Below are 44,633 nucleotides of genomic sequence, written 5' to 3'. Positions count from 1 at the left end.
CGAAGCGCTCCCGGTTCAGGTTGGGCGCCATGTCGGCGGCCATCAGCGCGGCCTCGATCAACAGCGTGCCCGAGCCACACATGGGGTCAACCAGCGGCGCGCCCTGCTTGGCCAACTCCGGCCAGCCGGCGCGCACCAGCAGCGCCGCCGCCAGGTTTTCCTTGAGCGGGGCGTGGCCGGTATCGCGACGATAGCCGCGCCGGTGCAGGCTGTCGCCGGACAGGTCGATGCCCAGCGTCAAGCGGCCACGGTGCAGGTGGGCATAGAGGCGCACGTCGGGATTACGGACGTCGACATCGGGACGCGCCTGGCCGGCCGCACCAAGACGGTCGACCACGCCATCCTTGACCGTCTGGGCGCCGAAGCGGGTATGTCGAATCTCGTCACTACGACCATGAAAGTCCACCGCGATGGTGGCACCGGCAGGCAGATGGCGCTGCCAGTCGACGGCGGCGGCGGCATCGTGCAGGGCATCCGGCGTTTCGACGCCTTCCGTCCGCGACAGACACAGGATGACCCTGTTGGCCAGGCGCGACCACAGGCAGGCCCGGTAGGCACCCTCGAGATCGCCCTCGGCGTTCACGCCTGCCACGGTGGTCTTGCCCGGTGTCAAGCCGAATGTGACTAGCTCGTCGGCTAACAGTTGTTCGATGCCCCGCGGACAGGTTGCCAGAAGGTCAAGCTTCTCAGGCACTTGCTTCTCCTACATTAATGATGACTGCGAAAGCCATTATTCGGTTAACCATTTCATGACGACAAGGTGAACAGGTTGTTACAAAACAACAGTCGACAATGCCGAGCGGCTTACGCTATCAATGGAATGGTAGCTACGAGATACGACACATGTGTCCCTGTCAACAAGCCTTCATTTCGTGCGACTCGGGAGAGCCTGCACATCGCAGGGCTTGGGCATCACGGGCCTGCCGCTTGCATCCCCCGAATTTCCCGCAGGGGCAGGTCAGATTGGTACCTTTGTCACGAGGTAGACCCATGAAACGACAGAAACGTGATCGCTTCCAGCGTGCCTATGTACATGGCTACAAGGCCGGTCTCTCGGGTAGATCCCGCGATGACTGCCCCAGCCAGGACATCAATCTACGGGAATACTGGATGAGCGGTTGGCGTGAAGGTCGTGGGGACCAGTGGTCGGGCATGACGGGAGTGTCCGGCATTCACAAGAACCCCATGGTGCTCTGATAACGCAGTACTGTCGAGGTAAAGGAAAGACCCGCCAAGCCCATGGCACAAGACGCCATGGGCTTTTTGCTGCCCGCCCTTTCAGCGCGCCGACGCCAGCGCCCTGGCGCACTCCCGGACCAGCCCCGGTCCGCGGTAGATAAAGCCCGAATACACCTGCACCAGATCCGCCCCTGCCTGACGCTTGGCCACCGCCGCCTGGCCACTGTCGACGCCGCCGACGCCGATGATCGGCATGTCGGGCAACGCCTGGCGCAGCCGCTCGATCACAAGGTTGGAGGCATCGAACACCGGGCAACCCGACAGTCCGCCCTGCTCATCGGCGTGCGCAAGCCCTTGCACCGCTTCACGGGATACCGTGGTGTTGGTAGCGATCACCGCGTCGATGCCATTGTCCGCCAGCGCCCGCGCCACCAGAACGACCTCTTCCTCGTCCATGTCCGGGGCGATCTTTACCGCCAGCGGCACACGACGCCCACTCTGTTCATCGAGGCGAGTGCCTGTCGAGCGCAGGCGTCCGAGCAACTCATCGAGGTGGTCGCCGAACTGCAGGTTGCGTAGCCCCGGAGTATTCGGTGACGAGATATTGACCGCCACGTAGTCGGCGTGAGCGTGAACCCGCTCCAGGCAGTAAAGGTAGTCGTCACCGGCGTCCTCCACCGAGGTGGTCAGGTTCTTGCCGATATTGATGCCGATCACCCCGCGGTAGCGGCTGGCCTTTACCTGCTCCACCAGGTGATCCACGCCGAGGTTGTTGAACCCCATGCGATTGATGATGGCGCCACGCTCGGGCAGGCGGAACAGCCGGGGCTTGGGGTTGCCGGACTGGGCCCTGGGGGTCACGGTGCCGACCTCGACGAAGCCGAAGCCCAGCGCCCCCAGGGCGTCGAGGTGATCGGCGTTCTTGTCGAGCCCCGCCGCCAGGCCGATACGGTTGGGGAAGCTCAAGCCCATCACGTTGACCGGATCGTCCACGCGGGCACCTGCCAGCAACCGCGTCGCCTTCACGCGCGCCGCCCAGTCCAGCGACGTCAAGGACAGGCCGTGGGCCCGTTCGGGATCCAGGCGAAACAACAGGGAGCGGGCGAGATCGTACATGGCGTCTCCGAGGCGAAAAAGGACGAGGGCGCGCGGCCGGGCGCGAGTATAGCGCAGCCGCGACGCCACGACGACTTCCTGAATCAGACCTCAGCCGTTTTGCCCAAACGGGCTTTCATCCCAGGTCGTCAGTGTCCAATGTCCCCTTCGGTAAACAGAAACTCGCGTAGATACTTGTCCATGGCGGGATCCTTGCGGCGCAGCCACTCCAGGGTCATGGCCGCGTGCTCCTTTTCCTCATCACGGTTATGTTCGAGGATCTTGCGTAGATCTTCGTCCTGACAGGCGTCAACTCGCTGGTTGTACCAGTCGACTGCCTCCAGTTCCTCCATCAACGACACGATGGCGCGATGGTAATCCCGGGTCTGCGCCGTCAACTCTTCCACCGGTTCGTGGTAGCCCTCGCTCGATCCAGCCATTCGCCACTCCTTTTCTTTGTAAATAGTTGTGTTCTACTAACTCCATCAACGTAGGACACGATCGTTGTCTTGTCAGTCAGCGACATATGCCGGGAGGGCCCATGACAGAAGTGACCGAGACGTTTGAAAGCCAGCTGTCGCGCATCCACCTGGCCCTGGAAGACGAGAACCCCCAGGAGGTCTCCGAGGCCCTGGAGGATCTCGAACCCGCCGAGGTCGCCCTGCTGCTCGAATCGCTGCCGCTGAGCGAGCGCATCAGGCTATGGGAACAGGTACCGGCGGAGGACGACGGCGAGGTCCTGCTGCACGTCCATGACGAGGTGCGCAGCACCCTGCTCGAGGACATGGACCCCGAGGAGATCGTCGCCGCCACGGCAAGCCTGGACACCGCCGACCTGGCAGAGCTGTTCGAGGACCTGCCCAAGCAGGTGGCCGAGGACATGCTGCGCACCATGGACGAGATGCAGCGCACTCGTCTGCAGGAGACCCTGTCGTTCGAGGAAGACAGCGCCGGGCGCCTGATGCGCACCGACGCCATCGGGGTGCGCTCCGACGTCACCCTCGAGACAGTGCAACGCTTCCTGCGCTGGAAGGAGTCGATCCCGGACAACACCGACAACCTGATGGTGGTGGACCGCATCGGCCACTTCGTCGGCGTGCTGCCGCTGGCCCGGCTGGTTTCCCATGATCAGGAGACCTCGGTGGCGGAGCTGATGGACGCCGACGTCGACGTCATCCAGGGCGACATGAAGTCCCGCGACGTGGCCACCCTGTTCCAGACCCACGACCTGACGTCGGCCCCGGTGGTGGACAACGACGGCATGTTGATCGGCCGTATCGTCATCGACGATATCGTCGACGTCATCCAGGAGAACTCCGAACAGGCGCTGATGAACATGGCCGGCCTCGACGAGGAGGAAGACCTGTTCGCGCCGGTTTTGCCCAGCGCCAAGCGTCGTGCGGTATGGCTCGGCATCAACCTGCTGACCGCCTTTCTCGCCGCCTGGGTCATCGGTCAGTTCGAGGATGCCCTGGAGAAGGTGGTGGCGCTGGCGGTACTGATGCCGATCGTCGCCAGCATGGGCGGCATCGCCGGCAGCCAGACCCTGACCCTGGCCATTCGCGGCCTCGCCCTTGGCCAGATCAGCAAGACCAACAGCAACTGGCTGCTGCGCAAGGAGGTCGGCATTGCCCTGCTCAACGGTATCGTCTGGGCACTGGTGGTGGCGGTGCTGGCGGTGCTCTGGTTCAAGAGCGTGGCGATCGGCGTGATCATCGCCGCCGCCCTGGTCATCAACATGCTGGCCGCCGGGGTCTGCGGCATCGTGATTCCCCTCGTGCTCAAGCGCATGAACATCGATCCAGCGCTGTCCGGCTCGGTCATTCTGACCACCGTCACCGACGTGATCGGCTTCATGTCCTTCCTCGGCCTGGCGACGATCTTCCTGCTGTAGCGCTTCGCTGAGCGGATTCATCGACCGGCCATCACTGCCCCACGGGCACTGATGGCCGATCGGTGGTCCCGCCACCTCGTCGCCTATCTACCGATTCCTGCCTCCCGCTTGGTACGCCCCTCGTCTGCTGTCGCTTATCTACCGGCTCTTGTCTACCGACTCTTGCCTCCCGCTTCGTGCGCCCCCTCATCTGCTGTCACTTATCTACCGGCTCTTGTCTACCGACTCTTGCCTCCCGCTTCGTGCGCCCCCTCGTCTGCTGTCACTTATCTACCGGCTCTTGGTTGCCGACTCTTGTTTGCCGTCCCTTGCCTGCCGTCTCCCGTCTGCGACACCCCCCGTCGCCGGTACGCTACTCTTGTGCTGCTGTGCTGATTCGTTAGCATGGTCAGCAAGGCGCGGGTGACAAGCGCCCATCCCTGCTGGAAATAGGGATCCCCGAGACGGAAAAGGAGAGACCGCATGATGATCAAGACTCGCCCCATGATGCTTGCCCTCGGCGCCGTTGCCGCCCTCGGCCTTGCCGGCTGCGCCAGCGACAGCGCCTCGATGGAGAAAGAGAGCACCGACTACATCGTCACCGGGCTCGGCGATGATCGCCAGGAAGCCCTGGAAGAGGCAAAGGAACGCGCACTGGAGCAGTGCGAGGCCCAGGATCGCGACGAATTCATCATCGAGGAGCAACAGGTGCTTGGCCCCAACACCAGCCCGGAAAAGCGTGAGCGCGCCGAGGCCATGGTCGAAGGCGGCACCGTCAACGAAGACACCAACCTGGCGGCGCTGAACGACGATAGCGAAGGCTTCAAGGCGATCTGGAGCATCAGCTGCCGCTAAGCCTCGGTCCGTTGGTTGCCGACAAGGCCTACGAAGGCCAGACGCAAGAAGGGCGCCCCCAGGGGCGCCCTTCTTGCATTGTGTGAACCGCCACCTGGTGTGAACCGCCACCTTGTGTGAACCAACGTCACGGATTCACTCGATCGGTGTCGGCTACGACGAGGACGCCCGTGGGCGTCCTCTAGTGGTCGACTCACTGACCCGGGGTCTAGACCTCGCTGTTGCTCTCGGCCAGATCCACCAGCTCACGCACCGCCACGGCAAACAGCGGGAAGCCGCCCTGGGCGCCACTGTCGACCTCGTTGATCAGGCGGCACCAGCGCTTGTGCATGGACTCGTGGTGCTTGAGCCACTGATCGACACGTCCGGCGGTATCGCGGGCGCCGCTCTCCATCTTCATCACGCTGGCGGTCAACGCCATCTGCTGACGCTCGATGTCGTCGCGGAAGGTCTCCCGCGCCTGGGCCTGCCAGCTATCCTTCACCGGCAAGGCGGTAACCTGCTGGATCATCCACGGCAGCTCCAGACGGGCGCCGATCTCGTAGCAGACCTCGGCCACCTTCTGCGGCTTCTCGTTGACCTGGCGGGCGGTCTGGATGATGCCCAGCGCCGCGTACAGGCTATCGGCCGCGGCCACGGTGGAGGCCAGCGCCTCGGGCACCCCGGCGTCGACGAGTTCGTCACGGCGGGCCTGCCAGGCCTCGAGTTCCTCGCCACGCAGACGCTTGCCGATATTCTCCTGCAGCTGGGCAATACGCGGCTGGTAGTACTCGATGCAGTCACCGGCAGCCTGGCCCGAACGATGGCGCAGGAACCAGCGTGAAGCGCGGCGAATCATGCGCATCAGGTCGAGCATCATTCCGTACTGGATATCGGTCGAGACCTGATTGTCGAGCGCTTCGATCTGCTCCCACAGCTTGGGCAGCTGGAAGCTGTCACGGGCGATGACGTAGGCCCGCGCGATGTCCGCACGCCCCATGCCGGTGGAGTCGATCAGCCGGCGGGTGAACACGATGCCCATGTGGTCGACCAGATCGTTGGCCAGCTGGGTCGCCACGATTTCGCGCTTCAGGCGGTGGCTCAGGACCTGGTCGCGGTAGCGCTCCACCAGGCTCTGGGGGAAGGCCCGGGTGGCGTGCTGGGCGATGATCTCGTCGTCGGGCACGTCGGAGGCGATCAGGTCGCCCTTGAGCGTGCTCTTGGCGTAGGAGATCAGTACCGACAGCTCCGGCAACACCATGCCCTGGTCATTGGCGGAACGCTCCTGGAGCTCCTCGTCGGAGGGCAGGAACTCGAGTTCGCGATCGATCTGACCGGCCGCTTCCAGTTCGCTGATAAAGCGGCGATAGGGCCCGATCCCCTGGTGGGACAGCCGCTCGGACAGATCCAGCGCCAGGGTCTGACGATAGTTGTCGGTCAGCACCAGCTCGCTGACTTCCTCGGTCATGTCCGCCAGCAGCTGATTGCGCTGCTTGTCGGTCATGTCACCGTTGGCCACCACCTCATCGATCAGGATCTTGATGTTGACCTCATGGTCGGAGCAGTTGACCCCGCCAGCGTTGTCGATGAAGTCGGTGTTGACGCGCACACCACGCGCCGCCGCCTCCATGCGCCCGCGCTGGGTCAGGCCAAGGTTGCCGCCCTCTCCTACCACTCGGCAGTTCAGTTCCTTGCCGTCGATGCGCAGCACGTCGTTGGCCTTGTCGCCGACCTCGGCGTCGGTCTCGGTGCTGGCCTTGACGTAGGTGCCGATGCCGCCGTTCCAGATCAGGTCGACCTTCGAGCGCAGCATCGCCTGGATCAGCTCATTGGGCGGCAGCTTGTCTTCGCTGATGCCGAAGACCTCCTTCATCTGCGGCGTGATCTTGATCGACTTGGCCGCACGGGAGAAGACACCGCCGCCTTCGGAGATCAACGAAGTGTCATAGTCTTCCCAGCTGGAGCGCGGCATCTCGAACAGGCGCTTACGCTCCTTGAAGGTACTGGCCGCATCCGGCGTCGGGTCGACGAAGATGTGCATATGGTTGAAGGCACCGACCAGGCGAATGGTCTCGGACAGCAGCATGCCGTTGCCGAAGACGTCACCGGCCATGTCACCGATACCGACCACGCTGAACTCGTCGGACTGGGTATTGATGCCGAGGCCACGGAAGTGACGCTTGACCGACTCCCAGGCGCCCTTGGCGGTGATGCCCATCTTCTTGTGGTCGTAGCCGTTGGCGCCGCCGGAAGCAAAGGCGTCACCCAGCCAGTGGCCATACTCGATGGAAATCTCGTTGGCGATGTCGGAGAAGGTGGCGGTGCCCTTGTCGGCCGCCACCACCAGGTAGGGGTCCGCCTCGTCGTGGCGTACCACGTTCTTCGGCTCGACGACCTCGCCACCGACCAGATTGTCGGTCACGTCCAGCAGCGCGCGGATGAAGGTCTGGTAGCAGGCGATGCCTTCCTTCTGGGTGGTCTCGCGATCGGCACCTTCCGGCATGCGCTTGCACACGAAGCCGCCCTTGGCCCCCACCGGCACGATCACCGAGTTCTTGACCTGCTGCGCCTTGACCAGCCCGAGCACCTCGGTACGGAAGTCCTCGTGGCGATCCGACCAGCGCAGGCCGCCACGGGCGACCTTGCCACCACGCAGGTGAACACCCTCGACCCGCGGCGAGCAGACGAAGATCTCGAACATCGGGCGCGGCTTGGGCATGCCGGTGACCTTGGACGGTTCCAGCTTGAACGACAGGTAGTCCTTGAAGCCGCCATCTTCGGTCTTCTGATAGTAGTTGGTGCGCAGGGTCGCCTGGATCAGCTCCACGTAACGACGCAGCAGCCGGTCGTCGTTGAGGCTGGCGACGTCGTCGAGCAGGCCATTGATGCGCTCTACGCAGGCCTCGATCTCACCCTCGGCGGGACGATCCTCGGGATCGAAGCGCAGCTCGAACAGGGTCACCAGCTCGCGGGTGATCTGCGGGTGGGCCACCAGTGCATTGGCGATGAAGTTCTGGGAGATGCCGAAGCGGATCTGCTTCAGATAACGCGCGTAGGAGCGCAGCATCGCCACTTCACGCCAGTCGAGGTTGGCGCCGATGATCAGACGGTTGAAGCGGTCATTGTCCGCCTCGCCGGCCCAGATGCGCTGGAAGGCCTCGATGAACGGCTTGCGCATCTCCTGCAGGTTGACCTCGGTGTCAGTGTGATGCTCCAGATCGAAGTCGTGGATCCAGTAGCTCTCGTCCACCGCCTCGACCTCGTAGGGGCGCTCACCGATGACCCTGAGCCCCAGGTTTTCCATCATCGGCAGCACGTCGGACAGCGGAATCGGCTTGCGCTTGTGGAACAGCTTGAGGTTGACGCCGCTGCCCTCTTCCTCGATCAGTCGGTACAGCGACAGCGCCAGCGGCTTGCCGTTGTCCAGCTCGCCGATGTGCTGCAGGTCGTAGACCGCGGTGCGGGCGCTGAAGTCTTCCTGGTAGCTGGCCTGGAAGGCGTCGCGGAAGCGATCCAGTAGCTGGTTGGCGTGTTCCTCGCCGAAGCCTTCGATGGCGGCATTGAGCAGATCGTCACGCCAGTTGCGGGCGAGCCGCGCCAGCTTCTCTTCCAGCGCCTTGATGTCGTAGTCGGTCGGCGTGTCGCCGTTGAAGCGTAGGATGAACTGGATCCGCGCCAGCACCGATTCGGACAGGTAGGTGTTGAAGTCGCCGAAGGTGGCGTCGAGTTCCTCGCACAGCAGGTTCTGCAGACGCAGACGAAGCTCGGTCGAGAACACATCGCGCGGTACGAACACCAGGCACGAATAGAAGCGACCGAAACGATCCTCGCGGATGAACAGCCGCACCCGACGGCGTTCACGGATATCGAGGATACCCAGCGCCGTCTGGGCCAGTTCGTCGGTGTCGATCTGGAACAGGTCGTCGCGGGGATAGACCTCGAGGATCTGGGTCAGCTGCTTACCGTTGTGGCCCTTGGGGTTGAAGCCGGCGATATCCATCACCGTCTTGAGCTTGCGCCTCAGGATCGGAATATGACGCGGCGAGTCGTTGTAGACCCCAGCGGTGAACAGCCCCAGGAAGCGACGCTCGCCGATGACGTTGCCCTTGTCGTCATAGCGATCGATGGTCACGTAATCCGGATAGGTGGGACGGTGGACGCGGGCGTGGAAGGCGCTCTTGGCGAATGACAGAAGCTGCGGCACCAGCACGTAGCGATCGCCCTCGACCCCCTGGTCGGTGCGGATACGCTGGCGATACTGGGCATCGGACAGACGGAACAGACCGAGCTCGCTGCCATCGACCTGATTGAGGCTCTGGCCACCGTTGTCCTTGTCGACGGTGAACTCGTCATAACCGAGGAAGGTGAAGTTGTCTTCCAGCATCCATTCGAGGAAGGCCACCGCCTCGTCGTGATCGGCCTTGTCGATCGGGCCCGGGCAGCAATTCTTGAGCTCGTCGATGGTCTCGCGGATGCGCGCGCGCATCGGATCGAAGTCCGCCACCGCCGTGCGCACTTCCTTCAGCACCTCGTGGATGCTCTGCTCGATGGCCGACAGCTCCTCGGGGTCGGAGTGACGATCCACCTCGATGGCGATCAGCGACTCACGATGCTCGGGGGCGTCCTTTTCACCCGGAGACGACACACGCTCGACCCGGTGCTGCTTGTCACGAGCGACCGACAGGACCGAATTGTGGATGGCGTGGACGGTCATGCCACGACGGTTGAGCTCGATGCGCACCGAGTCGACCAGAAACGGCATGTCTTCGTGCAGCACCGCGACAAAGGTGTGGGTCGACTGCCAGCCGTGCTCCTCGAAGTCAGGGTTCATGACCTTGACCTTGGGTGAGGCCGGATCGAACTGCTGCAGGAAGTGCCACACCGACAGGGTGGCGCCGTACAGATCATCCAGGCGCCGCTCGCTGAGATCCTCCAGCGGCACCGTGGAGTAGAAATGGCGAGCGAAGTCACCCACCAGACCGGCCTTTTCCTGATCGAGGCGTCCTTCCAGCTTTTCCTCGAGTTGCTTGAGCAGATCCTCGCGACTGTCATCCTGTGCGACGTGTAACATCCTCACCTCGGTTGGCGGCGGCCACTTCACTGTGGCCTGTGTAAAGGTAGTGACGAGCGTGCTGCGCGGCGCTACGCATCCGGCGCTCCCGGCGCATTCGGCAAGCTTACGCCAATCCCCACCCCACCCCCATCCAGATGCCCGCCTTCTCATGGAGCATGACGGTTACGCATCCCCCCTTGACAGCACGCTTGCGTTAGGCTCGTTGGCGCCTCAGGAGCGCCGTTCCAGCAAGACCCCGCACTCACAGTGATGGGTGAAGGGGAACTGGTCAAACAGAGCGAAACGAACGATGCGGTGCGTCCTGGTGAGCTGTTCGAGATTGACGGCCAGGGTGTCCGGATTGCATGAAATATAGACGATACGCGGGTATTCACTCAGTTGATCACAGCTGTCGGCGCCCAGACCGGCCCGCGGTGGGTCCACCAGCACTGTGGAGAAGTCATAGTCACCCAGGCACATCTCGTCCACTCGACGGCCTGCTTTCTCCCCTTTGAGCGCAGAAGAGAAGTCTTCGGCAGACATCCGCGCGACAAAGGCATTGGTCACCGCGTTGGCCTCGAGATTGACCCTGGCGCTTGCCACCGAGGTGCGCGAGATCTCGGTGGCCAGAACCCGGCGAAAATTCTCTGCCAGGGCGATGGTGAAGTTGCCGTTGCCGCAGTAGAGCTCGACCAGGTCCTGCTGCTGGCTGCCCGCGGTCACCTCCCGTGCCCAGGACAGCATGGAGGCGCAGATGCGCGCATTGGGCTGGGTAAAGCTGTTTTCCACCTGCTGGTAGTGCAGTACCTGTCCGTCCACCTCGAGACGTTCCCACACGTGGTCGCGGGTCAGCACCAGCCGCTGCTTGCGTGAGCGGCCGATGATCATCACCCCAAGCTCGCGCTCGAGTTCCCGGGCATCCCGCTCCCAGTCTTCTTCCAGCGGGCGGTGGTAGATCAGGCTGATCAACGTCTCACCCGCCAGGGTGGTCAGAAACTCCACCTGAAACAGCTTGCGCCGCATCACCGGGTTGTCACGGATGGCGTCGAGCAGCGCCGGCATCAGGGCATTGATGCGCTCGCTGGCCACCGCGAACTGGTCCATGCGTACCAGTCGCTTGTCGTCGGAGTCCTCGGGATTGACCTCGAACATCACATAGTAGAGATCGTCGCCCTCATGCCAGACGCGAAACTCGCAGCGTTGCCGGTAGTGACTCGGCGGTGACGGATACACCTCGAGCTCGGGCGGAGAAAACCGCGCAAACTGCTCGACCAGGCGATCACGCTTGGCGGCGAGCTGTTCGGCATAGCGTTCGGGTTCAACGACGGGTATGGCCACGGAAACTCCTGGAAAAACGATGAACAATAAACAAATGACGTGGGCGATGGCGGCGTGGTCAGCGCCGCTGCCGGACGGTGTACAAGAGGTGGGTCAAGCGCTGGGCACGTCCAGCAGGCAAGGGGCCGCAAAGCCGAAGGACGCAAGCCCTCGCGTCAGCCTTTCCGAGGCGTCCGTCGCACCTGACGAATCCCGCAATAGACTCGTGACCCAGGCCGCATCGAGGCCCTGTCGGGCATCCGGGCCCACCGCCACCTGGGCCGTCCGTCGGGCAATGGCGTCGCCGGAGTCTACCCAGGTGACGGCCCGCGGCATGGCCTCGTCGAGCCAGCGACGCAGCAAGGGAAAGTGGGTACAGCCCAGCACCACCGTATCGATACGGGCATCCTCCACAAGCGCTGCCAGCGCCTGGCGAACCACCGCAGGATCGATAGCGTGCCCCTGGATGGCGCGCTCCGCCTCGGCCACCAGAGCGTCGGCGGCCACCTTCTCGACCTGGCAGTGCGGCGCATAGCTGTCGATCAGCCGCTGGGTGTAGGGCCGGGCGACCGTTGCGCTGGTGGCCAGCAGTGCCAGATGCCCGCTGCGACTGGCCTGGGCGGCCGGCTTGATCGCCGGCACCGTGCCCACCACCGGCACGTCCAGGCGTTCGCGCAAGGCCTCCAGTGCCAGGGTGCTGGCGGTATTGCAGGCCACCACCAGGGTATCGGCACCGGTACGATTCACCGCCGCCTCGCACACCGCGACGATCCGCTCGACCAACCAAGGGTCCGGCCGCGTACCGTAGGGCAGCATGGCGTTGTCGCAGCAGTAGGCAAGCGCCGTATCGGGCAGATGGCGTCTGAGCGCCGCCACCACGGAAAGCCCGCCCACGCCGGAGTCGAACACCAGCACAGGTCCGGCCATCAAGCCTCCTCCCTGACGGGCAAAGCCCATGCCCACCGCCACTGCCGGACGGCGGGGAAATATCCCCCACGATCGGATCGGGCCGCCATCGAGGCCGACCGGAGACGGGGAAGGAGGAGGGGCAAGAGGCTGAGCAAGGGAAACGGCACCTGAATCAACATGGGCGCCATTCTACCCGACATTGGCGGACCTGCATAAGCGCAGCAAGGGCGCCCACGGATACGCCAGCGCGCCGAGGTGAGCGCAGACGTCATGCGGCCCGAACCGGAGTTCGGGCCGACGACGTGATGCTCGAGAAGCAAGGAACGAACGAGGGAAAAACCGATCAGGCGGGTACCGGCTCCTCGCGTAGCTCGGCATAGAGTTCAGGGTAAGCCGCCTGGAGTCGCTCAAGTTCGGCGGTGGCGTTCTCCGGCAGGGCGTGGGCCAGGCGATCGAGATCTTCGTCCGAGAAGTGCTCGCTGATCAGCGGGAAGAGTTCCTCACGCTCTTGGCGAAGGTAAGCACGGTGGCTGTCCAGGTACTGCTTGAGGTCATCGGCAAACTGGTCCATGGGGATGGCGACATCCATCAGGATCATGTCGATGTCACGGGACAGGCGCGTCAGCCGGGCCTTGAGCTTGCGGTAGTCGCCGGACAGCTGCTCGGCCACTGCCTCGCTTTCGGGGGCCAGCTCCTTGAGACGGTCGGTACAGATCTGCTCCAGGGGCAGGGTGAAACCCGCCATGTAGTCGAGAATATAGTCAACCACCTCCCTGACGAGCTGGAAGTTGGGCCGCTCTCCCTGCGCGAGGGTCTTTTGCTTGAGTTGCAGGACGTGCAGTATGCGCGCCATGTTGGCATGATCCCGTCGCAGTTGCTTTAGCATGGGCATGACGGAAACCTCCTGTGGTCAGCATGAGCTGAAGGCACCCTAGCTTAGACTGGCCTTCTCGGGTCAGGTTCCGGATCGTGCGGGAACCGGAATGTATCACCCTAGACGCATAATCGAGTTTTTGCCCGACGAAAATTGCCACATTCAGAAGGGTTGATTTCCTACACACCGCCTGAGCGTTGACGTCTGGCGCTCAATTCATTCTTCTCAGGAGTCGGCGATGGACATGTTCGAACAGGCCCACCAGGAAGACGCCGCGCCCCTGGCCTGGCGCATGCGCCCGAGGTCCCTGGACGACTACGTGGGCCAGCCGTCGCTGGTGGGGCCAGGCAAACCATTGCGGCGCATGGTAGAAGCCGGGCAGGTGCGCTCGATGATCCTGTGGGGGCCACCCGGCGTCGGCAAGACCACCCTGGCCGACATCCTCGCCAGCGCCTCCAGCGCACGGCTGGAGCGCTTGTCGGCGGTCATGGCCGGGGTCAAGGACATTCGCGAGGTGGTGGAGCGCGCCCGGGTGGCCCAGGGCCAGGGGCAGACCACGGTGCTGTTTCTCGACGAGATCCACCGCCTCAACAAGAGTCAGCAGGACGCCCTGCTGCCCCACGTCGAGTCGGGGCTCTTGACGCTGATCGGCGCCACCACCGAGAACCCCTCGTTCGAGGTCAATTCGGCGCTGTTGTCCCGAGCCCGTGTCCATGTGCTCAAGGCGCTGGACGAGGCCGCGCTGATCGAGGTCATGCGCCGCGCCCTGGCCGACCCCGAGCGCGGCCTTGGTCACCGCGACATCCGCGTCGAAGACGAGGTGCTGGCGATACTGGCGCGCGCCTCGGCCGGCGACGCCCGGCGCGCCCTGGGCCTTCTGGAGACCGCCTGCGACTTCACCCAGGCGGAAGGCGGTGCAGAGCGTCTGCCCCGCGAGGCGCTCGAGGACGTCATCGGCCACACTGCCAGCGCCTTCGACAAGCAAGGCGATCACTACTACGACCTGCTGTCGGCACTGCACAAGTCGGTACGCTCATCGCGCCCCGACGCCGCCCTTCTGTACATGGCCCGCTTTATCCAGGGCGGTGGCGATCCGCTGGACGTCATCCGTCGCCTGGCGGCCATCGCCTCGGAGGACGTCGGCAACGCCGACCCGCGTTGCCTGCCACTGGTCATGTCGGCCTGGGATGCCTACCTGCGTCTGGGCGACTACGAAGGCCAGCGCGCCATCGCCCACGCCGCCATCCACCTGGCGGTAGCGCCCAAGAGCAACGCCATCGACCAGGCCTGGAAGAAGGCCCAGGCCTTTGTCGCGGCCCAGCCGAGCCTGGAGGTGCCGACCTACCTGCGCAACGCACCGACCAAGCTGATGGCTTCCCTGGGCCACGGCGACGGCTACCGCTACGCCCACGCCGAGCCCAACGGCTACCCGGCGGGGTCGGCCCACGACTGCTGGCCCGAGGCAGTGCCGACCGAGCGCTTCTACCGCCCCACGGATCATGGCCAGGAAGAGCGTTTCGCTCGCATCATGGCCTGGCGGGCGCAGCTCGATGAGGCCGCAGATAGCGGATGAGATAGAAGCGGAGGTGGCAGCTCAGATACCACTTGAGAAAAACCATCTGTCTTCGACGTGGGAAGGAAATAGGCCGCTGCAGCACAACCAGGCATCGTAAGGAGCGAGCCAGGACCGCGACTACTGTGGGACTCAAGTGCCCATGGTGGGCACCCGATGCTCCGGAGGGACTGTCATGTCGGCCACCCAGCTACAGCAAGCTCGTCAGATCCTGGTACAGAACGCCCGTCATCCCAACCATCACGACGTGCTGCTGGCCTACGCCCGCCAGCAGGCGACACCCGCGGTACGTCGTGCGCTGTTCAAGCTGCTGTTCGGACCGAACTGAGGCCCACTGTCTGCCACATGTTGACCGCTCAGGCCGGCGCCTCTTGCCAGCTCTGAGCCGCCCACGGCGACCCAAAGGGACAAGTTCGCCGGCCACGTTGATCAGCCCTTGGGTGCGTCGCCCGGCTCAGCCGCCGACGGCGACTCCTGCTCCCAGCCGGGTTCGACGGGCCTTGGCTCGATAGCGGCGGCGTCTTCATCAGACTCGTGATGGTTCACCTCGAGCACGCCATCGTGGTAGCCGTCTTCATCGAAATAAGGCACGTACTGACCTTCCTCGGCTGGCGGCCCCACCATGGGCTCGGCCACGTCCACGTCCGGCACCACGTCGGACAGGTCTTCCATATGCTCGTGCTCCTTGGCGCCCGCCACCCACTCGTCGGTGACCACGAATTCCGCACCCACCGACGACAAGGGCGTCGCCGGGGAGAACGGCACCACCGGCACCGGCGCCGGACGCACCAGGCGACGCCAGGCGAAGAACAGCACCAGGGCGCCACCGAGGGCGCCGAAGGCCATGAACAGGGCGGTATCGCCAAGCGCCGCCATCACCGGGCTGACCAGAGGCGGACTGACCGAGGAGCCAAGCGCGCTGATCAGCAAAAGCCCCTGACTCATGGGCACCAGGGCGCCGGCGGGGGCACGGTCCGCCGAGTGGCTGACCGATACCGGATACAACGAGAAGACGCCACCGCCCAGCAGGAACAGCAGCGCGGCCAGCCCCCAGCTCGGCAACGGCAGCAGCAGCACCGCCAGCGAGATGGCCAGGCAGAACAGACCGATCAGGATCAGCACCAGCTGGCGGTCGTGACGATCCGACCAGCGGCCCACCGGATACTGCAGCAGCATGGCGCCGAGTACCGTTATCGCCATCAGTTGGCCGACCTCGGCCAGATCAAAGCCGGTACGCTGCAGATACAGCGGCATCAGGGCGTACACTGCGGCCGCCAGCATGCCGGAACCGAAGGCCCCCACCACCCCGGTGGGGGTGAGGATCATCAGGCGCAGCGGCGACAGCGGCTCGACCTTGTCGAGCAGTGGCGTGACCCGCGGAATCATCGCCATCGGCAGCACCGACAGCGAGGCCAGGGCACCGATGACCATGAAGGGGGCGGTTTCGCCCATATTCTGGGTGATGCCCAAAAGCAGCTGACCGAGCACACCTGAGCCGTACAGGGCGATCATGTACAGCGCCAGCAGACGCCCGCGCACCTTGGAGTCTCCGGAGGCCAGCAGCCAGCTCTCGATCACCAGGAAGACCCCGACCGTGGCCCAGCCACCGATCAGACGCAGCCCGAACCAGGCCACCGGATCCAGGATCAGCCCCTGCAGCAGCACCGTCACCGCCACCAGCGAGGCGAAGCTGCCGTAGGCACGAATATGGCCGATAGCGAGCAGCAGCCGGTCGTTGAACAGGGCACCCAGGCCAAGACCGATGAAGTAGGCGCCGGAGACCCAGCCGATGACCACCGGCGATTCACCGGCGGCGTCCAGGCGCAGGGTGATAAGCGAAGACAGAAAACCGTTGCCGATGCCCAGAATGAATAGCCCCAGAACGGGGGGCAGGGCCATGGCCAGAAGTTGGGGAGACATGAGGAGTCGGGCTCCAGCGATGCGGACGACGCGGACGGCGGCGGCGGGTGGGTGTTGATGTTTCGAGTCCGTCCGTCGCGGTGCGTATCGACGACTCTTGGGCGGCGAATATACCCCCCTTTTCGCGCCTGTCAATGTCTTTCGAAGGGCGTCACCCATGCATCTGTAACGCATTGTTGGTCAAGCATAAATCCGGCCTCAGTGACTCGTGTCACGGCGCATCAGAACCACATCGGCCGCGGGGAAGTCGACACTCATGCCAAGTGCCTCGGCCAACCAGCGAAAGCTCGTCTCGCTGAAGAACACCACATGGGTGGGATCACGAATATAGTGCCAGCGGGCAAAGTCCTCCGGCGTGCGCTTGGTCATCAGCCCCAGCCAGCCACCGGGTCGCAGTTGTCGGGCCAGCGCAAACAGCACCGGGCCGGGCGCGAACAGGTGCTCGACCACCTCGGTGGCGGTGATGAAGTCGTAATACCGCTTCAGGTTCTCCGGCGCGGGATGGTAGTAGGGATCATGGATCCGAGTGGCAAACCCCGCCTCCTCGAACATCAGCGACAGCGTCGGACCGGGCCCCGCACCGAAATCGAGCCCCTCGGCACCCGGCGACAGACGATCGCTCAGGGGATCAAACAGACGACCCAGAAAACGACGATAGCCGGGATCATCCGGGCGGTTGTCGTGCTGATCGTAGACCGCCTTCTCGGCCTGCGGTCCCAGGCGCTGCTCGGGAGGCACCGCCACCAGGTCACATACCGAGCAGCGAAAATAGTCGCGGCGCCCGTCCGCATGAAAGTGGTGCGTCGTCGGGTTTGCGCATAGCGGACAGCTTGGCATCGTCGTATTCTCTGGGACTTGGATCATTTGTGGAGAGAGGCATGCTGTCAGGTCTAGATCACCTGGTCATCACCGTGACCGATATTTCCCGCGCCGTGGACTTCTACACCCGCGTTCTGGGCCTGGACGTCCGCTATCGCGATACCGAGCGGGTCGACCTGATGCTCGGCGAGCTGGCCCTGCGCCTGCACTGGACCGCCACCGACGTGACCCCCAGGGCCGCCACCCCTACCCCAGGCAGCCTCGACGTCTGTTTCAAGAGCCATCTGCCGCTGGCTGAGGTGAAGGCTCACCTCGATGCCCTGTCGGTCGAGGTGGAACTGGGCCCCGTGGAACGTCAGGGTGCCACCGGCAAGATCGAGTCGCTGTATCTTCGCGACCCGGACGGCAACCTGCTGGAGATCAGCCGTCCGCTCAAACTGGAGTAACGTCGGTCGTCCCTGCGGGCCGCTTCGCCTGTCATGGCAATGCGGCACAGGCTGGGTATGATAACGGGGCCGTATGACATGCACCCAAGGGACCATGGATGAGCCAACACGACCTTACGCCTCAACGACCCACTGTCGAGCCTCCCTCACCTGGCGACACGCCCCCCGCCGACACCACCATGTCGCTGGTGGGCTACGCGCTGCTGCTGGCCAACCTGGTCACCGGCTTCACCGCGGTGATCGGGGTGATCATCGCCTACGTCTACCGTGGCAAGGGCCCCGAGTGGCTCGACGAGCACTATCGCTACCAGATCCGTACCTTCTGGATAGGCCTGCTCTACGGCATCGTGGCCTCGATCCTGACCTTGATCGTGATCGGCCTGCCGCTGCTGCTGGCCCTGGCGGTGTGGTTGATCGTGCGCTGCGTCAAAGGCTTCAAGGCACTGCAGGAAAAGCGCGCTCCGGACAATGTGGAAAGTTGGTTGATCTGATATGAACGTCCCCTGGCAACAGCGACTCCAGGCTACCGCGATATCACGCCTGTGGCGGATACTGTCGCGTCTGTCACCGACGACCCTGTGGCGACTCAGCGTCGCCCTGGTCAATGTGGCCTACCCCCTGCTCAAGCGCGAACGCGCGGTGACCAGGCTCAACCTGGAAGTGGTCTATCCCGACCTTACCGAGGCCCGTCGCGCCACCCTGGGGCGCGAAAGCCTCAAGCATTCCACCGCCACCATGCTGGAACTCGGCTTTGCCTGGCAGGGCGACCCCGACCGAGTGGCCGACAGCATCGTCGAGGTACATGGCCGCGAACTGCTGGATGATGCCCGCGCCGAGGGCAAGGGCGTGATCATCCTGGCGCCTCACTTCGGCAACTGGGAGGTGCTGAACTTCTGGCTGTCGAGCCACTTCCCCTTCACCGCCATGTACGAGCCGCCCAAGCTGGCACCGCTGGACCCGATCATCCGCGCCGGGCGCGAGCGCTGCGGCGCCAGCCTGGTGCCGACCAACCCCCGAGGCGTGGCGGCGCTGCTCAAGGCGCTCAAGCGATCCGAGGCCGTCGGCATCCTGCCCGATCAGGAACCCAGCTGGGGCAGCGGCGTTTTCGCGCCCTTCTTCGAGCGCCCCGCCTACACTGCCACCCTGTTGCCCAAGCTGGTGTCGCGCACCAATGCAAGGGTCGTGACCGGCGTCGCTCTGCGCCGTCCCGGGCGGGGCTTCGCGCTGTACTTCCTGGCCGCCGACGAGCGCGTCTACGATGAAGACGAGACCATCTCCTGCAGCGGGGTCAATGCCAGCATCGAGGCGGTGATCGCACTCGACCCGGCCCAGTACCAGTGGGAATACAAGCGCTACACCAAGACCCTGGAAGAACAACGTGGCGATCCCGACTTCCGCCGTTACCGCCTCTACAGCTCGAGGAACATGAAGTGACGACAGCGTCAGTGTCACCGCCGCCGGAGACCCGCGTCGGCCACGTCCTCTATCTGCTCTACCTGGCAGGGCTGGTGAGCGGATTCGTGACACTGTTGATCGCGCTGGTCGTCGCCTACGTCTATCGCACCGACGCCGCCCCCTGGCTGCGTGCCCACTACCAGTTTCTGATCAGCACCTTCTGGATCGGCCTGCTCTACATGGTCGCCGCGGTGGTACTGTCGGTGCTGATCATCGGCCTGGCACTGCCCCCACTGCTGGTCACCGCCTGGTTCGTGATCCGCTGCATCGTCGGCTGGCGTGCCCTGCACCAGCGCCTGCCGCCGCCCAGACCATCCAGCTGGCTGTGGTAGGCGCGGCAATGCCAGCACTAGGGCTTGTCTGAAAAGTGCCTGCGCTCGGTAATACGGCGTTAAAAATCGGCTGGTGCGCCAGCCCGGTCAAAATGCTCATTTACACCCCGTAAACTGCGCTTTCTCACCGATTTTTGCCTTGTCTAACCTTCGCTCGTCGACTTTTCGGACAGCGCCTAAGAATTTGCGACCACGGCCTATTCAAATAACGTACGAACACGCGCTAAAGCATCATCGACGACGTGATCCGGGGCAGACTCGACTCTGCGCGCTCCGCTCGCTTCAAGATCGACAGTCCTGATCTGATTGACCAGCACTACCCCCTGCGTACGGGTCCCGCTCAGAGGTACCGCAAAGCCTGCGTGGCGCGCGAAGTTGCCACCTTGGGTGATGGGTGCCACGACCACCGTACCAAAATGATTGAAAGCTATTGGCGTCAACACTAGCGCAGGGCGAAAGTCACCTCGCTGCTCGCGTCCTTCGGTCGGATTGAGGGGAACTCGCACAATATCGCCACGGCTATATTTGTCACGCTTCATTCTTCACGCCCTACCGGGGCCATTTCCTGCCAGGATGCCAGGTCTTCAGGCTCGGGAGCCTCGGGATCACAGCGTGCCAGCAATTCCTCCAGGGAATACTTTGGCTTTGACGCCACAGGCTTCAACACCAACCTGTGGGAAGTTTCCTCGACTTCCAGCAAATCCCCATCGCTGAGGCCCAGCTGTCGAAGCAATTCAACTGGCAACCTGATGGCGGCACTATTGCCCCACTTCTGAATCTTGAGTTCCATATCACTCCCCTCCTGTACGTATCTACACAGTAGATACGCGCTGCCTCGACCGCAAGCTCGTGCACCAACTTCGCCTGTTACCGCTCAGTAACCTGCCCACCCCAACGCCGTCGCCAATCGGCGACACGGAACCCGAATTAGCACAAACCCTCAAATGCACTCGAATGACATCTATTGCAACTTTTGTCTCGGCCAATAGGCTAGATTAAAGGCTGGCTCGATTTGGCATAGAAAGTGGCATAGAAAGTGGCATAGAAAGTCGCATAGAACATGCCATCGATGTGAACGGCAGAAGGATCCCCTACACCCCCAGCGGGCGAACCCGAGCCACCGGGCGTTCGTCCGCTCGCAAGGAGAGCGCACTTGGACACGGCAATATCTCGAGCACGACACACCCTTGCGCCGCGGCGACCTGGCTCGCGCAACCTGGCGCTCGCCTTCGTCGGCGTCATCACCAGCGCCGCATTGACGACGCCGGCCATGGCCGTCGAGACCGGCGCGCTGTTCGAACAGGTCACGAACCGGGCCAAGGAACTGGCCGCGTCCCCCTATGAAGAGGCCTCGGCCGAGCTGCCCGAGGCCCTCACCGAGATGGACTACGATCGCTACCGACAGATTCGCTACCGCGATGAGCGGGCACTGTGGAAGGATGATGGCGATTTCGAGGTAGAGCTCTTCCACCCAGGCTTTCTGTATGACCAGCCGGTGGATATCCACCTGCTGGAGGATGGCGAGGTACGCTCGCTGCCCTTCGAGCCTGAGCGCTTTCGCTACGACGACGATGCCGCCGACCTCGCCGAGCTCGACCTGAGTGGGCTCGGCTATGCCGGCTTTCGCCTCCACTACCCGCTCAACCGCGCCGACTACAAGGATGAGTTCGCGGTATTTCTCGGCGCGTCCTACTTCCGTCTGGTCGGCCGCGACCAGGGCTACGGCCTATCGGCCCGTGGCCTGGCCATCGACACCGCCCTGCCCCAAGGCGAGGAGTTTCCCGCCTTTCGTGAATACTGGCTGGTCAAGCCGCAGCCCGGCGATACCCACATGACGGTGCTGGCGCTGCTGGACAGCCCGTCTCTGGCCGGCGCCTACCGCTTCGACATCGCCCCGGGCAAGCGCACCCAGGTCGACACCGAGGCACGCCTGTTTGCCAGGGAAGACGTCGAGAAGCTCGGCGTCGCACCGCTGACCAGCATGTTCCTGCATGGCGAAATGGATCGCCGCCAGGAAGACGACTACCGCATCCGGGTACATGACTCCAGCGGCCTGCTGATGGCCACCAGCACCGGCGAGTGGACCTGGCGCGTGCTGGAAAACCCCGAAAGCCTCCAGATCTCCGGGCTGCAGGACACCTCGCCCAAGGGCTATGGCCTGGTCCAGCGGCCCCAGCACTTCAACGCCTACCTGGACATGGAGGCCCGCTACGAGCGTCGCCCCAGTCAGTGGGTCGAACCCCAGGGCGAGTGGGGTGAAGGCCACGTCGAGCTGGTGGAGATCCCCACCGACAGCGAGGCCCACGACAACATCACCGCCTACTGGGTGCCCGCCAACCCGCTGATGGCCGGCGACTCCCGCACCTACCGCTATCGTACCTGGACCTTCGGCGACACCCCCACGGCCGAACCGCTGGCTCGTGTGGTGCGTTCGCGCCAGGGCTGGGGCGGTGTGCCGGGACAGAGCGATCCCCCCGACGAGCGCCTGCGCCAGTTCATCATCGACTTCCGCGGCGGTGAGCTCGAGGGACTCGATGCCAGCCAACCGGTCGAGATGACCCTGACCACCTCCAGCGGCGAGACCGCCGAGGCCAAGGTCACACCGCTGCCCGACAACGACACCTGGCGCGCCAGCTTCACGCTGCTGCCCGACGGCGACCAGCCCGCTGATATCCGCCTGACCCTCATGCTTCGTGGCGAGCGCCTGAGCGAAACCTGGAACAGCATCTGGAGCCCCTGATGAACGCCCATACTCCCGAGGTACCCTGGCCACGCCTGCGACGTCTTGGCGTCGGCCTGGCCATTGCCGCCACCACGGCGCTGGGGGTCTGGACCATGTTCAGGATCCTCTACGTGGAGGGCATCAGTCCGCTCGAGATGGCGATCATCGGCCTGTTCGCGATCACCTTCGGCTGGATCACCATGGCCTTCTGGAGCGCGCTGATCGGCTTCGTGCTCAACCTGACCGGGCGTGACCCGCTGAGCCTGAAGCCGCGCCATTCCTATCCCATGCGGCCCGAAGGCTCCCACTCCCGCACCGCCCTGGTGATGCCGATCCACAACGAGGACGTGCTGCGAGTCGCCGCCGGACTCGAGGCCACCTGCAAGGATCTGGATGACCTGCCGCAAGGCATCGAGGTGGAAGCCTTCGTGCTCAGCGACAGCACCGACGACGAGGTGGTGGCCGAGGAAAAGGCCGCCATGGCCGAGCTGCAGAAGCGCCTGGAAGGCCACTGCCAAATGCACTACCGCCACCGTGACAGTAACGTCGGGCGCAAGGCAGGCAATCTGGGCGACTTCTGCACCCGTTGGGGCAGCCACTACGACTACATGCTGGTGATCGACGCCGACAGCCTGATGAGCGGCACCACCGTCATCGAGCTGATCGACGAGATGATGGCCAACCCGCGCCTTGGCCTGTTGCAGACGGTGCCGATTCCGGTGCGCCAGGACAGCCTGTTCGGCCGCGCCAACCAGTTCGCTGCTGCACTCTACTCGCCGATGCTGGCCAGCGGTCTGAGCTTCTGGCACGCCACCGCGGCCAACTACTTCGGCCACAACGCCATCATTCGCGTGGACGCCTTCACCGATGCCTGTGGCCTGCCGGAGCTGCCCGGCAAGCCACCGCTGGGTGGCGATATCCTGAGCCACGACTTCGTCGAGGCGGCGCTGCTGCGCCGTGCCGGCTGGCAGGTGCGCATGCGCACCGACCTGGGCGGCAGCTTCGAAGAGATGCCGAGTCATATCCTCGACTACGCCAAGCGCGACCGGCGCTGGGTTCAGGGCAATCTGCAGCATATGCGCCTGCTCGGCGGGCGCGGACTGCACGTGCTCAGCCGTCTGCACTTCTTCTTCGGTGCCCTCGCCTACCTGTCGTCGCTGGTGTGGCTGGCGATCCTGGTGATCAGCACCATCGACGCCCTGATCCGGGCGCTGGTGCCGACCAACTTCTTCACCTCGAGTTCGCAGCTGTTTCCCGACTGGCCGATCGCCCCACCCAACCTGATCATGCCGCTGCTGATCGGCACCCTGGGCATGCTGCTGATGCCCAAGGTGCTAGGGCTGGTGCTGGGGCTGATCCAGAACCCACAGGCCTATGGCGGACGGGCCCGGCTCGTCGCCAGCATGCTGCTGGAGACGCTGTTTGCCATGCTCATCGCGCCCTTGATGATGGTGTTCCACAGTCGTTTCGTGATTCAGGTACTGAGCGGCCGCACCGTGGCCTGGGATCCACAGTCCCGCGAGGGCCGCGCCCTGCCCTGGAAGGAAGCCTTTCGCCACACCTGGCTATGGTCACTGATCGGCGCCTTGTGGGCGCTGGTGACCTGGGCCTTCACCCCGAGCTTCTTCATCTGGCTGACGCCGGTGTGGCTCGGCCTGGTGATGGCCGCTCCGCTGGTCCGCTGGAGCTCCAGCCTGAGCATCGGCCGGGCCCTGAGGCGCGCCGGCCTGTTGCTGGTCCCGAGCGAGACCCGCCCCCCGGCGGTGGTAGGCGAGCTTCGCGTCGCCGAGGCACCACCGCCGCCGGCGACCCCGGCCGAGCCGCCACGGGAAGTCCCCCGCGAGATGCCGGTGCAGTCCTTTCGCGAGCACGGCACGGAATCGGCGCCGGAGGTCTCCGGCGAGAAGCCCGTCGACTGAGCCGGTGCCGTGGCACAGCGTTGTGTCCTCCCCCTCCTTTTGCATCATCCGGAGGGGGAATCCCAGCGGACTACTACACGTCAAGCATAGTAGCGTGATCCATGATTCATCTGTTTGCCGCTGTCTGGTGGTAACGCTTTGCTCTACAAAGAGCGTTCTCCAGCTCCGGATAACACACATCCGCCAGGAAAACCCTTTGTCAATCTCTACTTAAAAAGCAGGATAGCCACTTTTTCCCGAACTCTTCGTTCATATGCCTGATATCATGGTCTGGATGCGCTTCCTCATCCATGGCATCCCCTACAGGCAATCTTTTACTTCCCTTCGAGAGCTCCCGCTCCGTAAAACATCCGTTGACGATGGTATCAGCAGGCTGAGCGATCAACTCGGCATTGCATTTATCATACACTTCATCGTTCATCAACTTTATTCCGGACAGGTAGCTTTCCGGAGGATAACTTCTATCATCACCTTTCTTCCGAATAGGCAGGGGATTATGTCCAACATATATCTTTTTATTGGTCACGCTCCTGATCATTTCCATGATCTTCCAGGACGTCGTACCCTTGACACTATCCAGCACGGTTTGCTTTATTACTGCTGATGAAAAAAATTTTCCAGGTTCGACAAAAAAAACTTCCATCTGAAGTCCGTAAATCAAGAATAGATCATATTCAACGATATCAATCTCACTCTTGCCACCCGATGTATAGGTGATGGTCCTCTTTAATCTATCTGTTTTTGGAACCAGTTTATTATCGATGAGAAACAGTCCACCCAAGCCATTACTTCTAGCGGTAAAGAAGACAAGATTATATTCTTGATGCCACTCTGGCATCAGGTCCCAGGCTCTTTTCAAAGCACCAACGTGGCTATTGCCCAGCACACAAATATTTTTCTTCATTCCTTACCTCCAAAGGCGTCGAAGATCTCTTCTTCGCAAACCAGATCATTCATTTTCTTTACGCTACCTACCCTCTTGTTTTGTTTTCCGAAAATCTCAGCGCCAAACTTTTTCCTCAGAGAAGAAAAAAAATGATTCATCACAAAATCGACACCGTGGGGGTTAACACTTCGTTGATTGGGTTCGAAAAACACCCCCTTGAAAACCGGGCTGTTGATTATTTCATACGAAGGAAAATAATCCACATAATTACAACCTCTAGAAATCTGCCCAGCCACGGCACGCAACACTGACTTGGATTCCATTGTAGCGACGATCACGTTGTTCCTGGAGTTTGTCGCTACCAAAGGAACAGGGGAAACTGTCAATATAAAGCGTAACTCAGGATTCTCATGACGCATTATTTCTATGGCATCTCGCAGATCATTCATCACAGAGGGATACATCTGATTCTTGAACGCATGGATACCTTTCAGGTAGGTCCCTGCTGAAGTCCCGGGACACATCGGATACTCGTAGCCGTATTCCGAATTGAACCAGCTTTCAGTCAACCCTAAGGTGAAGACAAAGAAGTCTGATGAGAAGATGCATTCCCTAAACGCTTTTATTGTCTCCTCTCGAGAGAGCATTAACTCTTCTTTACTACAGAAACCCTCTGGTTCCACCACGGGGCGAAAGGGATCATAGAACCTTCCGTTCTTTTCCCAAATCTCCTCAGGCGGCTCTTTTATCCCTGTTGCCCACTCTACCCACTGCTTCAACAATGAGGTGGTGTATATATTCCCGGTTCTTGCCGAAAATATATTGTAATTGTATTTTTTTGCATTTTCCTGCGAGAGCCCCCTAGGTGGAGTTTCTGTCGAGACCCAGTTGAACCCTCTGCTATCAAGAGCGTTTCCAATATGTTGCGCAAAGCAGGAACCGAAGGTAACCACCCTACTATCCTTTGTGATCTTGAACTTTGGAGACCACAAATTGGATATGTCAAAAATCGACTTTTCTGATACAGCTTTTTTCCAGAAGGCACGGTCTGGAAGTGTCGAATATGGATTCATATTAATCACCTCAAACATAATATATAACATCGGTCGTGAACGAACAAAATTGATAACGTCTATCTTAAATCACACATTACCACGACGAATAGGAGTGTTTACGCCAACACTGGCATCTCGTCTTCCTTTCTAAAATATTTGCATAAAAAAAGATAGGCGAAATATTTGTCTATTGTGTTGAGAAACGAGCACTGACAACGGCCCCGGAGCCCTTCATAGAACCTTTCCCATGCACCATTTCCCTGCCCCACGGGTGGTTCAAAAGAGAACAAAGCAAGCATTTTTAGCTTCCATGAAAACTCGGCGAACCAATGCTTCCCATAAAGACGGGACCAACACACCTGTCACTTTCTGCCCTTCTTCACAAAGGAGTCATCAAGCGCACAACGACTGTCAGAATATCGATAAAACAAACGTACTTTTTTCACTCTAGATTCTCTCACATATTCTCTATCAGGCAGCCGCAAAACACGCAAATACAATCCAGAGAACATCCAAGAAAAACCACGCAAATATCCCTTTAAATAACAACAAAATCGTCGAAACTTTGTCGAATTGATCAATCAGGACTCTACTTCGCCACTTTTCCTCAATCGGATAAAATGCATTCTCAACCATGCGGAAACTTCTCCAGATATCTGGGCAGTTGCACTCTCGCGATATCGTGGAAACCTCCTCCCCCCAGCGGCGTATCTACTGATCGGGATCGGTTCTTGCCAAGCCGAGGTGGACTCCCTTCGAGGTCATGCTAGACTCGATCCAGACTCGCTTGACGGGGTGCCGGTGAATCCGGCTGAGATGGCGCAGGGCCAGGGTGACGAATCACCGGCCGCCAGCGCCGATCCCGTGGAACCTGATCCGGGTGCGGTGTGGCTTCACACCTTGAACCGGCGTAGGGAATCAGGCGGTGGTGACAGCCCCTGCGCGCGCACCTCCCTCCTTTCTCGTCGCCGTGTCCTCAGCCGCCGCACTCCGGATCCGCACCAACCGGAGGCAACATGGGCTACCGCTTTACCGATCTTGTCGACGCCTGCCGCGATGACTGGCACGCCTACATCGAACACGACTTCGTGCTCGCCCTTGGCCGTGGTGAACTGGCTGACGCCAGCTTCCGTCACTACCTCAAGCAGGACTATCTGTTTCTGCTGCAGTTCTCCCGGGCCTACGCCCTGGCGGCCTACAAGAGCCACAGCCTCGACGAGCTGCGCGGCGCCTTCGACGGCATGAAGACCATCCTCGATGTGGAACTCGGCCTGCATCTCGCCTTCTGCCGTGACTGGGGCATCGGCGAGGCCGAACTCGCCGAGCTGCCCGAAGCTCGCGCTACCCTGGCCTATACCCGCTACGTGCTGGACGCCGGCAGCCGCGGCGACCTCCTGGACCTGCACGTGGCGCTGGCCCCCTGCATGGTCGGCTACGCCGATATCGCGAGAACGCTCAACGCCCGTTCGGACACCCTGCGCGGTGCAGACAATCCCTTCGACACCTGGATCGCCATGTACGAAAGCGACGACTTCCAGGCCGCCGCACGCCAGGAGCAGGCCTGGCTCGACGATCAGCTGGCCCAGGTATCCGGCGAGCGCTTTGCGCGACTGTCACGGATATTCGCCGACGCGACACGACTCGAGATCGACTTCTGGCAGATGGGGCTCGATCTAAGCGACTAACACAATAAGCACCACGCTTGACGGGGGGCCGCCAGAGGCGGCTGAGATCATGCAGCGCATGGGACCCGTTGAACCTGATCTGGGGGTAACCCCGATGCCATGGCATCGCGGTGAGGACCAGCGTAGGGATCAAGCGCTCACGGCCCAGGCCACGACGCCCCCTCCTTCCTCACGCGATGCACACAACAACGCCAGCACCCAGTGCCGTGAGAAGGACAAGCCAATGCCGCTCGATCAACCCGTTTCCGCAAACAAACCCCGCCATAGCGCGCACTTCCTGGCCGAGACCGCCCAGGTCGACCAGGCCGCAGTTACGCCCCTGCCGGGTTCGCGCAAGGTCTATGTAAAGGGCTCCCGCGACGACCTGCGGGTGCCGTTTCGCGAGATTTCGCTGTCAGCGACCCGCACCTCCGGGGCCGACGAGGCCAATCCGCCGCTCTTGGTCTACGACACCTCCGGCCCCTACACCGATCCCCAGGTCGAGGTCGACCTGCGTCGCGGGCTTGCCGAGTTGCGCCGGCCCTGGATCGAGGAGCGCGACGACACCGAATGGCTCGATGGCCCGACCTCGGACTACGGTCGCCGACGTGCCAACGACCCGACGCTCGCTCCGCTGCGCTTCGAACTGACTCGTACGCCGCGCCGCGCACGTCGTGGCGCCGATGGCCGCGCCGGCAATGTTACCCAGCTGCACTACGCCCGCCGCGGCATCATCACCCCGGAGATGGAGTTCATCGCCATCCGCGAGAACCAGCGTCGACAGGCCCTGGCCGATGGCTATCGAGGCAGCGATGAGGTCGAGCGCATCCTTGACCACCAGCATCCCGGGCAGGGCTTCGGCGCCCGTCTTCCCGAGGAGATCACCCCAGAGTTCGTGCGCCAGGAAGTCGCCGCCGGGCGCGCCATCATCCCCGCCAACATCAACCACCCGGAAGCCGAGCCGATGATCATCGGGCGCAACTTCCTGGTGAAGATCAATGGCAATCTGGGCAACTCGGCGGTGACCTCCTCCATCGAGCAAGAGGTCGAGAAGATGACCTGGGGCATCCGCTGGGGCGCCGATACCATCATGGATCTGTCCACTGGCCAGAACATCCACGAAACCCGCGAGTGGATCATCCGCAACTCGCCGGTACCGATCGGCACGGTGCCGCTCTATCAGGCGCTGGAGAAGGTCAAGGGCGTGGCCGAGGACCTCACCTGGGAGGTGTTCCGCGACACCCTGATCGAGCAGGCCGAACAGGGCGTGGACTACTTCACCATCCACGCAGGCGTGCTGCTGCGCTACGTGCCGCTGACCGCCAACCGGGTCACCGGCATCGTCTCCCGCGGTGGCTCGATCATGGCCAAGTGGTGCCTTTACCATCACCAGGAAAGCTTCCTCTACACCCACTTCGAGGAAATCTGCGAGATCTGCAAGCAGTACGACGTGGCCTTCTCGCTGGGCGATGGCCTGCGTCCGGGCTCGGTGGCCGACGCCAACGACGAGGCCCAGATGGCGGAGCTCAAGACCCTGGGTGAGCTGACCCATATCGCCTGGAAGCACGACGTCCAGGTGATGATCGAAGGCCCCGGCCACGTGCCCATGCACCTGGTCAAGGAGAACATGGACAAGCAGCTCGAGTACTGCGACGAGGCGCCCTTCTATACCCTTGGGCCACTGGTGACCGATATCGCCCCGGGCTACGACCACATCACCTCGGGCATCGGAGCGGCGATGATCGGCTGGTACGGCTGCGCCATGCTGTGCTACGTCACCCCCAAGGAACACCTGGGCCTGCCCGACAAGGACGACGTCAAGACCGGCATCATCACCTACAAGATTGCCGCCCACGCCGCCGACCTGGCCAAGGGGCATCCCGGCGCCCAGCGCCGCGACAACGCCCTGTCCAAGGCGCGTTTCGAGTTCCGCTGGGAGGACCAGTTCAACCTGGGCCTCGACCCTGACACCGCCCGCGCCTATCACGACGAGACGCTGCCCAAGGACTCCGCCAAGGTGGCCCACTTCTGCTCCATGTGCGGCCCCAAGTTCTGTTCCATGAAGATCAGCCAGGAGGTCCGCGACTACGCCCGCGACAACGGCCTGGAGGGTGACGGCGACGCCGTCATGGCCGGCATGGAGGAGCGCGCCCGGGTCTTCCGTGAACAAGGCGCTGAGCTGTACAAGGAGGTTTGAACAAGGAGGTCTGAGACAAGCCATTCCCCGGCGCATCCCCGGGCAGCGTTCGACTGCTCGGGGATGCAAGTCTTGTACGCCCGGTTCCAGTTCTGCCGCACAAAGTTAGACAAAAGTCTAATCCGAAGATTCATGCACTTGACGCTCATCACGGCTTCGTCGGATCCACCAGCAAAGCCGTTCGACTACCTCCCCAGGCCAATTATTCGCGCCCCGGGGCGGTGCTAGATTCGCCGCCATCCCACGCATTCTCGCCTCACCAAGGCGTCTTTTCTGGAGATGGCATGAAAGCCCCGATTCTGGTGATCAACTGCGGCTCCTCTTCGATCAAGTTCGCGCTGATCGATCAGGCCCCCGACGCTCCCCGACTGTCCGGTATCGCCGAGCGCCTGGGCAGCCACGAGGCTCGCCTCAAGCTGACGGACGAACACGGCAGCGCCCGCGAGGTCTCGCTTCCCCGTGCGACCCACGCCCTGGCGCTCAAGACGATTCTTGAGCACCTTGGCGTCCACCGGCCCATCGGTATCGGCCACCGGGTGGTACACGGCGGCGAGCGCTTCACCGCCGCTACCCTGCTCGACGACGCCGTGGTGCGCACCATTCGCCAGACCATCAGCCTGGCTCCCTTGCACAATCCGGCCAACCTCGACGGTATCGTCGCCACGCGCCGGCTGTTCGAGGATCTGCCTCAGGTGGCGGTGTTCGATACCGCCTTCCACCAGACCCTGCCGCCCCACGCCTACCGCTACGCCATCCCCGAAGAGCTCTACAGCCGACACGGCATCCGTCGCTACGGCTTCCACGGCTCGAGCCATGCCTACGTGACCGGCCGCCTGGCAGAAGTCAGCGCCCGTGGTGAAGGCGGCTGGCTGATTGCCCACCTGGGCAATGGCTGCTCCGCCACCGGGGTGTGGGCCGGCAGAAGCCTGGACACCAGCATGGGCATGACCCCGCTGGAAGGCCTGGTGATGGGCACCCGCAGCGGTGACGTCGACCCCGGCCTGCACCTGCACCTGGCGCGGCAGCTGGGCATGTCGCTGGAGGGCGTCGATCAGTTGCTCAACCAGAAGAGCGGACTGCTGGGGCTGTCCGAGCTGACCAACGACATGCGTGAGCTCGAACAGGCCGCCAGTGAAGGTCACGCCGGCGCGAGCCTGGCCATCGAAGTCTTCTGCTACCGCCTGGCCAAGTCCCTGGCGGGCCTGGCCTGTGCCCTGCCCCGGATCGACGGCATCGCCTTCACCGGCGGCATCGGCGAAAACTCTGCCCTGGTGCGCGCCCGGACGCTGGGCCACCTGGAGGCCCTCGGTGTGCGCCTGGACGCTGACGCCAACGAGAGCCTCGGGCGTGGCGAGGAAGGCCAGATCCACGACCGAGGCGCCAGCTCGGCGCCGGAGATCCGCGTCATCCCCACCGACGAGGAAGGCTATATCGCCAGCCAGACCCGGGAATTGATCGTGAGCCTGACGTCCACGCCAAAGCTCGAGGAGGTTCTGTGAGCACCCAGTCCCGCACGCTGCTGCTGATCCCCATCGACGACGGCGTCGCCCTCACCTCCGCCGGCCTCGGCCTGCTTCGTGCGCTGGATACGCTGGGGCTGGACGCGGGTTTTCTGCAGCCCTTCAGCCAGTCCGAAGGTGGCGAGCAGGCAAGTGACAACGACGAACGCGCCCGCTCGCTGGTGGCCAGTACCCTGGGCATAGGTTCGCCGCGTCCGATCTCGCGCCAGACACTGGAGCAGTATCTCGGCCGCGACGATCGCGATGGTCTGCTGGAACTCGCCGTGGAGCGCCACGCCCGCGTCGCCCGCCCTGCCACCGGCAAGGCACCGGCGCTGATCGTGGTGGAGGGCGTTCGCCCACTGCCGCGAAACGCCTACGCCTTCGACCTCAACGTGCGCCTGGCCAGTGCCCTCGACGCCCAGGTGGTACTGGTCGCCGATGGCCAGATCGCCGATCCCCAGGAGCTGGCCAAGCAGTTGCAGTTCCATCGCCAGAGCATCGACGCGGTGGGTTCGGTCCGTACTCTGGGTGCCATGCTGATGCGACTGCCGGGGGACGGCGACGGCTCTGCCATCGACCAGACCCTGGCCTCGGTCAGCGAGGTCGAGGCCCGCGCCCATCGCCAGCACTGGCAGCAGCAGCTCGCCAGCGGCGCCGATCTGACCCTGCCGGTGGTCGCGGCGGTGCCCTACCGGGCCTCCCTGACCGCACCGCGAGTGGTAGACGTGGCCCGCGCCCTCGATGCCAGGATCCTGCACCACGGCGAAGCCGATCGCCGCCGCGTCGCTCACTCGACGCTGGGGGCCCGCAGCGCCGAGCACCTGCTCTACGCCCTGCGTCCCGGCGAGCTGATCGTGTCCCCCGGGGACCGCGACGACACCCTGCTGGCGGCGGCGCTGGCCACCATGAACGGCGTGCCCCTGGCAGGTCTCTTGCTGACCCACGGCGAGTCACCCAGCCAGCAGCTGATCGACGTCTGTCGCCCGGCGCTGGCCTCGGGGCTACCGGTCCTCTCGGTGGACACCGACAGCTACGCCACCGTGGCCCGGCTCACCGAGATGTCCGGCAGCATTCCGGTCGATGATCACGAGCGCGCCGAGGCCATCTGCGCCTTCGTCGCCGATCACCTGGATCGTGACTGGCTGCTGGCACTAATTCACGACGACGCCCAGCGCCGCCTGTCACCGGCAGCCTTCCGCCATCAACTGGTCAGCATGGCCCAGCACAAGCGTCGGCGTATCGTGCTGCCCGAAGGCGACGAGCCGCGCACCCTGGAAGCGGCCATCCTGTGCCAGCGTCGCGGTATCGCCAACTGCGTGCTGCTGGGCAAGCGTCGCGCCATCCTGGAGGTGGCCAAGGCGCGAGGTCTGGAGCTGCCCGACGATCTGCAGATCCTCGACCCGGACGCCGAGCGTGGTCGCTTTGTCGCCCCCATGGTCGAGCGCCGGCGTGGCAAGCTGACCCCGCTGACCGCCGAGGCCCAGCTTCATGACAGCGTGGTGCTGGGTACCATGATGCTCGCCGAAGGCGAGGTCGATGGCCTGGTCTCCGGCGCCGTGCATACCACCGCCAACACCGTGCGCCCGGCCTTTCAGCTGATCAAGACCGCCCCCGGCTACGGCCAGGTGTCGTCGGTGTTCTTCATGCTGCTGCCCGACCAGGTGGTGGTCTACGGTGACTGCGCGGTCAACCCCGACCCCGACGCCGAGGCGCTGGCCGAGATCGCCCTGCAGAGCGCCACCAGCGCCGAGGCCTTCGGCATCGAGCCGCGGGTCGCCATGATCAGCTACTCCACCGGCGAGTCCGGCAGCGGCGCCGACGTCGACAAGGTCCGCGAGGCCACCCGCATCGCCAGGGAACGGGCCCCGCACCTGGCCATCGATGGCCCGCTGCAGTATGACGCTGCGGCCATCGCCAGCGTGGCCCGGCAGAAGGCACCGGAGTCACCGGTGGCCGGCCGCGCCACGGTGTTCGTGTTCCCGGATCTGAATACCGGCAACACCACCTACAAGGCGGTCCAGCGCAGCGCTCGGGTAGTCAGCATCGGCCCCATGCTTCAGGGCCTCAACAAGCCGGTCAACGACCTGTCCCGGGGCGCCCTGGTCGAGGACATCGTCTATACGATTGCGCTGACCGCGATCCAGGCCGGTCAGTAACGACCAGAACAGCGCCACAGACCGTGAGAAACGCCGAGGCCCCGGAGAACCGGGGCCTCGGTGTTTGTGTGGGCTTTGCGTTGCTTTCTAACTCGCCCGGGACCGCTCGCTACCACTCGGCGATGCCGGTATACAGGCACACCAGCACCAGCCCAAGCAGGAAGACGGTCTCGGCGACCATCAGGATGACGGGCTTCCAGCCAACCACGGCGAGCTTCTGGAAGGAGGTCTTGATACCGAGTGCGGCGATGGCGGTGACCAGGCACCAGCGCGACAGGTCGGTCATGCCCTCGACCATCACCTGGGGGATCACGCCAAGGCTGTTGATCAGCACCAGCACCACGAAGGCCACCAGGAAGCTCGGGAACATCGGCACCTTGCCACCTTCACCGCCACGGGCGCGGCGAAACAGCAGCATGAACACCATCACCGCCGGCACCAGCATGGCGACCCGCAACAGCTTGACGAAGGTTGAGATATCGCCGGTCTCGTCGGAGATCATATAGCCGGCACCGACCACCTGGGCGACGTCATGGATGGTGCCACCAAGAAAGATGCCGGCCTGGGTGTCGGTCAGTTCCAGCGCGCCGACCAGCAGCGGGTAGAGCACCATGGCGGCGGTGGACAGCGTCGTCACGCCAACCACGGTCAGGATGGTATTGCGCTCGGCGATCTCGTTGCGCGGCATCGCCGCAGACAGCGCCAGTGCCGCCGAGGCGCCGCAGATCGCCACCGACCCGCCGGTCAGCAGCCCCAGGTCATTTTTCAATCCCAGCAGTCGCGCCAGCACGCTTCCCGCCAGAATGGTCAGCACCACCCCGGCGACCACCGTCACCACCGGGCCGATCCCGAGTTCCGCTACCTGCTCCAAGGTGATGCGTACACCCAGCAGGGCAACACCCAGCCTGAGGATGGTGCGGGCGGCAAACTCCACCCCCACCAGGCAAGGGCCCTGCTCGCTGAGAAAGTGCAGGGTCATGCCGAACAGCAGTGCGTAGAGCAGGGTCGGGCCACCGTAGTGATCGGCGATAAAGGTGGTGGCCAGGGCAATGGTGATGCAGATCAGCACCCCCGGCATGCGCTCCCGGGCGGGCTCCAGATGGCGACGCCATCCGGTCACGGGCGTCTCGGGCTTGGCGTGTGTCGTTGGCTGGGACATGGGCGTCCTCTCGTTTATTCGTTGTTCGCATGTCAGGGGGTCGCGCTCAGCGGGTCAGCCGATGACGCGCTATTGATTTGATCCTGGCCCAGCCCGCTGTCGCGACGTTAGGGCCAGAGCGCGGCCTCGAGTAAGGCCAGGCCCCGATGGCATCGATCCGCTGTCGAGATTCCAGCGCTGCACGTCAAGCGACTCGCGCCTGGGCACGGCGATCGGCCTTGATCATGTCCGCCGCGCGTTCGGCGATCATGATGGTCGGGGCGTTGGTGTTTCCCGAGACGATGATCGGCATGATCGAAGCGTCCACCACCCTCAGTCCCTCGAGGCCGTGCACCCGCAGTCGGTCATCGACCACCGCCAGGTCGTCGTGGCCCATCTTGCAGGTGCCCGCCGGGTGGTAGATGGTCTGACTGTAGCGCCGGGCGGCCTCGAGCAATTGCTCGTCGCTCTGATACTCCCGCCCCGGCACGTATTCATCGGTGATCACCTCGGCAAGCGGTGCCTGCTCGGCGATGCGTCGCGCCACCTTGATGGCGTCCACCGCCACGCGACAGTCTTCTTCGGTGCTCAGATAGTTGGGCTGGATCGAGGGATAGACGGCGGGGTCGGCGCTGGTGATGCGAATACGCCCCCGGCTGGTCGGACGCAACTGGCACACCGAGGAGGTGAAGGCCGAGAACGGATGCACCCCTTCGGCCGGCTTGTCCGCCGACAGCGGCTGCATATGGAACTGGATATCCGGGCGATCCAGGCCCTCCCGCGACTGGGTGAAGATGCACACCTGACTGGCCGCCAGGGTCAGCGGTCCGGTGCGGGTCAGGGCGTACTGGGTGCCTACCGCCAGCTTTCTCAGCGGATGACGCACCTCGTCGTTGAGGGTGCGACAGGAGGTCTTGAACACCAGCCGGATCTGCAGATGGTCCTGCAGATTCTCGCCGACGCCTGGTAGTGCATGATGGCAGTCGACGCCGACCTCGGCCAGGTGGTCGGGGTCCCCGATGCCGGAGCACTGCAGGATCTGCGGCGAGCCGATGGCGCCGCTGGACAGCAGCACCTCGAGCCTGGCGCTTGCCCGATGGGTGCTCTGCCCCTGGCGGTACTCGACCCCGACCACGCGCTTGCCCTCCAGCAGCAGCCGCTGACAGTGGGCTCGCTTGACCAGGGTGAGATTGGGGCGCTTGAGCGCCGGACGCAGAAACGCCTTGGCGGTCGAGCAGCGAAAGCCCTTGTAGGAGGTCTGCTGGAAGTAGCCCACGCCTTCTTGCCTGGCCCCGTTGACGTCGCGGTTCTCGGGAATCCCCGAGGCCTTGGCCGCCTCGATGAAGCGTTCGGCGATCTCGCGGCGCAGGCGCAGATCCGAGACCTTCAAGGGCCCGTCGGCGCCGTGGTAGTCATCGGCGCCCCGCTCCTGGCACTCCGACTTCTTGAAGTAGGGCAGCACCGAGTCGTAGTCCCAGCCGTCGTTGCCCAGCTGCGCCCAATCGTCGTAGTCCTCGCGCTGACCGCGAATGTACAGAAGCCCATTGAGCGAGCTTGACCCTCCCAGCACCTTGCCTCTGGGCCACTGCAGCCGGCGACCGTCGATGCCCTCGTCGGGATCGGTGAGGTAGCACCAGTCGGTGGCCGGATTGTGCATGGTCTTGAAGTAGCCCACGGGCACGTGGATCCACGGATTCCAGTCGGACCCGCCGGCCTCGAGCAGCAGTACCGACACCTCGGGGTCCTCGCTCAGGCGGTTGGCCAGCACGCAGCCGGCGGAGCCCGCCCCCACGATGATGTAGTCGAAAGCCTCTGGCGGTGGTGTTGTGGTTGTCATGTCGCTCACTCAATCGAGACGTTTTATCTCAATTTATGCTAGACAGTTTTCTCAAAAGATCAATATCGAGACAAAAAAACTCATTTTTATTGATCTATTCCCGAGAGACTTCTAAGGTGTGGTCAAGGCCCTTTATCGGGCCCGGTGCCAGGCGACGATCGCCAAGCGCGAACGCCCCGGCACTCCCCTGCATCCCTACACCAAACACAAGACTGGGAGCCTTCCATGAGTTCACGCCTCTTCTCATCAGACGTGTCGCGCCGCGACTTCCTGAATATCTCGGGTCGCTTCGGCATGACCTCCACGCTGCTGGCCGCCAGTGGTCTGGGCGCTGGCCTCACCGCTTCGAGCCTGGCCCGAGCCGCCGACGCCGAGCAGCAACGCCGCTATCAGACCGAACCCAAGTTCCAGCTGCGCTTTGGCGCCTCGGGCTTCAACGAGCGCAATCTCGATATCCAGAAGTCCGGGCAGCTGTTCTTCGCCCGTGACGTCGAGGAGCGCACCAACGGCGCCATCCGCGTCGAGTTCATGGGCTCCAACGAGGTCTGCAACCAGCTCGATTGCGTCAGCAAGGCCCAGCAGGGCATCGTCGACATCTTCTCGGCCTCGACCCAGAACTCCGCCGGCGGCGCGCCCTACCTGAACGTGCTGGACTTCGCCTACATGTTCCCGAGCGTCGCCTCGATGTTTCACTTCTTCTACGACCCTCGCAGCGAGGCCCTGCTGCGCGAGCCGATGCGCCAGCGCCACAACCTGCAGTTCCTGTTCACCCACTGCGACCTGCGCGGGCTGATGATGGGCCAGAGCTGGGCCGGCAAGCCGCTAGTGGACAGCCTCGAGGTGCTGCAGGGCACCAAGAACCGCGTCACCGGCACCCAGCTTGGCCGCATCGCCATGGAACAGCTTGGCCTCAACCCGGTCCCGGTGGCCTGGGAAGAGACCCTGGACGGCCTGCGTCAGGGCCTGCTGGACGGCGCCGAGACCTGGATGAGCGCGGTGGCCTACGCTGGCATGGCGCCGGTGGTGTCCCAGGCGGTCGACCTGCGCTTCTTCGCCGGTACCGAGCACACCGCCATGAACCTGTCGAAATTCGAGGCGCTGGACGCCGAGCTGCAGGATCAAGTGATGGAGTCGGCCTACGCCGCCCAGATCTTTACCCAGGGCATGAACGAGGCCGGCCGCTACCAGATCGTCGGCGCCACCGAACACCCCGCCGCCGGCACCGTGTTCGCCGAGAACAACGTGCGGGTGGCCCCGCTGTCCGACGAGATCCGCGCCCAGGCCGAGCAGCTATGCGCCCCGGAGTTCAATCCAGAGCCCTGGGAGCAGTGGCGCGAGCGGCTCAATGCCTGGGCCGGCGACGTCGACATCTACAAGGAAATCCACACCATCGCCCGGGAGATCCCGCGTGAGATGGCGGCGGTCAACGTGGCGCCGAAGCGCTGGTGGAGGGCGTAATGACCGATCACAAGGCCACCGCGGCCCAGGCGACGTCGAACGACGTCGCCGATCGGCCGACCCCCGCCTGGCTGGCGCCACTCAAGTGGCTCGACGCCAATCTGGAAAAGGTGATCATCCTGATCTCCTACAGCGGCATGGCGGGCATCATCTTCGTCGAGGTCATCCGCCGATTCTTCTTCAGCCTGCAGGCGCCCTGGAGCACCAGCATTCCGGTGCTGCTGTTTCTGTGGCTGACCTGGTTCGGCGCCTCGCTCAACGTCAAGCAGCGTACCCACCTGTCGCTCAACGAGATTCGCATGCGCCTGCCCTACGCCGGCCAGTTCGCCTGCCAGGTGCTCGACGCCGTGCTGTGGATCGGCTTCGGCGCCCTGGTCATCCACTTCACCATCGCCCAGGTGGAACTGGCGCACATGAACTTCGCCATCGTGCCGGGCACCGACAACGTGATGCAGTGGTGGTTCTACCTGGCCACGCCGCTGGCCTGGGCCCTGATCATCTTCCGGGTGCTGCAGAACCTGGCCAGCGACATCGCACGCTTCCGGCGCCGCGAGCCGTTCAACCTGCAACCGTCCATCATGGACTAGGAGAGACGTCATGACCGACGGCATGCTTATCGGCCTGGTCACCGCGGGCTGCACCACCATCTTTCTGCTGGGGGTACCGATCTTCCTGGTCATCGGCCTGTGGGTGGTCGGCACCAGCCTGATCATCGACTTCACCCTGGCCAATATTGGGGTCACCCTGTTCCAGGGCCTGAGCTTCTTCGGCCTGCTGGCCCTGCCGCTGTTCATCCTGACCGGCGACTTGATCAACGCCGCCGGCATCGCCAAGCGACTGTCCGACTTCGCCTATTCGGTACTGGGCTGGCTGCGTGGCGGCATGGGCATGGCCACCCTCGGCGCCTGCGGCCTGTTCGCGGCGATCTCCGGGTCCAACGCCGGCACCACCGCCACCATCGGCTCGATCATGCAGCCGGAGATGGTCAAGAACGGCTACGACGAGCGCTTTTCCGCCGCCACCGCCGCCTCCGGCGGAACGGTCGGCATCATCATCCCGCCGTCGATCATCTTTATCGTCTACGGCTTCATGATGAACCTGTCGATCAGCGACCTGTTCATCGCCGGCATGATCCCCGGGGCGATGATGGTGTTCGGCATGATGGCGGCCTGTCACCTGGTGGCGCGACGTCACGGCTGGGGCACCCTGATTCCGTTCAAGGCCGGTGAAAGCGCGCGCTTCGCCAGGCGCGCCTATCTCGGCTTCGCTACCATCGGGGTGGTGATCTACGGCATCTATTCGGGCAAGTTCTCGCCCACCGAGGCCGCCGCCATCACCGTGGGCTTCACCCTGATCGCGGGGCTACTGATCACCCGCGAGATTCGCTTCACCGCGCTGCCCTCGATCATGCTGCGCTCGGGCCAGATCGCCGGCATGCTGGCGCCGTTGATCGCGATCTCGGTGGTGATGCAGCAACTGCTGTCGGTGCTGGGCGCGGGCCAGGCGCTGCAGGACCTGCTCAGTGGTCTGGGCAACTACTACGTGATCCTGGGGGCCTGCATGCTGATGATCCTGCTGGCCGGGATGATCCTCGAGAGCCTGCCGGTGACCATCATCCTGGCACCGATCCTGGCGCCCATCGCCCAGAACGCCGGGGTCGACCCGATCCACTTCGCGGTGATCTTCCTGGTCGGCGCCGCCATCGGCTTCGTCACCCCGCCCTTCGGCCTCAACCTCTACGTGGCCTCGAGCATCACCGGGATCCCCTACCTGCGCCTGGTGAAGTTCGTCATCCCCTACTTCATTGCGCTGATCAGTTGCTGGATCGCCATCTCGATGTGGCCGGCGCTGTCACTGATGCTGGTGAACCTGTAACACCGACAGGCAAGCAGGAGCACGCGGCAAGCCTCACCGGGCTTGCCGCGTTATCATGAGTGCCTGCCACCATTTTCCGTCGTCAAGGATCGCGTATGTCTACAGCAAGCACTCGGACCACGACCAATTCGACGCTGCAACGAGGCCTGGTACTGCTGGAAACCATCGCCACCTCGATCCACGGCGTCAGCGCCTCGGACCTGGAGCGTCAGCTCGACATTCCCAAGCCCACCCTGCATCGCCTGCTCAAGCAGCTCGAAGAGCAGGATCTGATCGTGCGCGACGTGGAAGGACGGCATCTGCTTCCCGGCGAACGACTGCACCGCATGGCCATGGGCGTGCTCGCCAACGAGAGCCTCAAGGCGCCGCGCCGTATGCTGCTCAAGCGCCTGGCCGAAGAGGTCAACGAAACCTGCAACCTGACCCTGCTCGAAGGTCACGAGGTGCTCTACTACGAACGGGTGGAGACCAACTGGCCGGTACGCATACAGCTGCCGCCGGGCTCACGTCTTCCGCTGCACTGCACCGCCAGCGGCAAGATGTTTCTGGCGCTGATGGGGCCGGCCCAGCGCCGCCAGCTGCTCAAGCACCTGCCGCTGGAGGCCTATACCCCCTACACCGCCACCGAAGCAGACGAGCTGGAGCGACGCCTGGCGGACATCGCCGAAAAGGAGCTGAGCACCGACAACGAGGAGTTCATCCAGGGCATGGTGGCCATCGCCGTGCCGGTGTACGACCAGACCGGGCGCATCCAGGCGACGCTGGCGATCCACGCGCCCCGGCTGCGCCACAGCATCGACTCGCTGATGGAGTGGGCGCCCTTGATGCGGCGTATCGCCGGGCAGCTGCAGGATACCTTCGACCACTGAGCATACGAACGCATGAACGCATGAACGCATTGCCAAGGTACGCTGACTGACCGATCGGGTCAGGACACGCTCGGCCAGCCAGACTGACGTTCTTCGTGGCTACATCGGTGGCACCACCACCACCGGCACACTGGCACGCTTGATCACGCCCTTGGTCACCCGGCCTGCATAGGACGAGGCGAAGCCGCGCTTGTTGGTGGCCATGATGATCATGTCGCAGTCATGGCGCACGGCGTAGCGGGTAATCTCCGATGCCGGGTAACCCTCCAGCACCGACTTGGCGGCCACCACCTCGCGCCCAGGCAGGTTCGCTTCGTGCTCTTGCCAGAAGGCCTCGACAAATTCGTCCAGACGCTCTCGCGCCAGACGCAGGCGCTGCTCCATCAAGCCATCCAGGGTGGCGCGTTCACCGATGTTGGCCTTGAGGGTATGCATGACGTCATCGGACAACGACTTGACCGCATGCAGCACGTGAACCTCGGCCCCGGTGGCCTTGGCCAGCGTCAGGGTGTGGGCAAGCACCTGGCGGCAATCGTCCTTCAGCCCCAGGCAACAGAGAAGACGCGAGATCGAAACAGGCATGGCGTGACTCCTTGGCGAGAGGCCGGGTCGCCGCGACATGCGAAGACACCCGGCCTTTTTTGCGGTGCGCTGACGGTGCGCAATCAATACCCCAGCATACGGGGTAGCCACAGCGATATTTCCGGGAAGTAGGCGATCACGAACAGCGCGAACACCGAGCTTGCGGCAAACGGCAGCGCCTTGATCGATATCTCCTCGATGGAGGCGCCGCCAATGCCCGAGGCCACGAACAGGTTCTCCCCCAGGGGCGGCGTCTGGAAGCCGATGGCCAGGGCACAGACGACGACGATACCGACGTGCACCGGGTCCATGCCCAGCATGTACATGATCGGCAGCAATACCGGCGTCAGGATCATGATAGCCGCCAGGGTTTCCATGAACATGCCGACAAAAAGCAGAAATGCGATAACCATGGCCCAGATCAAGTACAGGTTATCGGTCAGTCCCAGCATGCCCTCGGCGATCACCGCCGGCACCCGCTGTTCGACCAGCAAGCGGCCGAATACCGTGGCGGTGAACAGGATCAATAGCACCCGTCCGGTGATCCAGGTGGTGGTCTCCAGAGTCTTGAGCGTAGGCTTCCACTTGAGCTCGCGGTGCAGGAAGATGCCGACGATCAGGGTGTAGGCGATGGCCACGATGGCCGACTCGGTGGGCGTGAACAGACCGCTGTAGATACCGCCGAGGATGATCAGCGGCGCCAGGATCGACCACACGCCACGCTTCAGACTCCTGGCGATGGTGTCCCAGGACCAGCTGTCGCTCAGCCCGCTGTAGCCGCGCCGGCGCGAGATGATGTAGTTGACGGTCAACAGGCAGCCAGCGATCACCATGCCGGGCAGGATGCCGGCGATGAACAGCTTCGGAATCGACAGCGTCTGGAAGGCGCCGTGAGCGGCCACGGCCTGCGCCGGTGGCTGCAGCCCCATCCCCGAGATACCAAAGATGACCATGGGAATGGACGGCGGTATCACCACGCCGAGGCCACCGGAGGACGCCGTGATGGCAGAGCCATAGCCGCGATCATAGCCGCGGTTGGCCATGGCCGGGATCATCAGCATGCCCACCGCCGCGGTGGTGGCGGGCCCTGAGCCTGAAATCGCGCCGAAGAACATGCAGGCGAACACCGTGGCGGCGGCGAGACCGCCGGTCACCGGCCCGGCGAAGGCCTCGGCGATATCCACCAGGCGTCGCGAAATGCCGGCGGCTTCCATCAAGGCCCCGGCGAGGATAAAGGCCGGCAGCGCCATCAGCGGAAAGGACCCCACCGAGGTGAAGGCGATCTGCACGAAGGCCATGGGGTTCTCCCCCAGCGACAGATAGGTGGCAAGCGCGGCCACCCCCAGCGACACCGTGATCGGCGCGCCCAGCACCAGCAGCAGAAAGAAAACCCCGAACAGCACGTAGATGATGGTCGTCTCCATGGATCAGTCTCCCTTCTCGTTGGATGACGACAGCGTCGAGGACTTGGCCTCGGCGATGGCCTCGGCCTCGGGATCGACGGGCTCGCGATGCTTGACGAAGCGCAGGTAGTTGTTCTGCAGGATGCGCAGGGTCATCAGCACAAAGGCCAGCGGCAGGATCAGGTAGAACACCTTCATCGGGATGCCCAGGGTCTGGGACTTCCAGAAGGTATTCATCTTGTTGAACACGAAGTCGTAACTGAGCCAGATGAAGACCAGGTTGAAGGCGATCCAGATCAGGTCGGTCAGCGCACCGCAGGCCAGCTCCACCCAGCGCGGGAAGAAACGGAACTGGAAGGTGACACGGTTGTGGGCCGACTTCTTGGCGGCGTAGACCGCCCCCAGGTAGGCGAACCAGACGAAGGCGTAGGTAGCCAGCTCATCGGCCCAGGGCAGCGAATAGCTGAACAGGTTGCGCAGCATGATCTGGGCAAACAGCAGCGCCACAAAGGTCACCAGCAACAGCTGGCACAGCCAGTTCTCGAGGTTGTCCACGAGCTTCCATAGACGATTCATCACGACGACCTCTGAGCAGGCACCACCTGGCGTCCAATGGCAGACGTCCGGCGGTGCCATGATTCATGGCGCCTGGAGTCAGGCGCCGGGAGGATTCAAGACGATAGCGACGTCGTGACAGATCAGGGGGCTGGCTCACGTCCCAGCGCGGCGAGCGCCTCGTCGAGCTTGGCCTTGCCGCCGATGCTGTCGTAGAAGTCGGGCCAGATGGCGGTGGCCTGTTCGATCCACGCCTGCTCGCCATCGGCGGGCTCGGTGATCTCCATGCCGTGCTCTTCCACCAGCCGGGTCTTGATCGCGTCTTCCTGGGCCAGCAGATACTCGTAGCTGTGGTCGGTGGCCTCCTGAGCGGCCTCCAGCACCCACTGCTGCTGCTGCTCGGACAGACTCTGGAACATGCCTTCACCCATGATCAACGGCTCCATGGAGAACACATAACAGCTGTCGGTGACGTGATCCTGGACCTCGTAGAACTTCATCGCGTCGATGGTGATGTAGGGGTTGTCCTGGCCGTCGACGACGCCCTGCTGCAGGGCGGTAAAGGTCTCCGACCAGGCCAGCGGGTTGGGATTGACGCCCCAGGACTGGTAGGCGGAGATCATGATCTCGTTCTTGGGCACCCGGATGACCAGGCCATCCAGATCCTCGGGGCTCGCCACCGGCCTCGCCGAGTTGGTCAGACGGCGACAGCCGGAGTAGGCCCAGCCCAGTATCCGCACGCCGGCGTCACGAATGGTGTTGTCGACCATCTCCTGGCCGATCTCGCCCTGGGTCAGGGTGCGGGCGTCCTCGGGACTCTGGATCACGTAGGGCAGCGTCATCACCCCGACCGTCGGCGAGAACGGCGTGATGTTGTTGATCGCCAGTACCGACAGGTCGAGCAGGCCCATGCTGGCGTTGTTGACGGTATCCTGCTCACTGCCCAGCTGGCCGTTGGGAAACAGGTCCACGCTGACGTCGCCGCCGGACTTTTCCTCGATCAGCTTGGCGAAGGTCTGTCCCATCTCGTGCTGGGTGCCACCGGCGGCGTCGCCCAGCGCCATCTTCCAGGTTGTCGCCTGGGCCGAGCCAGCGGCGCCCAGCAGCGCCAGGGCGACCGCCGCCACCAGCGGGCG

38 protein-coding genes and 2 riboswitches are annotated in these 44,633 nt (G+C 63.4%); of the genes, 19 read left to right on the top strand and 19 right to left on the bottom strand.

What is annotated here, in order from left to right:
- Window positions 1–694: THUMP domain-containing protein (locus tag NH448_RS17260; protein WP_253029114.1), on the bottom strand; the 694-nt coding region annotated here is incomplete at its 3' end.
- A 296-nt stretch (window positions 695–990) separates the two neighbouring features.
- Between NH448_RS17260 and rmf the strand changes: the two genes are divergently transcribed.
- Window positions 991–1,197: a ribosome modulation factor gene (gene rmf / locus NH448_RS17255; RefSeq protein WP_045994893.1), complete on the top strand. Its 207-nt coding sequence runs from the start codon at window positions 991–993 to the stop codon at window positions 1,195–1,197.
- 81 nt (window positions 1,198–1,278) lie between these two features.
- On the opposite strand, the gene NH448_RS17250 is transcribed toward rmf, so the two are convergent.
- Window positions 1,279–2,295, bottom strand: a complete 1,017-nt coding sequence (locus tag NH448_RS17250; RefSeq protein WP_045994909.1) for a quinone-dependent dihydroorotate dehydrogenase — start codon at window positions 2,293–2,295, stop codon at window positions 1,279–1,281.
- A 128-nt stretch (window positions 2,296–2,423) separates the two neighbouring features.
- On the bottom strand, window positions 2,424–2,714 hold the full coding sequence (locus NH448_RS17245) for a ferritin-like domain-containing protein (RefSeq protein ID WP_045994894.1): 291 nt from the start codon (window positions 2,712–2,714) through the stop codon (window positions 2,424–2,426).
- A 101-nt stretch (window positions 2,715–2,815) separates the two neighbouring features.
- Here NH448_RS17245 and mgtE point away from each other — a divergent pair, with 101 nt between their 5' ends.
- A complete protein-coding gene (mgtE, locus tag NH448_RS17240; protein ID WP_045994895.1) occupies window positions 2,816–4,168 on the top strand; it encodes a magnesium transporter in 1,353 nt (450 codons plus the stop codon).
- Window positions 4,169–4,630: 462 nt separating this feature from the next.
- Window positions 4,631–5,002: a hypothetical protein gene (locus NH448_RS17235; protein ID WP_045994896.1), complete on the top strand. Its 372-nt coding sequence runs from the start codon at window positions 4,631–4,633 to the stop codon at window positions 5,000–5,002.
- A 208-nt stretch (window positions 5,003–5,210) separates the two neighbouring features.
- On the opposite strand, the gene NH448_RS17230 is transcribed toward NH448_RS17235, so the two are convergent.
- The 4 genes from NH448_RS17230 to NH448_RS17215 form a co-directional block, all read right to left on the bottom strand.
- Window positions 5,211–10,052: an NAD-glutamate dehydrogenase gene (locus NH448_RS17230; protein ID WP_045994897.1), complete on the bottom strand. Its 4,842-nt coding sequence runs from the start codon at window positions 10,050–10,052 to the stop codon at window positions 5,211–5,213.
- A gap of 213 nt (window positions 10,053–10,265) precedes the next feature.
- Entirely contained in the window at window positions 10,266–11,372 is a 1,107-nt protein-coding gene (gene trmA / locus NH448_RS17225) for a tRNA (uridine(54)-C5)-methyltransferase TrmA (protein ID WP_253029113.1), read from the bottom strand.
- A 93-nt stretch (window positions 11,373–11,465) separates the two neighbouring features.
- Window positions 11,466–12,278: a glutamate racemase gene (murI, locus tag NH448_RS17220; protein ID WP_045994899.1), complete on the bottom strand. Its 813-nt coding sequence runs from the start codon at window positions 12,276–12,278 to the stop codon at window positions 11,466–11,468.
- Between the two features lie 325 nt (window positions 12,279–12,603).
- Window positions 12,604–13,146, bottom strand: a complete 543-nt coding sequence (locus NH448_RS17215; RefSeq protein ID WP_045994910.1) for a hemerythrin domain-containing protein — start codon at window positions 13,144–13,146, stop codon at window positions 12,604–12,606.
- Between the two features lie 226 nt (window positions 13,147–13,372).
- On the opposite strand from NH448_RS17215, the gene NH448_RS17210 reads away from it, so the two are divergent.
- Both NH448_RS17210 and NH448_RS17205 read left to right on the top strand, forming a co-directional pair.
- Window positions 13,373–14,707: a replication-associated recombination protein A gene (locus NH448_RS17210; protein WP_045994901.1), complete on the top strand. Its 1,335-nt coding sequence runs from the start codon at window positions 13,373–13,375 to the stop codon at window positions 14,705–14,707.
- 175 nt (window positions 14,708–14,882) lie between these two features.
- Window positions 14,883–15,035 (top strand): hypothetical protein, encoded by a 153-nt coding sequence (locus NH448_RS17205; RefSeq protein WP_156088597.1) that lies wholly within the window; start codon window positions 14,883–14,885, stop codon window positions 15,033–15,035.
- A 101-nt stretch (window positions 15,036–15,136) separates the two neighbouring features.
- On the opposite strand, the gene NH448_RS17200 is transcribed toward NH448_RS17205, so the two are convergent.
- Together NH448_RS17200 and NH448_RS17195 are read right to left on the bottom strand one after the other, a co-directional pair.
- Window positions 15,137–16,627, bottom strand: a complete 1,491-nt coding sequence (locus NH448_RS17200; RefSeq protein WP_083970655.1) for an MFS transporter — start codon at window positions 16,625–16,627, stop codon at window positions 15,137–15,139.
- A 198-nt stretch (window positions 16,628–16,825) separates the two neighbouring features.
- Complete coding sequence (locus tag NH448_RS17195; RefSeq protein ID WP_045994902.1) at window positions 16,826–17,464, bottom strand: class I SAM-dependent methyltransferase; 639 nt, start codon at window positions 17,462–17,464, stop codon at window positions 16,826–16,828.
- Window positions 17,465–17,505: 41 nt separating this feature from the next.
- Here NH448_RS17195 and NH448_RS17190 point away from each other — a divergent pair, with 41 nt between their 5' ends.
- From NH448_RS17190 to NH448_RS17175, 4 genes are all read left to right on the top strand, one after another.
- Entirely contained in the window at window positions 17,506–17,892 is a 387-nt protein-coding gene (locus tag NH448_RS17190; protein WP_045994903.1) for a VOC family protein, read from the top strand.
- A 179-nt stretch (window positions 17,893–18,071) separates the two neighbouring features.
- Window positions 18,072–18,383 carry a DUF4870 domain-containing protein gene (locus NH448_RS17185; protein ID WP_231498521.1) on the top strand — a complete coding sequence of 104 codons (312 nt, stop codon included), beginning with the start codon at window positions 18,072–18,074 and terminating at the stop codon, window positions 18,381–18,383.
- Between the two features lies 1 nt (window position 18,384).
- Window positions 18,385–19,326 (top strand): lysophospholipid acyltransferase family protein, encoded by a 942-nt coding sequence (locus NH448_RS17180; protein WP_045994905.1) that lies wholly within the window; start codon window positions 18,385–18,387, stop codon window positions 19,324–19,326.
- Window positions 19,323–19,679, top strand: a complete 357-nt coding sequence (locus tag NH448_RS17175; RefSeq protein WP_231498501.1) for a hypothetical protein — start codon at window positions 19,323–19,325, stop codon at window positions 19,677–19,679. Before NH448_RS17180 ends, NH448_RS17175 begins: the two co-directional genes overlap by 4 nt.
- Window positions 19,680–19,876: 197 nt before the next feature.
- Here the strand turns inward: NH448_RS17175 and NH448_RS17170 are convergent, their stop codons facing one another.
- A complete protein-coding gene (locus tag NH448_RS17170) occupies window positions 19,877–20,218 on the bottom strand; it encodes a type II toxin-antitoxin system ChpB family toxin (protein ID WP_083970281.1) in 342 nt (113 codons plus the stop codon).
- Window positions 20,215–20,469 carry an AbrB/MazE/SpoVT family DNA-binding domain-containing protein gene (locus NH448_RS17165; protein ID WP_045991958.1) on the bottom strand — a complete coding sequence of 85 codons (255 nt, stop codon included), beginning with the start codon at window positions 20,467–20,469 and terminating at the stop codon, window positions 20,215–20,217. Before NH448_RS17165 ends, NH448_RS17170 begins: the two co-directional genes overlap by 4 nt.
- 363 nt (window positions 20,470–20,832) lie before the next feature.
- Between NH448_RS17165 and NH448_RS17160 the strand changes: the two genes are divergently transcribed.
- Both NH448_RS17160 and mdoH read left to right on the top strand, forming a co-directional pair.
- Window positions 20,833–22,419, top strand: a complete 1,587-nt coding sequence (locus tag NH448_RS17160; protein ID WP_239452519.1) for a glucan biosynthesis protein — start codon at window positions 20,833–20,835, stop codon at window positions 22,417–22,419.
- Window positions 22,419–24,320, top strand: coding sequence for a glucans biosynthesis glucosyltransferase MdoH (mdoH, locus tag NH448_RS17155; protein WP_253029112.1), 1,902 nt, complete (start codon window positions 22,419–22,421; stop codon window positions 24,318–24,320). The genes NH448_RS17160 and mdoH overlap by 1 nt, the downstream gene beginning before the upstream one ends.
- A gap of 199 nt (window positions 24,321–24,519) precedes the next feature.
- Here the strand turns inward: mdoH and NH448_RS17150 are convergent, their stop codons facing one another.
- The gene (locus tag NH448_RS17150) at window positions 24,520–25,224 is read right to left on the bottom strand and encodes a hypothetical protein (RefSeq protein WP_124802452.1); all 705 of its coding nucleotides are present in this window, start codon (window positions 25,222–25,224) and stop codon (window positions 24,520–24,522) included.
- A complete protein-coding gene (locus tag NH448_RS17145) occupies window positions 25,221–26,279 on the bottom strand; it encodes a GSCFA domain-containing protein (RefSeq protein WP_124802454.1) in 1,059 nt (352 codons plus the stop codon). Before NH448_RS17145 ends, NH448_RS17150 begins: the two co-directional genes overlap by 4 nt.
- A gap of 763 nt (window positions 26,280–27,042) precedes the next feature.
- A riboswitch (TPP riboswitch) is annotated at window positions 27,043–27,196 on the top strand.
- 81 nt (window positions 27,197–27,277) lie between these two features.
- On the opposite strand from NH448_RS17145, the gene tenA reads away from it, so the two are divergent.
- The 4 genes from tenA to pta all read left to right on the top strand — a co-directional run bounded on the left by tenA (window position 27,278) and on the right by pta (window position 33,780).
- The gene (gene tenA, locus NH448_RS17140) at window positions 27,278–27,946 is read left to right on the top strand and encodes a thiaminase II (RefSeq protein ID WP_045991955.1); all 669 of its coding nucleotides are present in this window, start codon (window positions 27,278–27,280) and stop codon (window positions 27,944–27,946) included.
- 11 nt (window positions 27,947–27,957) lie between these two features.
- Window positions 27,958–28,092: riboswitch (TPP riboswitch) on the top strand.
- Window positions 28,093–28,169: 77 nt separating this feature from the next.
- Window positions 28,170–30,122 carry a phosphomethylpyrimidine synthase ThiC gene (gene thiC / locus NH448_RS17135; protein WP_045991954.1) on the top strand — a complete coding sequence of 651 codons (1,953 nt, stop codon included), beginning with the start codon at window positions 28,170–28,172 and terminating at the stop codon, window positions 30,120–30,122.
- Between the two features lie 284 nt (window positions 30,123–30,406).
- Complete coding sequence (locus NH448_RS17130) at window positions 30,407–31,621, top strand: acetate kinase (protein WP_045991953.1); 1,215 nt, start codon at window positions 30,407–30,409, stop codon at window positions 31,619–31,621.
- On the top strand, window positions 31,618–33,780 hold the full coding sequence (pta, locus tag NH448_RS17125; protein ID WP_253029111.1) for a phosphate acetyltransferase: 2,163 nt from the start codon (window positions 31,618–31,620) through the stop codon (window positions 33,778–33,780). The genes NH448_RS17130 and pta overlap by 4 nt, the downstream gene beginning before the upstream one ends.
- A 109-nt stretch (window positions 33,781–33,889) precedes the next feature.
- Here pta and NH448_RS17120 read toward each other — a convergent pair whose 3' ends face one another.
- Window positions 33,890–34,939: a putative sulfate exporter family transporter gene (locus tag NH448_RS17120; RefSeq protein ID WP_253029110.1), complete on the bottom strand. Its 1,050-nt coding sequence runs from the start codon at window positions 34,937–34,939 to the stop codon at window positions 33,890–33,892.
- 184 nt (window positions 34,940–35,123) lie between these two features.
- Entirely contained in the window at window positions 35,124–36,755 is a 1,632-nt protein-coding gene (locus tag NH448_RS17115) for a choline dehydrogenase (RefSeq protein ID WP_253029109.1), read from the bottom strand.
- A gap of 225 nt (window positions 36,756–36,980) precedes the next feature.
- On the opposite strand from NH448_RS17115, the gene NH448_RS17110 reads away from it, so the two are divergent.
- From NH448_RS17110 to NH448_RS17095, 4 genes are all read left to right on the top strand, one after another.
- Window positions 36,981–38,213 carry a TRAP transporter substrate-binding protein gene (locus NH448_RS17110; protein ID WP_253029108.1) on the top strand — a complete coding sequence of 411 codons (1,233 nt, stop codon included), beginning with the start codon at window positions 36,981–36,983 and terminating at the stop codon, window positions 38,211–38,213.
- Window positions 38,213–38,800 (top strand): TRAP transporter small permease, encoded by a 588-nt coding sequence (locus tag NH448_RS17105; protein WP_222569188.1) that lies wholly within the window; start codon window positions 38,213–38,215, stop codon window positions 38,798–38,800. The genes NH448_RS17110 and NH448_RS17105 overlap by 1 nt, the downstream gene beginning before the upstream one ends.
- 10 nt (window positions 38,801–38,810) lie before the next feature.
- Window positions 38,811–40,088 (top strand): TRAP transporter large permease, encoded by a 1,278-nt coding sequence (locus tag NH448_RS17100; RefSeq protein ID WP_045991950.1) that lies wholly within the window; start codon window positions 38,811–38,813, stop codon window positions 40,086–40,088.
- A 95-nt stretch (window positions 40,089–40,183) separates the two neighbouring features.
- Window positions 40,184–40,957 carry an IclR family transcriptional regulator gene (locus NH448_RS17095; RefSeq protein ID WP_045991949.1) on the top strand — a complete coding sequence of 258 codons (774 nt, stop codon included), beginning with the start codon at window positions 40,184–40,186 and terminating at the stop codon, window positions 40,955–40,957.
- Window positions 40,958–41,056: 99 nt separating this feature from the next.
- Here NH448_RS17095 and NH448_RS17090 read toward each other — a convergent pair whose 3' ends face one another.
- The 4 genes from NH448_RS17090 to NH448_RS17075 all read right to left on the bottom strand — a co-directional run.
- Window positions 41,057–41,539 (bottom strand): universal stress protein, encoded by a 483-nt coding sequence (locus tag NH448_RS17090; protein ID WP_045991948.1) that lies wholly within the window; start codon window positions 41,537–41,539, stop codon window positions 41,057–41,059.
- Between the two features lie 83 nt (window positions 41,540–41,622).
- Window positions 41,623–42,963 carry a TRAP transporter large permease gene (locus tag NH448_RS17085; RefSeq protein ID WP_253029107.1) on the bottom strand — a complete coding sequence of 447 codons (1,341 nt, stop codon included), beginning with the start codon at window positions 42,961–42,963 and terminating at the stop codon, window positions 41,623–41,625.
- Between the two features lie 3 nt (window positions 42,964–42,966).
- Window positions 42,967–43,518: a TRAP transporter small permease gene (locus NH448_RS17080; protein ID WP_108131565.1), complete on the bottom strand. Its 552-nt coding sequence runs from the start codon at window positions 43,516–43,518 to the stop codon at window positions 42,967–42,969.
- A gap of 122 nt (window positions 43,519–43,640) precedes the next feature.
- Window positions 43,641–44,633 (bottom strand): TRAP transporter substrate-binding protein (locus NH448_RS17075; protein WP_366078344.1); only part of this gene is annotated, 993 nt, incomplete at its 5' end.

This window comes from Halomonas sp. OfavH-34-E, from assembly GCF_024124525.1.
Taxonomy (GTDB): Bacteria; Pseudomonadota; Gammaproteobacteria; order Pseudomonadales; family Halomonadaceae; genus Halomonas; species Halomonas litopenaei.
Note: the sequence above shows the minus strand (reverse complement) of the source record. Positions and strands in the feature narration are given on the sequence as shown.

Coding starts and splice junctions, on each gene's coding strand:
- rmf (WP_045994893.1), top strand. CDS start 991: ATGAAACGACAGAAACGTGATCGCTTCCAGCGTGCCTATGTACATGGC.
- NH448_RS17250 (WP_045994909.1), bottom strand. CDS start 2,295: ATGTACGATCTCGCCCGCTCCCTGTTGTTTCGCCTGGATCCCGAACGG.
- NH448_RS17245 (WP_045994894.1), bottom strand. CDS start 2,714: ATGGCTGGATCGAGCGAGGGCTACCACGAACCGGTGGAAGAGTTGACG.
- mgtE (WP_045994895.1), top strand. CDS start 2,816: ATGACAGAAGTGACCGAGACGTTTGAAAGCCAGCTGTCGCGCATCCAC.
- NH448_RS17235 (WP_045994896.1), top strand. CDS start 4,631: ATGATGATCAAGACTCGCCCCATGATGCTTGCCCTCGGCGCCGTTGCC.
- NH448_RS17230 (WP_045994897.1), bottom strand. CDS start 10,052: ATGTTACACGTCGCACAGGATGACAGTCGCGAGGATCTGCTCAAGCAA.
- murI (WP_045994899.1), bottom strand. CDS start 12,278: ATGGCCGGACCTGTGCTGGTGTTCGACTCCGGCGTGGGCGGGCTTTCC.
- NH448_RS17215 (WP_045994910.1), bottom strand. CDS start 13,146: ATGCTAAAGCAACTGCGACGGGATCATGCCAACATGGCGCGCATACTG.
- NH448_RS17210 (WP_045994901.1), top strand. CDS start 13,373: ATGGACATGTTCGAACAGGCCCACCAGGAAGACGCCGCGCCCCTGGCC.
- NH448_RS17205 (WP_156088597.1), top strand. CDS start 14,883: ATGTCGGCCACCCAGCTACAGCAAGCTCGTCAGATCCTGGTACAGAAC.
- NH448_RS17200 (WP_083970655.1), bottom strand. CDS start 16,627: ATGTCTCCCCAACTTCTGGCCATGGCCCTGCCCCCCGTTCTGGGGCTA.
- NH448_RS17195 (WP_045994902.1), bottom strand. CDS start 17,464: ATGCCAAGCTGTCCGCTATGCGCAAACCCGACGACGCACCACTTTCAT.
- NH448_RS17190 (WP_045994903.1), top strand. CDS start 17,506: ATGCTGTCAGGTCTAGATCACCTGGTCATCACCGTGACCGATATTTCC.
- NH448_RS17185 (WP_231498521.1), top strand. CDS start 18,072: ATGTCGCTGGTGGGCTACGCGCTGCTGCTGGCCAACCTGGTCACCGGC.
- NH448_RS17180 (WP_045994905.1), top strand. CDS start 18,385: ATGAACGTCCCCTGGCAACAGCGACTCCAGGCTACCGCGATATCACGC.
- NH448_RS17170 (WP_083970281.1), bottom strand. CDS start 20,218: ATGAAGCGTGACAAATATAGCCGTGGCGATATTGTGCGAGTTCCCCTC.
- NH448_RS17165 (WP_045991958.1), bottom strand. CDS start 20,469: ATGGAACTCAAGATTCAGAAGTGGGGCAATAGTGCCGCCATCAGGTTG.
- mdoH (WP_253029112.1), top strand. CDS start 22,419: ATGAACGCCCATACTCCCGAGGTACCCTGGCCACGCCTGCGACGTCTT.
- NH448_RS17150 (WP_124802452.1), bottom strand. CDS start 25,224: ATGAAGAAAAATATTTGTGTGCTGGGCAATAGCCACGTTGGTGCTTTG.
- NH448_RS17145 (WP_124802454.1), bottom strand. CDS start 26,279: ATGAATCCATATTCGACACTTCCAGACCGTGCCTTCTGGAAAAAAGCT.
- tenA (WP_045991955.1), top strand. CDS start 27,278: ATGGGCTACCGCTTTACCGATCTTGTCGACGCCTGCCGCGATGACTGG.
- thiC (WP_045991954.1), top strand. CDS start 28,170: ATGCCGCTCGATCAACCCGTTTCCGCAAACAAACCCCGCCATAGCGCG.
- NH448_RS17130 (WP_045991953.1), top strand. CDS start 30,407: ATGAAAGCCCCGATTCTGGTGATCAACTGCGGCTCCTCTTCGATCAAG.
- NH448_RS17120 (WP_253029110.1), bottom strand. CDS start 34,939: ATGTCCCAGCCAACGACACACGCCAAGCCCGAGACGCCCGTGACCGGA.
- NH448_RS17115 (WP_253029109.1), bottom strand. CDS start 36,755: ATGACAACCACAACACCACCGCCAGAGGCTTTCGACTACATCATCGTG.
- NH448_RS17110 (WP_253029108.1), top strand. CDS start 36,981: ATGAGTTCACGCCTCTTCTCATCAGACGTGTCGCGCCGCGACTTCCTG.
- NH448_RS17105 (WP_222569188.1), top strand. CDS start 38,213: ATGACCGATCACAAGGCCACCGCGGCCCAGGCGACGTCGAACGACGTC.
- NH448_RS17100 (WP_045991950.1), top strand. CDS start 38,811: ATGACCGACGGCATGCTTATCGGCCTGGTCACCGCGGGCTGCACCACC.
- NH448_RS17095 (WP_045991949.1), top strand. CDS start 40,184: ATGTCTACAGCAAGCACTCGGACCACGACCAATTCGACGCTGCAACGA.
- NH448_RS17090 (WP_045991948.1), bottom strand. CDS start 41,539: ATGCCTGTTTCGATCTCGCGTCTTCTCTGTTGCCTGGGGCTGAAGGAC.
- NH448_RS17085 (WP_253029107.1), bottom strand. CDS start 42,963: ATGGAGACGACCATCATCTACGTGCTGTTCGGGGTTTTCTTTCTGCTG.
- NH448_RS17080 (WP_108131565.1), bottom strand. CDS start 43,518: ATGAATCGTCTATGGAAGCTCGTGGACAACCTCGAGAACTGGCTGTGC.